This window comes from Pontibacter mangrovi, from assembly GCF_006385705.1.
GTDB lineage: Bacteria > Bacteroidota > Bacteroidia > Cytophagales > Hymenobacteraceae > Pontibacter > Pontibacter mangrovi.
In genome coordinates this window covers 344,052-401,304 of record NZ_VFRQ01000002.1, presented here as the reverse complement: position 1 = coordinate 401,304, position 57,253 = coordinate 344,052, and the positions used below count along the sequence as shown (strand labels likewise).

At 54.1% G+C, this 57,253-nt stretch carries 53 protein-coding genes (1 of these 53 running past the window's edge); 31 read left to right on the top strand and 22 right to left on the bottom strand.

Going from position 1 to position 57,253, the window contains the following annotated elements:
• Window positions 1-1,799: the 3' portion of a M16 family metallopeptidase gene (locus FJM65_RS05335; protein ID WP_140620181.1), read on the top strand. Its footprint begins 289 nt before the window's first position; the window shows 1,799 of its 2,088 coding nt (coding positions 290-2,088); the start codon falls outside the window, past its left edge; its stop codon occupies window positions 1,797-1,799.
• Between the two features lie 702 nt (window positions 1,800-2,501).
• On the opposite strand, the gene FJM65_RS05330 is transcribed toward FJM65_RS05335, so the two are convergent.
• Entirely contained in the window at window positions 2,502-3,410 is a 909-nt protein-coding gene (locus FJM65_RS05330; RefSeq protein ID WP_140620179.1) for a DUF72 domain-containing protein, read from the bottom strand.
• A 337-nt stretch (window positions 3,411-3,747) separates the two neighbouring features.
• Between FJM65_RS05330 and FJM65_RS05325 the strand changes: the two genes are divergently transcribed.
• From FJM65_RS05325 to FJM65_RS05270, 12 genes are all read left to right on the top strand, one after another.
• Window positions 3,748-4,248 (top strand): septal ring lytic transglycosylase RlpA family protein, encoded by a 501-nt coding sequence (locus tag FJM65_RS05325; protein WP_140620177.1) that lies wholly within the window; start codon window positions 3,748-3,750, stop codon window positions 4,246-4,248.
• 236 nt (window positions 4,249-4,484) lie between these two features.
• Window positions 4,485-6,131: a TldD/PmbA family protein gene (locus FJM65_RS05320; RefSeq protein ID WP_140620174.1), complete on the top strand. Its 1,647-nt coding sequence runs from the start codon at window positions 4,485-4,487 to the stop codon at window positions 6,129-6,131.
• Between the two features lie 48 nt (window positions 6,132-6,179).
• Entirely contained in the window at window positions 6,180-6,485 is a 306-nt protein-coding gene (locus FJM65_RS05315; protein WP_140620172.1) for a four helix bundle protein, read from the top strand.
• Between the two features lie 61 nt (window positions 6,486-6,546).
• Complete coding sequence (locus tag FJM65_RS05310) at window positions 6,547-7,863, top strand: TldD/PmbA family protein (RefSeq protein ID WP_140620170.1); 1,317 nt, start codon at window positions 6,547-6,549, stop codon at window positions 7,861-7,863.
• Window positions 7,864-8,130: 267 nt separating this feature from the next.
• A complete protein-coding gene (locus FJM65_RS05305; protein ID WP_140620168.1) occupies window positions 8,131-8,748 on the top strand; it encodes a DUF4159 domain-containing protein in 618 nt (205 codons plus the stop codon).
• Window positions 8,749-8,825: 77 nt separating this feature from the next.
• On the top strand, window positions 8,826-9,821 hold the full coding sequence (locus FJM65_RS05300; protein ID WP_140620166.1) for an AAA family ATPase: 996 nt from the start codon (window positions 8,826-8,828) through the stop codon (window positions 9,819-9,821).
• A 134-nt stretch (window positions 9,822-9,955) separates the two neighbouring features.
• Window positions 9,956-10,495: a hypothetical protein gene (locus FJM65_RS05295; protein WP_140620163.1), complete on the top strand. Its 540-nt coding sequence runs from the start codon at window positions 9,956-9,958 to the stop codon at window positions 10,493-10,495.
• Between the two features lie 29 nt (window positions 10,496-10,524).
• A complete protein-coding gene (locus FJM65_RS05290; protein ID WP_140620161.1) occupies window positions 10,525-11,334 on the top strand; it encodes a hypothetical protein in 810 nt (269 codons plus the stop codon).
• Window positions 11,335-11,369: 35 nt separating this feature from the next.
• Window positions 11,370-12,263, top strand: coding sequence for a DUF58 domain-containing protein (locus FJM65_RS05285; RefSeq protein ID WP_140620158.1), 894 nt, complete (start codon window positions 11,370-11,372; stop codon window positions 12,261-12,263).
• Between the two features lie 206 nt (window positions 12,264-12,469).
• Complete coding sequence (locus FJM65_RS05280) at window positions 12,470-13,879, top strand: BatA domain-containing protein (protein WP_140620156.1); 1,410 nt, start codon at window positions 12,470-12,472, stop codon at window positions 13,877-13,879.
• A gap of 2 nt (window positions 13,880-13,881) precedes the next feature.
• Window positions 13,882-16,053 carry a DUF4175 family protein gene (locus FJM65_RS05275; RefSeq protein ID WP_140620154.1) on the top strand — a complete coding sequence of 724 codons (2,172 nt, stop codon included), beginning with the start codon at window positions 13,882-13,884 and terminating at the stop codon, window positions 16,051-16,053.
• 125 nt (window positions 16,054-16,178) lie between these two features.
• A complete protein-coding gene (locus FJM65_RS05270; protein ID WP_140620152.1) occupies window positions 16,179-18,833 on the top strand; it encodes an ATP-binding protein in 2,655 nt (884 codons plus the stop codon).
• 7 nt (window positions 18,834-18,840) lie between these two features.
• On the opposite strand, the gene FJM65_RS05265 is transcribed toward FJM65_RS05270, so the two are convergent.
• From FJM65_RS05265 to FJM65_RS05255, 3 genes are all read right to left on the bottom strand, one after another.
• Entirely contained in the window at window positions 18,841-20,214 is a 1,374-nt protein-coding gene (locus FJM65_RS05265; RefSeq protein WP_140620150.1) for a sigma-54-dependent transcriptional regulator, read from the bottom strand.
• A gap of 196 nt (window positions 20,215-20,410) precedes the next feature.
• Complete coding sequence (locus FJM65_RS05260; protein WP_140620148.1) at window positions 20,411-20,737, bottom strand: hypothetical protein; 327 nt, start codon at window positions 20,735-20,737, stop codon at window positions 20,411-20,413.
• Between the two features lie 50 nt (window positions 20,738-20,787).
• On the bottom strand, window positions 20,788-21,183 hold the full coding sequence (locus FJM65_RS05255) for a hypothetical protein (protein WP_140620146.1): 396 nt from the start codon (window positions 21,181-21,183) through the stop codon (window positions 20,788-20,790).
• 301 nt (window positions 21,184-21,484) lie between these two features.
• Between FJM65_RS05255 and polA the strand changes: the two genes are divergently transcribed.
• Complete coding sequence (polA, locus tag FJM65_RS05250; RefSeq protein ID WP_140620144.1) at window positions 21,485-24,331, top strand: DNA polymerase I; 2,847 nt, start codon at window positions 21,485-21,487, stop codon at window positions 24,329-24,331.
• Between the two features lie 181 nt (window positions 24,332-24,512).
• Here polA and FJM65_RS05245 read toward each other — a convergent pair whose 3' ends face one another.
• Both FJM65_RS05245 and FJM65_RS05240 read right to left on the bottom strand, forming a co-directional pair.
• Complete coding sequence (locus FJM65_RS05245; RefSeq protein ID WP_140620141.1) at window positions 24,513-25,841, bottom strand: SGNH/GDSL hydrolase family protein; 1,329 nt, start codon at window positions 25,839-25,841, stop codon at window positions 24,513-24,515.
• 12 nt (window positions 25,842-25,853) lie between these two features.
• Window positions 25,854-27,083 (bottom strand): OmpP1/FadL family transporter, encoded by a 1,230-nt coding sequence (locus FJM65_RS05240; protein ID WP_140620139.1) that lies wholly within the window; start codon window positions 27,081-27,083, stop codon window positions 25,854-25,856.
• Window positions 27,084-27,343: 260 nt separating this feature from the next.
• On the opposite strand from FJM65_RS05240, the gene FJM65_RS05235 reads away from it, so the two are divergent.
• Complete coding sequence (locus FJM65_RS05235; RefSeq protein WP_140620137.1) at window positions 27,344-28,240, top strand: NAD(P)/FAD-dependent oxidoreductase; 897 nt, start codon at window positions 27,344-27,346, stop codon at window positions 28,238-28,240.
• Window positions 28,241-28,421: 181 nt separating this feature from the next.
• Here FJM65_RS05235 and FJM65_RS05230 read toward each other — a convergent pair whose 3' ends face one another.
• Complete coding sequence (locus FJM65_RS05230) at window positions 28,422-29,252, bottom strand: cyanophycinase (RefSeq protein WP_140620135.1); 831 nt, start codon at window positions 29,250-29,252, stop codon at window positions 28,422-28,424.
• Between the two features lie 8 nt (window positions 29,253-29,260).
• A complete protein-coding gene (locus tag FJM65_RS05225) occupies window positions 29,261-29,485 on the bottom strand; it encodes a hypothetical protein (RefSeq protein WP_140620133.1) in 225 nt (74 codons plus the stop codon).
• A 205-nt stretch (window positions 29,486-29,690) separates the two neighbouring features.
• Between FJM65_RS05225 and FJM65_RS21170 the strand changes: the two genes are divergently transcribed.
• From FJM65_RS21170 to FJM65_RS21160, 3 genes are read left to right on the top strand one after another with little or no spacing between them, the layout of a single operon-like run.
• Window positions 29,691-29,855 (top strand): hypothetical protein, encoded by a 165-nt coding sequence (locus FJM65_RS21170; RefSeq protein ID WP_181163647.1) that lies wholly within the window; start codon window positions 29,691-29,693, stop codon window positions 29,853-29,855.
• A 50-nt stretch (window positions 29,856-29,905) separates the two neighbouring features.
• Window positions 29,906-30,070 carry a hypothetical protein gene (locus FJM65_RS21165; protein ID WP_181163646.1) on the top strand — a complete coding sequence of 55 codons (165 nt, stop codon included), beginning with the start codon at window positions 29,906-29,908 and terminating at the stop codon, window positions 30,068-30,070.
• Between the two features lie 38 nt (window positions 30,071-30,108).
• A complete protein-coding gene (locus tag FJM65_RS21160) occupies window positions 30,109-30,285 on the top strand; it encodes a hypothetical protein (protein WP_181163645.1) in 177 nt (58 codons plus the stop codon).
• Between the two features lie 66 nt (window positions 30,286-30,351).
• On the opposite strand, the gene FJM65_RS05220 is transcribed toward FJM65_RS21160, so the two are convergent.
• Window positions 30,352-30,930, bottom strand: a complete 579-nt coding sequence (locus FJM65_RS05220) for a hypothetical protein (RefSeq protein ID WP_181163644.1) — start codon at window positions 30,928-30,930, stop codon at window positions 30,352-30,354.
• 83 nt (window positions 30,931-31,013) lie between these two features.
• Window positions 31,014-31,427 (bottom strand): alternative ribosome rescue aminoacyl-tRNA hydrolase ArfB, encoded by a 414-nt coding sequence (gene arfB / locus FJM65_RS05215; RefSeq protein ID WP_140620131.1) that lies wholly within the window; start codon window positions 31,425-31,427, stop codon window positions 31,014-31,016.
• A gap of 74 nt (window positions 31,428-31,501) precedes the next feature.
• On the opposite strand from arfB, the gene FJM65_RS05210 reads away from it, so the two are divergent.
• Both FJM65_RS05210 and FJM65_RS05205 read left to right on the top strand, forming a co-directional pair.
• Window positions 31,502-32,413 carry an alpha/beta fold hydrolase gene (locus FJM65_RS05210; protein ID WP_140620128.1) on the top strand — a complete coding sequence of 304 codons (912 nt, stop codon included), beginning with the start codon at window positions 31,502-31,504 and terminating at the stop codon, window positions 32,411-32,413.
• 126 nt (window positions 32,414-32,539) lie between these two features.
• Window positions 32,540-33,619, top strand: a complete 1,080-nt coding sequence (locus FJM65_RS05205) for a site-2 protease family protein (protein WP_140620126.1) — start codon at window positions 32,540-32,542, stop codon at window positions 33,617-33,619.
• 5 nt (window positions 33,620-33,624) lie between these two features.
• Here the strand turns inward: FJM65_RS05205 and FJM65_RS05200 are convergent, their stop codons facing one another.
• From FJM65_RS05200 to FJM65_RS05180, 5 genes are all read right to left on the bottom strand, one after another.
• Entirely contained in the window at window positions 33,625-35,406 is a 1,782-nt protein-coding gene (locus tag FJM65_RS05200; RefSeq protein WP_140620124.1) for a hypothetical protein, read from the bottom strand.
• A 9-nt stretch (window positions 35,407-35,415) separates the two neighbouring features.
• Window positions 35,416-35,916, bottom strand: coding sequence for a DUF1905 domain-containing protein (locus tag FJM65_RS05195; protein ID WP_140620122.1), 501 nt, complete (start codon window positions 35,914-35,916; stop codon window positions 35,416-35,418).
• Between the two features lie 171 nt (window positions 35,917-36,087).
• Window positions 36,088-36,858, bottom strand: a complete 771-nt coding sequence (locus FJM65_RS05190) for a TPM domain-containing protein (RefSeq protein ID WP_181163643.1) — start codon at window positions 36,856-36,858, stop codon at window positions 36,088-36,090.
• 8 nt (window positions 36,859-36,866) lie between these two features.
• Window positions 36,867-37,304 (bottom strand): TPM domain-containing protein, encoded by a 438-nt coding sequence (locus FJM65_RS05185; protein WP_140620120.1) that lies wholly within the window; start codon window positions 37,302-37,304, stop codon window positions 36,867-36,869.
• Between the two features lie 89 nt (window positions 37,305-37,393).
• Window positions 37,394-37,972, bottom strand: a complete 579-nt coding sequence (locus tag FJM65_RS05180) for a LemA family protein (RefSeq protein WP_140620118.1) — start codon at window positions 37,970-37,972, stop codon at window positions 37,394-37,396.
• Between the two features lie 255 nt (window positions 37,973-38,227).
• Between FJM65_RS05180 and FJM65_RS05175 the strand changes: the two genes are divergently transcribed.
• The gene (locus tag FJM65_RS05175) at window positions 38,228-39,229 is read left to right on the top strand and encodes a sugar phosphate nucleotidyltransferase (protein WP_140620116.1); all 1,002 of its coding nucleotides are present in this window, start codon (window positions 38,228-38,230) and stop codon (window positions 39,227-39,229) included.
• Window positions 39,230-39,478: 249 nt separating this feature from the next.
• Here the strand turns inward: FJM65_RS05175 and FJM65_RS05170 are convergent, their stop codons facing one another.
• Complete coding sequence (locus tag FJM65_RS05170; RefSeq protein ID WP_239022835.1) at window positions 39,479-40,135, bottom strand: 2OG-Fe(II) oxygenase; 657 nt, start codon at window positions 40,133-40,135, stop codon at window positions 39,479-39,481.
• 226 nt (window positions 40,136-40,361) lie between these two features.
• Here FJM65_RS05170 and FJM65_RS05165 point away from each other — a divergent pair, with 226 nt between their 5' ends.
• From FJM65_RS05165 to FJM65_RS05145, 5 genes are all read left to right on the top strand, one after another.
• Complete coding sequence (locus FJM65_RS05165; protein WP_140620112.1) at window positions 40,362-42,557, top strand: prolyl oligopeptidase family serine peptidase; 2,196 nt, start codon at window positions 40,362-40,364, stop codon at window positions 42,555-42,557.
• A gap of 937 nt (window positions 42,558-43,494) precedes the next feature.
• A complete protein-coding gene (locus FJM65_RS05160) occupies window positions 43,495-43,956 on the top strand; it encodes a hypothetical protein (RefSeq protein WP_140620110.1) in 462 nt (153 codons plus the stop codon).
• Window positions 43,957-44,064: 108 nt separating this feature from the next.
• Complete coding sequence (locus tag FJM65_RS05155; protein ID WP_181163642.1) at window positions 44,065-44,538, top strand: DUF5362 family protein; 474 nt, start codon at window positions 44,065-44,067, stop codon at window positions 44,536-44,538.
• 117 nt (window positions 44,539-44,655) lie between these two features.
• Complete coding sequence (locus FJM65_RS05150) at window positions 44,656-45,408, top strand: acyl-[acyl-carrier-protein] thioesterase (protein WP_140620108.1); 753 nt, start codon at window positions 44,656-44,658, stop codon at window positions 45,406-45,408.
• A 91-nt stretch (window positions 45,409-45,499) separates the two neighbouring features.
• Entirely contained in the window at window positions 45,500-45,973 is a 474-nt protein-coding gene (locus FJM65_RS05145; RefSeq protein ID WP_140620106.1) for a GNAT family N-acetyltransferase, read from the top strand.
• A 64-nt stretch (window positions 45,974-46,037) separates the two neighbouring features.
• Here the strand turns inward: FJM65_RS05145 and FJM65_RS05140 are convergent, their stop codons facing one another.
• Together FJM65_RS05140 and FJM65_RS05135 are read right to left on the bottom strand one after the other, a co-directional pair.
• Window positions 46,038-46,361, bottom strand: a complete 324-nt coding sequence (locus FJM65_RS05140) for a DUF4286 family protein (RefSeq protein WP_140620103.1) — start codon at window positions 46,359-46,361, stop codon at window positions 46,038-46,040.
• Window positions 46,362-46,456: 95 nt separating this feature from the next.
• On the bottom strand, window positions 46,457-47,026 hold the full coding sequence (locus FJM65_RS05135) for a hypothetical protein (protein WP_140620101.1): 570 nt from the start codon (window positions 47,024-47,026) through the stop codon (window positions 46,457-46,459).
• 222 nt (window positions 47,027-47,248) lie between these two features.
• Between FJM65_RS05135 and FJM65_RS05130 the strand changes: the two genes are divergently transcribed.
• Window positions 47,249-47,857 carry a YdeI/OmpD-associated family protein gene (locus FJM65_RS05130; RefSeq protein ID WP_239022834.1) on the top strand — a complete coding sequence of 203 codons (609 nt, stop codon included), beginning with the start codon at window positions 47,249-47,251 and terminating at the stop codon, window positions 47,855-47,857.
• Window positions 47,858-47,954: 97 nt separating this feature from the next.
• Here the strand turns inward: FJM65_RS05130 and FJM65_RS05125 are convergent, their stop codons facing one another.
• From FJM65_RS05125 to FJM65_RS05115, 3 genes are all read right to left on the bottom strand, one after another.
• A complete protein-coding gene (locus tag FJM65_RS05125) occupies window positions 47,955-48,476 on the bottom strand; it encodes a hypothetical protein (protein ID WP_140620099.1) in 522 nt (173 codons plus the stop codon).
• A gap of 61 nt (window positions 48,477-48,537) precedes the next feature.
• Window positions 48,538-50,934, bottom strand: coding sequence for a TonB-dependent receptor (locus FJM65_RS05120; RefSeq protein WP_181163641.1), 2,397 nt, complete (start codon window positions 50,932-50,934; stop codon window positions 48,538-48,540).
• Between the two features lie 191 nt (window positions 50,935-51,125).
• The gene (locus FJM65_RS05115; protein ID WP_140620095.1) at window positions 51,126-51,392 is read right to left on the bottom strand and encodes a hypothetical protein; all 267 of its coding nucleotides are present in this window, start codon (window positions 51,390-51,392) and stop codon (window positions 51,126-51,128) included.
• A 514-nt stretch (window positions 51,393-51,906) separates the two neighbouring features.
• Here FJM65_RS05115 and htpG point away from each other — a divergent pair.
• Window positions 51,907-53,727, top strand: a complete 1,821-nt coding sequence (gene htpG, locus FJM65_RS05110) for a molecular chaperone HtpG (protein WP_140620093.1) — start codon at window positions 51,907-51,909, stop codon at window positions 53,725-53,727.
• Window positions 53,728-54,017: 290 nt separating this feature from the next.
• A complete protein-coding gene (locus FJM65_RS05105) occupies window positions 54,018-54,914 on the top strand; it encodes a toxin-antitoxin system YwqK family antitoxin (RefSeq protein WP_239022833.1) in 897 nt (298 codons plus the stop codon).
• A 615-nt stretch (window positions 54,915-55,529) separates the two neighbouring features.
• Here FJM65_RS05105 and FJM65_RS05100 read toward each other — a convergent pair.
• Complete coding sequence (locus tag FJM65_RS05100) at window positions 55,530-55,892, bottom strand: YraN family protein (protein ID WP_140620089.1); 363 nt, start codon at window positions 55,890-55,892, stop codon at window positions 55,530-55,532.
• A 207-nt stretch (window positions 55,893-56,099) separates the two neighbouring features.
• Between FJM65_RS05100 and lipB the strand changes: the two genes are divergently transcribed.
• Window positions 56,100-56,834 (top strand): lipoyl(octanoyl) transferase LipB, encoded by a 735-nt coding sequence (gene lipB / locus FJM65_RS05095; protein WP_140620088.1) that lies wholly within the window; start codon window positions 56,100-56,102, stop codon window positions 56,832-56,834.
• Window positions 56,818-57,228: a hypothetical protein gene (locus FJM65_RS05090; RefSeq protein ID WP_140620087.1), complete on the top strand. Its 411-nt coding sequence runs from the start codon at window positions 56,818-56,820 to the stop codon at window positions 57,226-57,228. Before lipB ends, FJM65_RS05090 begins: the two co-directional genes overlap by 17 nt.
• The last annotated feature ends 25 nt before the right edge of the window (window positions 57,229-57,253 follow it).

The window sequence follows — 57,253 nt, the reverse complement described above, 5'->3', positions numbered from 1 at the left end:
ACCGCACCAAAGACCAGTTCGACGAGCAGGTTGACTTCATTGGGGCCGACCTGGGCTTCTCTTCCACTGGTTTCAGCGCCTCGTCCATGAAAAAGCACCTGCCCACGCTGCTGGAGCTCACCACCGACGCCCTGCTGAACCCGAAGTTCACGCAGGAGGAGCTGGACAAGATTAAAAAGCAGATGAAGGCTGGCCTGGCGCAAGCCAAGGATAACCCCGACGCCATTGCCAGCCGCACCAGCAACATGGTACTGTACGGCAAAAACCACCCGTACGGGGAGCTGATGACCGAGCAGACGGTAGACAACTTCACGCTGCAGGACATCCAGAATTACTACAACACCTATTACAAGCCCAACATCGGGTACCTGGCCGTGGTAGGCGACGTGACGGAGAAGGAAGTGAAAAAGCTCCTGAAGAAGTCGTTGGGCAAGTGGAAGAAAGGCGACGTGCAGGACGTGAAGTATGACCTGCCGCAGCAGCCGGAGCAGACGCAGGTGGTGATCGTGGATCGCCCGAGCGCTGTGCAGAGCTCGCTGGTGCTAACCAACCCTGCCGCCCTGAAGCCTGGTGCTGAGGATGCCGTGGCTGCCTCGCTGATGAACAACATCCTGGGCGGAGGCATGGACTCGCGCCTGTTCCAGAACCTGCGCGAAACGCACGGCTATACGTACGGTGCTTACTCCTCCATAGACTCTGATGAAATACTGGGAAGCTTTAGCGCCAGCGCCAATGTGCGCAACGCCGTTACCGACAGTGCCGTGGCGGAGTTTATGAGCGAGCTGGACAAGATACGCAGCGAGCGCGTGAGCGACGAAGAGCTTCGCGATGCCAAGGCCTATGTTATGGGCAGCTTCGGCCGCGGCCTGGAGAACCCGGCTACGGTGGCGGTATACGCCATTAACACGGCGCGCTACGGCTTGCCAGAAGACTACTACCCGAACTACCTGAAGAAAGTAGAGGCCGTAACGGCCGAGGACGTGCAGCGCGTGGCACAGAAGTATGTGGCGCCGGAAAAAATGTATGTGCTGGCGGTGGGCAACGCCTCCGAAATCTCTGACAAGTTGAAGAAGTTCGACAAAGACGACAGCCAGATCACCTACTACAACGCGATGGGCGAGAAAGTGGATCGCAAAGCGATGGGCGTTCCGGCAGGCTTAACAGCAGAGCAGGTAATCAACAGCTATTTCAAGGCCATCGGAGGCAAGGAAAAAGTGGAAAGCCTGAAAGACATCAGCGTTACAAGCAACGCCACTATACAAGGCATGACGCTGGTGTTTAAGCAGCAGCAGAAGGGCAACGACAAGTTTCTGGTGCAGGTGCTGATGAACAACAACCCGATGCAGCGTGTAACGATCAACGGGGACAAAGGCAAGATTGAGGCCCCGATGCAGGGTGTAAACAAAGAAGTTTCCGGAGAGGACCTGCAAGCGCAGAAGCTGGAGGCAAACCTGTTCCCGGCCCTGCAGTACGACAAGCTGGGTATCAAAACCAAGCTGGCAGGCATGGAGGATGTGGACGGAACAGCCGCCTACGCCGTTGAAACGACCCGACCAAACGGCCAGAAAGCCACGCTATACTTTGCGAAAAACACCGGCCTGCTGCTGAAAGAGGTAAACAACCTGGAGACACCGCAGGGCGTTATCACCCAAACCAAAACCTACAGCAATTACAAAGAGGTGAACGGCGTGAAGTTTCCGCATGTAACTGAGACGGTGGTTGGCCCGCAGACCATTAAAGCGGAGGTGCAGAGCATAGAGGTGAACAAGAACCTGAGCGACGATACGTTTAAACTATAAAGTATAGTTGTTGTATAAGCAGAAGCGGCTGGCCTTATAGGTCAGCCGCTTTTTTGTTGGCGCTTTTCTGGTAAAGCTTCCCTGGCGCAAGCGTCCGCTTGTGCCTCTATAGCCTCCGCTTTCTGCAACTGGCGCTAAGTTGTCCTTTCTAGCTAGCTTTCATCCTCAGTCTTAAAATATGCTTGTTTCATCTCTGGCTTTGGTGCCCTTCAAGGTCGGGAGGCCTCGTCCTTGGGCATCGCGCTGTGTTCCCTTCTTGCTTCGCTATCGCTCGGCATGCCGCCACAGCGGCACCGGATCTCACAAGGCGCTCTTGTCGAGGGCCCCTACCCCCACCCAAGGACTGGGATCAGGTTCGATAGCCACTGCTTTTGCTATGCAACTTGAACCATGTCCCCCTTCGAAGGGGGCAGGGGGATGATGACACATGCGGAATTCCCCTCCTCTGGACTACCGAGAACGGGAGTTCGAAGGTAGCGAGCGTAGCTCTAAGGGGTGGGTTTACATCTGTAGGGACAGGCAGCGACCTGTCCACGCGATACCGGCAGCTATGAAACTTATGCTTCAGCAACAGTAACTACAGACTCCCCTCCTTAGCCAAGGAGGGGCAGGGGTGGTTGGACTAGGTGCTCGAGAAAGCTCCCTCTCCTGTTGTAGGATAAAGCTGGGTTGGGCTAGATTGCTTACCCACCAAGGAATGGCTTAAAACAATTCCCCCTGCACCGGCAGCGCATACTTCTTGGGCAGCTTTAAATCAAAACCGCATACTTTGTTTAGCCGCTCTATCAGGTAAGTAGCCAGTTCCGGGGCCAGCGTGTTGTCGGGCTCGTGCACGAAAAAGTATAGCTGCCGCAGCCCGTTGTCAAACCACTCTTTCAGGCGCTCTACCCAGGCATCGATGCGGGTGTAGTCTGTCGGGTGCAGGCCGTTGCCCACAAACCGGACCATGGCCGAGGGTGTTGTCAGGCGCATGTGCAGCACATCCCGGCGACCAGCCACATCGGTTAGCACGGTGCCTGCCTTATACTTCTCCAGCACCTCAAAAAGCTCCAGGCTGGCTACATTATCTGTAAACCAAGCTTCGTGGCGCAGCTCCACGTTAAGGGGTATACTCTCAGGGATAAACTGCAGAAACGCCTCCAGGTCGGGTAGCTGCGGCGGGGCAAAGTATGGCGGCAGCTGCAGAAACGTTTCTCCCAGCTTGTCCTCCAGGCCGGCAATGGACGCGCAGAAAGCGGCGGTCACATCCTGGGTGCTGCGCAGGGCGGCCTCGTGGCTGATGAGCTGCGGGAACTTGGGGCAGAACTTAAAGCCGCGCGGCACCATGTTTCGCCAGCGGTCGATGGTGTCGGGGCTGGGGATGTGGTAGTGCGTGCTGTTAAGCTCAATGGTGTTAAACTGTTTGCCGTACCACAGCAGCGACTCTTTTTCAGGCATGCCGGCCGGGTAGTACTTCCCTACCCATGCCTTATTTACCCACACCGGAAGGCCCACGTATACCTGCGGCTTCAGGTAGCTGCCGGAGCTTTGCAGGAGCGGCAGCGTGTCGGGGTGGTTCGGGGGCAGCGTAAAGTCTACGCGGCTGATGTCGGGCAGCTTTCCAAAATCCATAGTTTTATACTTTAAGTTACTATACGAGCCACGGCAAAACAAGCAGGAACAGCCAGGGCCGCGAAAGTAATTTTTGGCAAAATAGGTCTCAAAATGCTCCCGCCCCGACTTGCCAGACAATTTTTTTTTATTTATTTTTTATAGCTTATTTTCTATACCTATCTCCCATGAAAATATAGCCATACGTACTTTAAAAGGCGATTTCTGCATTATCTGGCACAAGGTTGATTTACCCCTCCTGCCCATATCCCCCTACACCCCAGGCGCAATAATGGCGCAAAAGGCTCCGTTTACAAACTAATTCCGTAATTTTGCGGCTTCACCAACTATTTTAGTTATGATAAACAATAGAAAGTGCTTCATTTTTTCATTAGTCATTTTTCTATTTGTCGGCATCAGCCAACCAACTTTTGCACAAAACAACAACGCGGGCCCAGCCAAAGTACAGCAGGGCGACGCATCGTGGTACGGTAGCCGTTACCACGGCAGAAAAACCAGCAGCGGCGAGCGCTACAACAAAAACGCCATGACAGCCGCGCACAAAACCCTTCCTTTCGGCACGAAGGTTAAGGTAACCAACCTCGACAACAACCAGTGGGTTATCCTGCGCATCAACGACAGAGGCCCGTTCGTGGGCGACCGCATCATTGATGTATCGGAGGCAGCTGCCCAAAAGCTCGATTTCCACAGCAAGGGCATTGGGCATGTAAAAATCGAAGTGCTGGACTCTAAAGCTGAGCTGGCCTCGGCCGTAGGCTTCTCCTTCGATGTGCCGTCTTATGCCGCTAACAAGATGGCCGATGGCATAGACACGGGCATGTTGCTAAGTATAAGATAACCGCCGGAAGGAACATAACCTTTACTTACTTTATAGTATAAACAAAAGCGCAAAGCCACCAGGCCTTGCGCTTTTGTTGTTTCCGGGCGTTTGGGTTGGTCGTGCTGAAGGGCAGGTTTATCCGGTAAAACAGCGGGTTAGGCTTTACTGCGGTCGTATGGCTTTGAGATGAGCGGTATAATCGCTATACTTAGATAGCAAAAGTAAATACTCAACCATACCTAAAAACCTACACCTTGAAACGAAGAAACTTTCTTGAGCTATCGGCGCTGGGCTTTGGGGGCCTGATGCTTCCGTCCGTTCCTGTGTTTGGCGACATTATCTCGCCGGAGCGGGCGCTGGAGCAGGTAGACCCTGCCCTGAAGAAGCGGCTGGCCGACGTGGCCCTGAACACCGCCAAATCCAAAGGAGCCTCTTACGCCGATGTGCGCATAGGCCGTTACCTGCAGCAGTACATTTTTACCCGCGAGAAGCAGGTGCAGAACATCGTGAACGCGGAGTCGTTTGGCGTGGGCGTGCGGGTGCTGGCCAACGGCACCTGGGGCTTTGCAGCTACCTCTGATGTAACGGACAAAGGCGTAGCCAATGCCGCAGAACAGGCCGTGGCCATTGCCAAAGCAAATGCCAGGCTGCAGAAGGAGCCGGTGCAGCTGGCTCCTGTAAAAGGCTATGGCGAAGTTAGCTGGAGAACGCCAATCGAAAAGAACGCTTTTGAAGTGCCGGTTGGCGAGAAAGCCGATCTGCTGTTAGCGGCCAACGCGGCAGCCATGAGCAACGGTGCCAATTTCGTGAACTCAGCCCTGTTTCAGGTAAACGAACAGAAATACTTTGCCTCTACCGACGGCTCCTACATCGACCAGGACATCCACCGCATCTGGCCAAACTTTACCGTAACGGCTGTAGACAAAGCATCCGGGAAGTATAAAACGCGTGAGGCCCTGAGTGCGCCAATGGGAATGGGCTACGAGTACATGATCCCGAAGGCATCCGAAAAGATAAAAGGACCGGAGGGCACCGGCTTGACCGGCTACCGCTATGCCTACGACATGCTGGAGGACGCCGCCCTGGCCGCCAAGCAGGCACGCGAGAAACTGACGGCAAAATCGGTAATGGCAGGTAAGTATGATTTGGTGCTGGATCCCAACCACCTGGGCCTCACCATCCACGAGTCGGTGGGCCACCCGCTGGAGCTGGACCGCGTGCTGGGCTACGAGGCCAACTACGCCGGCACCTCCTTCGCCACGCTGGACAAGTGGAAATCCAAGAACTTTAAGTATGGCTCTGATAAGGTGAGCATCTTTGCCGATAAAACCCAGAAAGGATCGCTTGGCCTGGTAGGCTGGGACGACGAGGGTGTGAAAACCAAGAAGTGGGATCTGATTAAGGACGGCGTGCTGGTGAACTACCAGGCAATCCGCGACCAGGCGCACATCATCAACGAGCCGGAGTCGCATGGCTGCTGCTACGCCGACAGCTGGAGCTCGGTGCAGTTCCAGCGCATGCCGAACGTGTCGTTGGCGCCGGGCAAGGAAAAGAAAAATGTGGATGAGTTGATAAGTGGTGTGGATAAAGGCATCTACATCGCCGGTCGCGGCTCCTACTCCATCGATCAGCAGCGCTACAACTTCCAGTTTGGCGGCACCGTGTTCTACGAGATCAAGAACGGTAAAATTGTGGGGCCGCTGGAGGATGTGGCCTACCAGAGCAACACGCAGGAATTCTGGAACTCCTGTGCCGGCTCCTGCGACGAGAGCGATTACCGCCTGTTCGGCTCGTTCTTCGACGGAAAAGGCCAGCCGAGCCAGATCAGCGCGGTATCGCACGGCTCTGCCCATACCCGCTTCAACGGCGTGAACGTGATCAACACAGCGCGCAAGATTTAGCGCGAGTCTCGAGTTCTGAATTCTGCGTCCTGAGTTATACTTTGAACGATGGCTGAAAGTATAGTTGCTACCAAGTCCTACAACTTTGCGCTGCGCATTATCAAGCTTTATAAACATCTGACGCGAGAGCAGCGTGAGTTTGTGCAGGCAAAGCAGGTTTTAAGAAGCGGCACCTCAATAGGAGCCAATGTGGAAGAAGCCCTGGGCGGTCAAAGCAAGGCTGATTTCAGACACAAGTTAAGTATAGCCCTGAAAGAGGCAAGAGAAACAAGCTATTGGCTGCGGCTGCTTAAAGATTCAGAGTACATAAAACCAGATGCTTTCAACAGCATCCTCAGCGAAAACAACTCGTGACTCAGAACTCAAGACTCAGAACTGATACAGCAATTGGTTTCAATTTTAGAAGACATCAAAAATGGCAATATTAAGTAAAGAAGAAGCTCAGGCGATACTGAAGAAGGCGCTGGGATTTTCGAAAGCCGATGAGTGTGAGATTACGCTCAGCGGCAACAACGGCGGCAACATCCGCTATGCCCGCAACGAGGTATCCACGAGCGGCGCAGAAGAGAACACGTCCATGTCGGTGGAGTCGCGGTTTGGCAAGCGCTCGGGCGTTGCCACCATCAACGAGTTCGACGATGCCTCGCTGGAGAAGGTGATCCGCCGCTCGGAGGAGATCGCGCGCCTGGCGCCCGAAAGCCCGGAGTATGTGGAGCTGCTGGGGCCGCAGGAATACATCACTACCAAAGCCCACTTCGACTCCACGGCTAAGATAGACCCTGCCTATAGGGCCGATGCAGCAGCCAAAAGTATAAAAGCCGCTACCGAGAAGGGCTTAACAGCCGCCGGCTTTCTGGAGCACTACACGCGGTTTACGGCCAAGATGAACAACAAAGGCCTGTTTGCCTACCATCCGTCTACCGTGGTGGATTTCTCCGTGACCATGCGTACCGAGGATGGCACCGGCTCGGGTTATGTAACGCAGGACTACTCGGATGTGAGCAAGTTGGACACGGGCAAAGCCTCGCAGATAGCCGCTGAAAAGGCCGCCAACTCGCGCAACGCCCGTGCCCTGGAGCCCGGCAAGTATACGGTTATCCTGGAGCCGGCCGCCTCAATAGATCTGCTGCAGAACATGTTCTACAACATGGACCAGCGGAATGCCGAAGAAGGCCGCAGTTTCCTGAGCAAGGCCGGCGGAAAGACAAAGATGGGCGAAAAGCTGGTGGATGAGCGCATTACTGTTTATTCCGACCCGGCCCATCCGGAGGTGCCTGCAGCGCCGTTTGCAGGCGATGGCCGGCCGCAGAAAAAGATCACCTGGATAGATAAAGGCGTGGTGAAGAACCTCTACAATAGCCGCTTCTGGGCATCCAACAAAGGGGCTGTCTCCGTGCCGCCGCCAGGCAACATGATCATGGAAGGCGGTAACCAGTCGCTGGAAGACATGATCAAGAGCACCAAGCGCGGCATCCTGGTAACGCGCCTGTGGTACATCCGCACCGTAGACCCGCAAACGCTGCTCTACACCGGCCTTACCCGCGACGGCACTTTTTATATTGAGAACGGCAAGATCATGTACCCGGTGAAGAACTTCCGCTTTAACGAAAGCCCAGTGATCATGCTCAACAACCTGGAGGCCCTGGGCAAGCCTCAGCGCATCAGCGGCAGCCTCGTGCCGCCCATGAAGGTCCGCGACTTCACGTTCACGAGCCTTTCGGATGCGGTGTAGTTGCTGATTTATACTTCGGATGCCGTATGCAGCAGCGCTGCGTGCGGCATTCATGTTAAAATAACGAAACCCGCCTCTAGCCCCTCCGAGGAGCAGGAGCGTTTTCACCACCCCTAACCCCTCCTAAAAACAGGAGGGCAACTCTCGTGTATGATTGTTCCCTTTAAAGGGGCAGGGGGATAATAATCGTTTCCAATTCCCCTCCTTAGGAGGGGCTAGGGGTGGGTTAATCTTATCAAGAAGTTACTCATAAATTTTAACTAACCTGTGCAACCCTTCACCTTTGTGCGCCTGCAATACCGCTCCGGCAACTGGGATACCGACCCGCGTATGCCGAGCAATTTGCTGCACTCGCTTATCCAGTACACCACGGTGCCGGTAAACGAGCAGGAGAAGGTGGTCTCGCTGGAGAGTGCGGAGCTGTTCAAGTACCCCTTCAGCTACCTGAGCGGGCATAAGCTGGTGCAGTTTAACCAGAAGGAGCGGCAGAATTTCGAGACCTATGTGCAGAACGGCGGCTTTGTGTTTGTAGACGACTGCAACCACGACATTGACGGGCTTTTTGCCAAGTCGTTTGAGGAGCAGATGCGGCAGATTTTTGGGGCAGGGGCGCTGAAGAAAATCCCGAACAATCACAAGCTCTACCGCAGCTTCTTCACGTTTGAGGAGGGCCCTCCTACCACCAGTTTTGAGCTAAATGGCTGGGGCGATGACCTGGTGCACGACTACCTGAAAGCGATAGAGGTAAACGGACGCATAGCGGTGCTCTACAGCAATAAAGACTACGGCTGCGAGTGGGACTATGAGTTTAGAAACAAACGCTGGCTGGCCGAGGATAATACCAAGTTCGGTGTGAACATCATCATGTATGCGCTAACGAGTTAAAACTACAGACCTCGCAGCGTGCGCAGCTCCTGCGAGCGTCTAACATAGATACTACCAAAGTCATCATAAAGTATAAAATGACTGAAAAAGATATACACCACCTGCTAAGCAAGCTGCCACAGCTAAAGCAGGAAATACAAAAAGTAATTGTGGGCCAGGAGGAGGTGCTGGACGAGGTGCTGATCACCATGATGGCCGGCGGGCATGGTTTGCTGGAAGGCGTGCCGGGCCTTGCCAAAACGCTGCTCGTACGCACCCTGAGCAACGCCATGGACCTAGGTTTTAGGAGAATCCAGTTCACCCCGGACCTGATGCCGACAGATATACTGGGTACAGAGGTGCTGGAGGAGGACCATGCCACGGGCAAGCGCTTTTTCAAATTCAACGAGGGGCCGATCTTCTCGAACATCGTGTTGGCCGACGAGATAAACCGCACGCCACCCAAAACGCAGGCCGCCCTGCTGGAGGCGATGCAGGAGCACGAGGTAACCTATGCCGGAAAAACATACTTCCTGCCGAAGCCTTTCTTTCTGCTGGCCACCCAAAACCCGATAGAGCAGGCCGGTACCTACCCGCTACCCGAAGCGCAGCTCGACCGATTCCTGCTCTACATCAAAATAAAATACCCCACCGAGCAGGAGGAGCTAAACATACTTTCCAGCACCACCGGCACACGGCAGGCACAGGTGCAGCCCATACTTAGCGGTGAGGAGGTGATGCTACTGCGGCAACTGGTACGCGAGGTAAGTATAAGTGACGAACTTCTGGGCTTTGTCAACCAACTCGTTCGTGCCACCCGCCCCGACAGTACTCCTATCGATTTTGTGAAACAGTATTGCCGCTGGGGCGCAGGCCCAAGAGCAGGGCAGGCACTTATACTTACCTCTAAAGCCAAAGCTTTGCTAAACGGTCGCTTTGCTGTAACGGTGGATGATATCAAAACGATGGCCTACCCCGTGCTGCGCCATCGCGTGCTGGTTAACTTTGCCGCCGAAGCAGAGCATATCACGCCGGATAAAGTTGTAGATGAGCTGCTGCAAAATATAAAGTTGCCAAAGGCGGTGCTGGTGTAAAATATCAAACCACCCCTGCCCCTCCTTGTCTAAGGAGGGGAATTAAAATGCCTGGCGCGGGTATCTAACCCGTGACGTAGGGTGAAAGCGAGTCTCCAGACTCGCTTGTTGTAGCAAACCAAAAGCAAAAACAGATGGAAGAGACAGCAACTGTAAAACTGACGGAGACGGGCACACAGCTCCTCAGGAAGATCGTGGGGGAGAGAATCTGTTACTTCTTTACAGACAGAGTAAAAGTAGAAGCAACCGGCGACAAAGTGCTGTACTGGGCTCCGGAGTTTGCGCTTGGCCTTAAAACCAACCGCGGCGACCTGACCTTCATCAACATCAGCGCCGACTATAAACTTACACCCGGATCGAGTACCACTTACTACGAGTTTGCCATCGAAGAAAGCAAAATGCCACTCCGCTGCGAAAAGCTGCTGCAGTCGGGACAATTCTCGGAGATAAAAGTGCTGTCGTCGCAGGTACTGATGCTGGAAGTATACCAGGACTGGAACCAGGAGTTCGACGAAACCATCCACTACGACGCTGCCATCGTGCTCTACACCGACTCCCGAAAGTATATGCTGAAAGTGCGTGAGGAGTTAGTTGGCGGCGTGGATATTATTTTGGATGAGAGCGCTATCGAGGCGGAACTGATTGATTTGAAGCTGAGGCAGAGTTTAGTGTAAGTAATTGTACATTAATTCGAAAAAGCAAGATGCATAAGTTTGATAAAGCTAACTTTTCCAATCACGCAAATGTGGTTTTGAGATTAGAAAAAAAGAGAAAGACTCTGCAGAATTTGTTAGTTTCATTAGTGTTTGATTATGCGAATAAAATCTCAGGCACTTATTCTAATGATGATTTTATTGAACTTAGGAACAGTATCACACTAAGACTTGAAAATATCTTTTACCATTATGATTTGCTTGCATCAATAAATGTAAGTGATGAGGAAATTATCACAAATGAAATAATATCTCCCTTAGTAACACCACAAATTGCTATCAAGCAGGACTTCTTGTTTGATAGTATTGTTTTTAATACTCTTTCATTATTTGATTACACCAGTTGTCTGATAAAGTACATCATTGAAACTAACAAGCAAAAGAAAAAACTACTTTGGACACAACTTATCAGAACAGCTCGTGGCACAAACAATTTTAAGGAAACATCCTTAGCTAAATTGTTAGTTGAGCTAGATAAAAAATGGGTATTTGTATTAGGTGAATATAGGGCTGAATTGATACACTATAATGATGATTTTGTTTCAGATGGTCTGAAGTACTATCCCGTTGAAAGCAAATACATAATACACATATCTGCTCCCTCTTCTCTAAAGAAGCATTTTAGGGAATTCAAACAAGTTGAAAACTCAGATGCTAATATCAATCAAGTGACTCTCTGGATAATAGAAAATTCAATTGAATGCATAATTGATATCATGGAAGAATTACGCACTTACTTTGATACAGTTAGGAAAGTTCCAGTAGGGAAGGAAGTATATACCTTTAGAAAAGGAAGCTAAACTCGTCCAATAGCATTAATTATAACTTATAATATTTGACAACCCACAAATTCATCGACCCGAAGGTACTGGCTACCATAAAAGACCTGCCGCTATTGGCTAAAACGGTGGTGGAAGGCTTTTTGGCGGGGCAGAACCAGAGTCTGCGGCGTGGGGCGGGGCTGGAGTTTAGCCAGTACCGCAGCTACCAGCCCGGCGACGATCTGCGCCAACTCGACTGGAAGATGTTTGCCCGCTCCGACCGCTATTACATCCGCGAGGCCGAGGTAGACACCAACATTACGGTGAGGTTTATACTGGATGGCAGCGCTTCGATGGCACATGAGGACGTGAACGGCATCAGCAAAATGGAATATGCGCGGTTTATGGTGGCGTCGCTGGCTTACCTGGCTACCACGCAGGGCGATGCGGTGGGGCTGTACGTGCTGCACGAGAACCAGCTCATCAACCTGACGCCCCGCTCCGACAACATGCACCTGCAGCGTTTCTGGCACCAGCTGGCGGAGGTAAAGCCACAGGGGAAGTTTCCGGGCATGGAGGTAGCCGCCAACCTGTTTGCCGACAGGCGGCAGAAAGAGCTTACTGTTTTATTATCTGATCTGTATGAGCACGAGCACGAGATAAAGGACCTGCTGTACAAGCTCGGCGCGCAGGGACACGAGCTGCTGCTGGCTCACCTGATGAGCCGCAACGAACTCGACTTTACCTACACCGGCACCCTCACCTTCGAGGACCTGGAGACCGGGCAAACGCTACAGGTAAACAGCGCCGCGCAAAAGCAAGCCTACTTAGCCAAACAGCAGGAGTGGCTGCAAAACACAGAAAAAGACATGCGCCACCGCCACATCGCTTACGACCGGTTTGTAACCGATGAACCGCTGGATAAGGCGCTGCGGGCTTTCCTGCAGAAACGGCTGCTTTACGGATAATTTTGAATGAGCGAACGAGTGATTGAGTGAATGGAATATGAAGAACCCACCCCTAACCCCTCCGAGGAGGGGAATGCCCGTGCATGATTGTCCCCTTTTGAAGGGGGTAGGGGGATGACAATCGTCCCCAATTCCCCTCCTCGGAGGGGCAGGGGTGGGTTAATCGACATGAGAACAATTTCTAATCTTTAATTTCTAACTCATAATTGACTTTAACAGCGCCATACTTCCTTTTTGCAGCGTCGGCTATACTTATTCCGATTGCCATTCACCTGTGGAACAAGCGGCAGGGGAAGACGGTGAAGGTGGGCAGCCTGCGCTGGCTGGAGGCGTCGGCGAGTAGCCGCTGGAGCAGTATAAAGCTGAACAACTTCTGGCTGCTGGTGCTGCGCTGCCTCATACTTATACTTCTGGCTGTGGCGCTGGCGCAGCCGGTGTGGGAGCATCAGGCGCAGGAGCAACGTGGCGCAAAGGCTATAGTGGTGGGCGAAGAGTTGCTTTATAAGTCCGCCTTAAAGCTCATCCAGCCAACCATCGACTCGCTGTTGCAGCGGGGTTATACCTTGCGCAAGTATACCCCAGGCCTGGCGCAGGTGCCGCAGGAGGCGTGGCAGCAGATCAGCCGCCGCACCACCGACAGCACTCTGCGCACCACGCAAAACTATTGGGCACTGCTGCCGCTGCTGGCTGGCAAGTATAAAAATCCGCAGGACAGCGTGTGGCTCTTCACCTCCGACCAAGCCCGTTACTTTGCCGGCGCCCGCCCCAAGACCATTCCCGAAAACATCCGTTGGATACCGGTTGCCACCGAGGGCACCGCTTACTGGCTGCAAGCCGCTGTGCATACTTCTCCGGATAGCCTGATGCTTATACTTGGCCAAAGCACCCGCCAGGCTATCATTTATAGCAAACACCCTATACCGGCATCAGCGCAAAGTATAGCGCTGCCCCACAACCAGCGGCTGCGGCTGCAGCGGCACAACGACTCGCTGCAGGCCAGCTACAAGGGCTATGTCAGTAAAGTAAGCGTGCAGGCAGCGCCGCTGCAGGTAAGCATTTTAGCCGAGGAGGCGCAGCAAGAGCAGGCGAAGCACGTGCAGGCGGCAGTGCAGGCCATCAGCAGGTATACCGGCTTTCCCATCGTCCTCAGCCCCGATACCCCTAAAACCGATTTTCTGTTCTGGCTGCACCGGCAGGAGCTGCCTCCAAGTATACTACAGCGTGTGCGGCAGGGGCTGCAGGTGTGGGTACCGCAGGGAGCAATACCTTCGGGGCTAAACGCAAGTACGAGTACTGTCCCGGAGGTGCAGGCGCAGCAGGTAGGCAAAGGCAATATTTATACTTTAAGAGACAGTGTTAGCCTTGCCTGGATGAAGGAGCGCGGCAGACTGCCGGAGCTTTTGCTGCCGTTGTTGTTGCCTCAGCCAAAAGTTGCCGCTGCGTATGATGTGCGGGCGCTGGACGAGCAACAGCTGATGCCTGAAAAACAAAGTGCTGTGGTGGCAGCCGCTGTGCCGCAAGCACGGCAGGAGCCGCTCCTGAGATGGCTGGTATTGGCGGCAGCTATACTATTTTTGATCGAGCGATTTATTGCCGGAAGGCGCAGCAACGTATAACCATGGCCGTAAAGCAAAGCATCCAGACCCTGAGCCGTATCCGCAGGCAGTATGTGCAGGCGAAGCTGTGGCTGTATGCGCTGCAGGCTTTGGCGGCTATACTTGTTGGCATGGCCATACTTTGGCGCTGGCGCCTGGAGCTCCCGCTTCTGGCCGGTGTGGCAGCGGCTATACTTTCGGGGGCAGTTTTATACTTTGCCTGGCAATGGAGGCGAGTCCGGAGAACTGAGCTGCGGCAGGTAGCGCGCCACCTGAACCGGCAGTACCCGCAGTTGGAGGACAGCACCGGGCTGTTGCTGCAGGAGCCGCAGAACCTGCTGCAGCGGCTGCAGCAGCAGAAAGTGGCAAGTATACTTCAGGAGCTGCCTCCGGAGCAGGTGTATACTATAAAAGGCGCACCGACGTATGTGGCGCTCGCACTGTCCCTGGTGCTTACTGCAGGCATTTTATACTTGCCGGCGGCTCCGCTCGCTACCTCTAAAGCAGAAAGTATAAAACTGGCCTTCCCGGATACAACTGCCGCAGGCGCAGACACCGCCGCGCAGATCAAAAGTATACACATTACCGTTGCGCCGCCGCGCTACACGGGCAAAAAAAACTACAAAGCGGAGAGCCCGAACCTGCGGGTGGAAGAGGGGGCAACCGTTACCTGGCGCATCCGCACAAACAAAACAACGGCACTGCAGCTGCAGCTGAACGAGCAGAAGCCACAGGCGTTTAAGCAAGATGGGGAAGTTTATACTTTCGCACGCAGCTTTACAGAAGCAGGCCTCTATACCATCAGCCTGAACGGGCAGAAATCCGCTTTTTATACCCTGGAGATTATCCCCGACGAAGCGCCTTTCATCCAAATAAGCAAGCCGGAAGAGTACACGGAGATCCGGCTGGGCGAGCAGCAACGGGTAACGCTACAGGCCAGCCTCACCGACGACTACGGCATCCGGAAAGCCAACATGGTAGCCACCGTGGCCAAAGGCAGCGGCGAGGCCGTGACGTTCCGGGAGGAGAAGATTAAAGTGAACCTGCGGGGCAACAGCCGGAGCTACCGCATCAACCAAACTCTGGACCTGCAGCAGCTGGGCATGAGCTTTGGCGATGAACTATACTTTTACCTGCAGGCTTGGGACAACCACCGCGGCTACACCCGCTCCGAAACATACTTTGTGCAGATCGAGGATACCACCATTGCAGAGGCAGACTTTGCCATGACCGCCGGCGTGAACCCGGTGCCGGAGTACTTCCGCAGCCAGCGGCAGATCATCATTGACACTGAGAAACTGCTGGAGGAGCAGAAAAGTATACCCCGTGCCGAGTTTGAGGAGCGCTCCAACAGCATTGGCGTGGACCAGAAACTGCTGCGCCTGCGCTACGGCAAGTTCTTGGGCGAGGAGTTCGAGAGCGGCATCGGTCCGGGAGGCGGCATACCCGAAGGGGCAGAGGGGCATGAGGAGGCGCAGCACTTCGAGGGCGACGGGCACGACCACCCGGAGTTTGAGAGCCAGAGCAGCCCCGAAGCCTTGCTGGACCCTTACCTGCACAAGCATGACATGGAGGAGGCCGCTACGCTGTTTGAGCCGGCCATAAAAGCCAAGTTAAAGGGGGCGCTGGCGCAGATGTGGGAGGCGGAGCTGCGGCTGCGCACTTTCAGGCCCAAAGAAGCCCTGCCATACGAATACAAGGCCCTGCGGATGCTGAAGGACGTGCAGCAGTCGCAGCGAGCGTATGTGGCCAAAACTGGCTTTGAGGCCCCGCCGCTAAAAGAGCCGGAGCTGCGCCTGACGGGCGAGCTGAATAAAATTACGCCGCTAAGCGAACGCCATACTATCGAACAGCACCAGAAGTGGCCACAGGTGCGTGCTGCGCTTGCCTGGTTGGCAACGTATAAACAGACGGGCAAGTATAAAAAAGCTGACACTGCTGTTCTGGAGAAAGCGGGGCAGGAGCTGGCACAGGAGGCGCTGGCCACATCCGGTAAAAACCTGCGCACCCTGCAAGACCTGCGGCAACTGATATCAGAAATGAAGGCCGGCAAAAAGCTTTGCGCCGCTTGCCTGCAGGCGGTGGAGCGGGCGCTTACAGCCGCGTTGCCCCCGGCAGCCCAAACGCCCCAGCCACAGCAGGCGGTGCGGGGCAGGCTGGCGCAGGAGTACATGGAACAACTGCTACGGGAATAGCCAGGGAGGGCAAATATGGGCGGTTTTTCGGGTAAGGGCACCCTTCTGTAATCATTTCTGTTGTATTGGCGTTATAAAGAGCAACACACGCCTGCAGGCAGGGCACAAGATACTGTATTGACTACATGAAGATATTCGGGGATAGTATAAAGACGAAGGTGGTGGTGGGTTTCATGCTTGCCTTAAGCATTGTGGCGGCCGCCATCTACCTTACCTATACCAGCTTTACCAAGCTGCTGGCCTCCGTGGAGGTGCTATCGCAGCCCAACGATAAACTGGTGGAGCTGCAGCAGACGCTCTCCACCATCGCCACCGCCGAAAGCGCCATCCGTGCCTATACCCTTACCACAAACGAAAAGCACTTCAAGGCCTACCTGAGCCACCTCGACACCATCCAGAGCCAAATAGACTCGCTGGAGTTTCTAATGCAGGACAGCCCTAGAGAATTGGCACAGGTAGACTCGGTGTCGAAGCTGCTGCAGGAGAAGCAGAAGAGCCTGGAACTGTACGTGGCGCTAAAGAAACAGCAGAAAGAGCATACTTACTCCGGCAAAGCCCTGCGGCAAATTGCCTCTACAGCTAAACAGAAGCCGCTTTCCACCACCATCAGGCAACGCACCACTACCACCATCTCCGACCGCCTCGACCTGAACGGCACCAACGACTCTATGCTGCCCCAGCAGACCCAGCCCCCGGCAGAAGAGGAGAAAGAAGATAAGCGGGGCTTCTTCGGCAAGCTGTTCTCTAAAAAAGAGAAGCCGCAGAAAGAGCTTCCGCCGCCGCCAAAAGTAATTGTGCCGCAGCTGCACGTAGAGCAGGAAGTGGAGATTGACACAAGCGCCGCGGCTGTGCCCGTGGCTCCTTTAAACCAGGTGCGCCGCATCCTGAACAACGTGCAGCGCGAGGCCGATGCGCAGGCCCAGCGGCTGGAGGCCAAAGAGCTGGCGCTGTTGCAGCAGGACAAGCAGATCATGGACCAGGTGCGGGCGATGATGCATGAGATGGAGCGCCATGAGCAGGAGCAGACCCAACGCAACTCTGCCGAGGCACGGCAGGTGGCCCAGGAGACCTCCACCATCATGCTGGTTATCGGCATAGCGGGCCTGGGGCTGGGCATAGCCTTTATCCTGATCATTCTCCGCGACATCACGCGCAGCAATAACTATAGATCCAGGCTGATACAGGCGCAGAAAGAAGCGGTAAAACTGGCGCGCGCCAAAGAGGCCTTCGTGGCCAACATGAGCCACGAGATGCGCACCCCGCTGAATGTGGTGCTGGGCTTTACGCAGCAGCTGCGCCACACCCCGTTGCAGCCGCAGCAGGATGAGCACCTGGAGGCCATAGACGGAGCCGGGCAGCACCTGCTCCATATCGTTAACGACGTGCTGGACCTGTCTAAAATGGAGGCTGGCAAACTACAGATAAACCGCTCCACCTTTAGCCTGCGGCAGCTGCTGCGGCAGGTAGAGCATGCCTTTGCCCTGAAAGCCTCCAGCAAGAGCATCAGGTTTAGTTACCGTGTGGATGAGGCTATACCTGACGCGCTTTGCGCCGATGCCCTACGGCTGAAGCAGGTGCTGTTTAACCTGGTGGACAATGCCATCAAGTTTACGCACCAGGGGCAGGTGCAGGTGGATGTGTGCCTGCGTAACCTGCGCCGCAGCCGTGTGGTGCTGCGCATTGCGGTGGCCGACACAGGCATTGGTATACCGCAGGAGCGTCTGCAGCATGTGTTCGGGGAGTTTAACCAGGCCGATGACTCTATTCTGCGCAAGTATGGCGGCACCGGGCTCGGGCTCTCGATCAGTAAAAAGCTGGTTGAAATGCAAGGCGGCACGCTAACGGTAAGCAGCGAGCATCAGGTGGGCACTACCTTTACGATTGTGCTGCCCATGCAGGTGTCTAAAGAGGAGGTGCCTGCGCCGCCGACCGAGGCGGTGCCAGTGGCAGCCGTCTTTACAGGGCTTAAAGCGCTGGTAGTGGATGACGATGCCTACAGCCGCACGCTTTGCCACCTGATCCTGAGCCGATGGGGTATGCAGGTATACCTGGCAAACGACGGGCAGGAGGCGCTGGAGCAGGTGCACCAGCATTCCTTTGATATTGTGCTGACGGATATTCAGTTGCCGGGTATGAGCGGCAAAACCGTGGCCCGCAACATCCGCAAGATAGATAAACAGGTGCCGATCATCGCCCTTACTGCCAACATCCTGAGCAACGACCCCGGATTTTTCAGCAACACCGCCATTACCGGTCATTTGCTGAAGCCGTTTACAGAGCAGGAGCTGCACCAGCGGCTGGTAGAGGCGCTACCATCGGATGTAATAGAAGCGGCATCCGTCGCACGGGTGCCGGCGAAAGAGGATGCCGGTGCAGAAAAAGCCGAAACGCCAGTTATGACGGAAGAAAAACTGTATGATCTAAGTGAGATGCGCCTTTTTACCGGAGACGACCATCAAGTGTTGGCTGACGTGCTGGAGGTGCTGGTGCAAGACCAGGAGCTAAACCTGCGGCAACTACAGGATGCCGCAGATGAGCAGGACTGGAGCAAGGCCGGCAATATGGCCCATAAAATGCTGACGGGCTTCCGGCACCTGAAAGCGCACACGGTAGTGCCGCATTTGCAACAGTTAGAGCAGGTGCTGCACACTAACCAGCACGACGAGGCTGCGCTGCAGCAGGCGGTAACACAAGTATACCCGCAAGTGCAGCAAGTGTTGCAGGCCCTGCAGGCGGAGCTGGAGCAAATCCAGGCAATGGCCGGCCAACCGGCGGAATAAAAGTGGGTTACGCCTCTATGTTGTAGAGCTTCAGTTTGTTGTAGAGTGTTTTGCGGTCGATGTTCAGCAGGCGCGCCGCTTTAGACTTGTTATACTTTACGCGCTCCAGCATCGTCAGGATCATTTCCCGCTCGGTGCGCTCGTTTATACTTTTCAAGTCCGTATCCATCGGGTTATCGGCGGAGAAGGAGGCTGTGGCGGGCTGCGGCGGAGCAGGCATGTAGTGGGTAATTTCGGAAGGGAGCTCCCGTAGCGTCACAAACTCCGATTTAGACAGCAGTACCGCCCGCTTCACCACATTCTTGAGCTCACGCAGGTTTCCGGGCCAGTTATACTTTAGCAGCGTGCTTTCTGCATCGGCGTCAAAGCCTTGCACCTGCTTCTCCAGTTCGTGGTTAGCCTGCTGCAGAAAATGGTTGGCAAACAGCAGTACATCCCCGTCGCGTTCGCGCAGGGCCGGTATGTTTATCTTAAACTCGTTCAGGCGGTGATACAGGTCTTCGCGGAACTGCCCGTTCGAAACAGCCTGCACCAGGTCCTCGTTGGTGGCCGCCAAAACGCGCACATCCACATCCTGATCGGCTGTGCTGCCTATTTTTCTTACTTTTCGCTCCTGCAGCGCGCGCAGCAGCTTTACCTGCACCTCGTAAGGCAGGTTACCGATTTCATCCAGAAACAAAGTGCCGCCGTTGGCCGCCTCAAACTGGCCCTCCTTGTCTTTCATGGCGCCCGTAAAGGCACCTTTCACGTAGCCAAACAACTCGCTGCCTGCCAGCTCCTTCGACAGGGCACCGCAGTCTATGGCCACAAAAGGCTTGTCCTGGCGCTTGCTCTGCTGGTGTATCATGCGGGCCACATACTCTTTGCCGGTGCCGCTCTCGCCCTCTATAATCACCGAAAGGTTAGTAGGGGCAACCAAGCTAATAAACTCCTCGATCTGCTCGGCCTGCTGGCTTTGCCCGCGCACAAACTGTAGGCTGCCAGCCTGTGCCGTAGTTGTTGCCGCTGGCTCCGGCTCATGCTTCCTGCTCAGGGCGTTCTGTATAACCAGCAGCGTCTCATCAGGGTTGATAGGCTTGGTGATGTATTCAAAGGCGCCCATCTTAATGGCTTTCACAGCTGTGCGGATGTCGGCGTAGGTGGTCATCAGGATAACAGGCACGTCCTGCGTCAGCACACGAATCTGGGACAGGAGCTCCAGCCCGTCCTTGTCGGGTAGGCGGAAGTCTGTCAGGATGAGGTCAAAGTCTGAGGCTTTAAGGTGGCGCAGGCCGTCGCCGGCAGTATAGGCAGTAGCTACCTCGTACTGCTGGCGCTGCAGAAAGCTCCTGAGCATCAGGCAAAAAGCTGGATCGTCATCTATCAGAAGTATCTTAGGCATAATGGAATCTCCGTGTTACTGCCTGCCGGGTGTGCGCAGGAAGCAACTACATAACGTTTTTAAACAGCTTATTGTTCTAGCTGGCTTAGTTTGCCCCAATTTACTCTTTTTTCGGCGCGCATAAAACACAACAGCCCCCGTAATGCTACGGGGGCTGTTGTGCAGTTTATAATATGTGCTTTACGTCGCCTATACGCTAACCCTCTACTTTCTTACCAGTCTCGTCGAAACGAACTACGGTAGGCTGTGCATTGGCATCCAAAAACTGTACTTCGTAAGTGGCTGGCGCACCGGCCTCAGTGGCCTCTACTTTGTGCACCTCCCCTACTGTCAGGTCTTTGTACGCATCACCGCTCACCGATTTTTTCACGGCATCCGGTAGTTCCTGTACAGTAATTTTCTGCTTGCCTTGTGCCTGCTCCTGCTGGGCAGCTTGTGGGTCTGGCTGTGTCGCCGTTTCCTGGGCTTGGGCTGTAAAGCCGGCAAATGCCAGCGCTACGGCTAAAACACTAACTTTTTTCATAGCTTATTTTGCTTTATGTCTATTGTTTGGGTTTAATTACTTCTGATTGCTTATTGCTCGGCACCGGCTTCCGCAGCCTGAGCTACTGGCTTACCAGTCTCGTCGAAACGGGCAACGGCCTGCTTCTGCTCGGCATTCGTAAAGTATACTTCGTAAGTTGGCTTTGCTTCAGCGCCTGCAGCTGCGTCAGGGGCAACTTTAAATACTTCGCTTACCTGCCAATCCTTCAGCGCATCGTTCTGCAGCGCCTGCTTCACACCCTCCGGAAGCTCTTCCTGGGTTATCTTCTGCTTGCCGGCATCCTGCTGGCCTTGCATCTGCTGGCCTTGCATTTGGCCCTGCTCCTGCTGCTGCGTAGCTGAGTTGTTCTGTGTCTGTGCTGTTGCTTCTGTTGATATAAGTCCGAACGCCGCGAAGGCGAATGCTAATACAGTTACTTTTTTCATGGTCTAGTTTAGTTTAGAATTTCATTCTGTTCTGCCATCCCTACTTGAGATAACTGTGCCAAAAGTGAAATTAGTTTATAACAGCTTGGTAATCAGTGTTAAGTAAAATTTATTAATCTCGCGCTTGCCTCGGCCTGCCTGTTGATACTTTCTACACTGTGAGGAACGGCGCCTGCAGGCTGTATCCGAACAGGGGCAGTGGCAGGCCAACCAAACCCGGCTGCTGCGGTTAAAGTATAAATCGCGGTGTTGGTGCGGGCGCTTTGCCGCGCATTAGCCCGAAATTGACTAAATTAGCCCCATGAGCGAACCACGAAAGAAACTTTTCCTGTTAGATGCCCTGGCACTGATCTACCGCGCCCACTTTGCCTTCAGCAAGAACCCGCGCATCAACTCCAAAGGCATGAACACAGGCGCTGCCCTCGGCTTTACCAACACGCTGGTGGAGGTGCTGCAAAAAGAGAAGCCCACGCACATCGGCGTAGCCTTCGACTCCGCGGCCAAAACCTTCCGCCACGATAACTTCGCCGACTATAAAGCCAACCGGCAGGCCCAGCCGGAGGATATCTCCATTGCCATACCTTACTGCAAAAAAATTGTAGAGGCCTTTAACATTCCGGTGCTGATCATGGATGGGTATGAGGCCGACGACATCATCGGTACGCTGGCGCAGAAAGCCGAGAAAGCAGGCTTTGATGTATACATGATGACGCCGGACAAGGACTACTGCCAGCTCGTAACGGACCACATCTTCCTCTACAAGCCCGCCTTTATGGGCAACGCCATCGACGTATGGGATGTGCAGAAGGTGCTGGAGAAGTGGGAAATTGAGCGCGTAGAGCAGGTAATTGATATACTTGGCCTGCAGGGCGACGCCGTGGACAACATTCCGGGCATCCCGGGCATCGGCGAGAAAACCGCTAAAAGCCTGATCCAGCGCTTTGGCTCTGTAGAGAACCTGCTGGCCAACACTGACCAGCTAAAGGGCAAGCAGAAGGAGAACGTGGAGAAGTTTGCCGACCAGGGGATGATGTCGAAAGAGCTGGCCACGATACACTGCAATGTGCCGATCGAGTTTAGCGAGAAAGGCCTGCACTACGACGGCCCCAACGAGGAGCAGGTAACTGAACTGTTCGCCGAGCTGGAGTTCCGGCAGCTGACGCAGCGTGTGCTGGGCAAGAGCCTGGGCGAGGCTGCTACAGCCGCCCCTGCTGCCAGAGGCGCTAAACGAGGCAAAGCCGCCGCTGCCAACCAGACATCGCTTTTTGGCGCTCCTGCCGCCACCGAAGAAGCTGTAGCCGCCGAAGAGGCCGTGCCGGCTACGATGCAAAGTATGAAAACCACGCTGCAGGACTACCACCTCATCAACACACCGGAGCTGCGCCAGAACCTGCTGCAGTATCTTTTAAAGCAGGATGAGATTTCCTGGGATACGGAAACGACGGGCATAGACCCGATCACCGCCAGGCTGGTGGGCATGTCGTTCTGCTACCGCCCCGGCGAGGCCTACTATGTGCCGGTGCCGCAGGATGATGTAAAGGAGGCGCAAAGTATAATCGATGAGTTCAGGCCGGTGCTGGAGAACCCGAACATTGCCAAGGTGGGCCAGAACATCAAGTATGACATCCTGGTGCTGAAGAAGTATAACCTGGAGGTGCAGGGGCCGATTTTTGATACGATGCTGGCGCACTACCTGCTGGAGCCCGAGATGCGCCACAACATGGACGTGCTGGCCGAAACCTACCTCAACTACAGCCCGGTGCCTATCACCGACCTGATCGGGCCGAGAGGCAAGAACCAGAAAACCATGGCCGACCTGGAGCCGGAGGAGGTAAAGGATTATGCCTGCGAGGATGCCGACATTACGCTGCGCCTGAAGCTATACTTTGAGCCGCTGCTGCAGGAGCAGGGCTTGATGAGGCTGTTCCGCGACATAGAGAACCCGCTGGTGCAGGTGCTGGCCGACGTGGAAAACGAAGGCGTCAGTATAGACACCGATGCCCTGGCTGATTACTCCGCTCAACTTGAGAGCGAGATCATCAACATAGAGAAACGCATTTTTGAAATAGCCGGTGTGCAGTTCAACATTGGCTCCCCAAAGCAGCTGGGTGAGGTTCTGTTCGATAAACTGGAGCTGCACGGCAAATCCAAGATCAAAAAAACAAAAACCGGGCAATATGCCACCGGCGAGGAAATATTGGCGAAGCTGGCGCCGGAGCACGAGATCGTGCGGCTTATACTGGACCACCGCCAACTCACTAAGCTGAAGTCTACGTACATCGATGCGCTGCCGCAGCTGGTGTGTGAGCTGGACGGGCGCGTGCATACGTCGTTTAACCAGGCCGTTACCGCCACCGGCCGCCTCAGCTCTACCAACCCGAACCTGCAGAACATCCCGATCCGGACGGAGCGCGGGCGAGAGATACGCAAGGCTTTTGTGGCCCGCGATAAAAAGCACCAGATCATCTCTGCCGATTATTCGCAGATAGAGCTGCGCATCATGGCTGATTTCAGCGGTGACCCCACCATGAAGGAAGCCTTTAAGAACGGGCTCGATATCCACGCCTCCACGGCCAGCAAAGTGTTTCATGTGCCGCTGGAGCAGGTGGACGGCGAGATGCGCCGCAAGGCCAAAACGGTGAACTTCGGTATCATCTACGGTATCTCGGCTTTTGGTTTGGCTGAGCGCCTGGGTATTCCGCGCCGCGAGGCCGCTGATATCATTGAGGCATACTTCCAGGAGTTTCCGGCGGTGAAGGAGTACATGGACAGCACCATTGAAAAGGCCCGTGAACTAGAGTACGCCGAAACAAAGCTGGGGCGCCGCCGCTACCTCCGCGACATTAACTCGCGCAACCAAACCATCCGCGCCTTTGCCGAGCGAAACGCCATCAACGCGCCTATTCAGGGCACCGCTGCCGATATCATCAAGATCGCGATGATCCACATACATGATTACCTGCGCCAGGAGAAGCTGCAGACCCGCATGATCCTGCAGGTGCATGACGAACTTTTGTTCGATGCCCCGAAGGAGGAGATAGAGATCGTGACGCCGAAGATCGTGGAGCTAATGACCAACGCGCTGCCGCTGAGCGTGCCGATGGAAGTTGGCCTCGGTGTTGGCGATAACTGGCTGGAGGCGCATTAAGGATCTACTAAAGAAAGACCTCGCAGTGTGCGCAGCTCCTGCGAATGTCTGATGCTGAAGAACTGCAGCCTTGCAGCGCAAATGTTTCTAGTAAAGGCACCTAAGATAGACCTACTCCACAAACAAAAAAGCACCTCTTGCGGGAGGTGCTTTTTTGTTGTTTTATACTTTAGCTAGCCTGTTACTGAAGGCCAGGGAAAAGTACGGCATTATACTTTGTCTCATCAACTGCAGGAATGGAAGCTCCATACTTTGCATTGATGTTACGAATAATCTCGTTTGCCACTATCGCATAACCACGCGGTGTCAGGTGCACGCCATCCAACGAGAACAGGTTGCCTGTGATGAATGCAGGCGTGTACGCAACGTTGTTCAGTGTAAGCTGCGGCATGTTGTCCTTCATCTTCACAGAGTTAAAGAAGGCGTTCATGTCTACAAAAGCCAGGTTATTTGCATCCGCAGCGGCTTTTAACTTGCCGTTGAAGGTAGCTATAGCATTCTGTGCAGCTGTTACCTCTTCGCCGTCCAGCACCTCGTTGTTCTTGAGCGGGTTGTAAGGGCTAAAGCCGTGAGGGACCGTCTGAGGACCAACCTGCTCTGGTGTGCCTACCGTAGAGGTAAGGAGCACGTAGTCTGTCGCAGCTGCTTCGCGTACCTGCCCGTTAGCAGCAGTTATATAAAGCTTTGTTCCTGCAGCGGCTGCCATCTGCATCAGGTTGGCCGTTGCTTTGGTTGTAAAGAAAGGTACACCCGTTACGTCAGGAATATTAATAACTACCCCTTCGGCCTCGCTATCCCCTACCAGCGCATTGATCATGGCATCCAGGTTCTCCTGAAACTTATCAGCATCTGAGATTGGGGCTACGCCGCCAGAAGTTGCAAACCCCAACACATCGTTGTTGCCTAGCCACATCGTGAAAAACGTAGGGTTTGTCGCATCCACATAGTTCACATAAGGCAACAATGCCCCTGAAGGAGTCAGGTCATCACCAATCAGGCGCTCATAGAATGGGTTGAAGCCAGCTGGGTTATTAAAGCCATACCCTGCGGTCTTAGCGTCTACCATTCTTATTCCCGGCACGCCTAGGTTGTTTACAGGCTCTTCATAAGCTGTGTAAAGCGGCGTTTTGCCATCTAGGCCCATGCCACGCACGGCCAGTTCCGTTGTAACGGGCTCTAAAATCGGTAAGCCGCTCGCATCAAAGCCTTTAAAGCTTAAATAGCCTGATCCGTTTTTCTGTGCCTCAGTAAAGAGCGGCTGTTTAAACTCTCCTCCGCCAACTTTGGCAAACTGCTCTGCAAGTATAGCGGGATAAGAGTTTAGCTGCCCAGAGCGGTATAAGCCACCATCGGCATAGCCAGCTGTAAGCGAGTTACCCACAGCAATGTATGTTGAAAAATCAGCTGTGCCCGCGCTAGACGAAGGGGTGTCGATATCAGGCTCGCAGCTGGCAAGGAGCGCACCAGCAAAAAGAGCCAGCGTACCGGTTTTATAGAACAAGTTTTTCATATTCGTCAGGAATTAGAAATTATAAGTTAAAGCAAGACCAGGGATGTAGGCCACCGCCTTATAAGTACCGGCGATACCTCCTGATTTGTCAGAAGCATCGGTACGCTCTTTTTTGTTGATGTACAGGAAGGAAGCATCCAGCTTGATGTTGTTGGATACGCTGTAGCCCAAGCCAACCGAAAGGCCGCGTGAGTCAGAGTCCGGCGTTTCTGGCGTCAGGTAGCCGTCCTGTACAGGAGAGCCGTCGTAGTAAGCACCGGCGCGAAGGGCCAGGGCCTCTGTAGCTTTATACTCTGCACCAATGCGGTAGATGTAAGCATCCTCGTAATTACGGTCGTTCTCCGAAAAATTGCTGCCATTTATAGCATCTGCGTAATCAAAGCGCAAGCTCTCGTAAGCGCTCCATTCCACGCGGCTCACATCAACAGCAAGCGTCAGGGCCTCTGTAGGCATAAAACCTAAACCAACCGACAGGGTGGCCGGCAAGGGCAGGGTAGCAGCGAACTTTGTATCCGGGAAGCGAGACTTCAGCGACGGAGCCACAGTGAAGGTCGCATCGCCTTCTTCCACATCCACGTCTACTCTAGAACGGTAGTTGATACCTAAGGACAGCTTCTCGGACGGCTTAATGTAAATGCCCAGGTTGTAGCCAACGCTTGTTCCGTCGCCGTCCAGTTCGGCACGGCCATAATTGCCGGCCTCGTCCTGCACCGGAATGCCGCGCTGCAGGTTTACCTGGCCTTTCACGTAGGTAAGACCGGCACCAATGCCAATCTTATCGGTGATGGCATAGCTCAAAGTAGGCTGGAAGTATATGGCAGAAAGCGACAGCTCCTCCAGGCCAAAGCGGCCACTCCACTCTTGGCCCCACTTGGCCGTGCTGCCAAACGGAGTATACACGCCCAGTCCGGCGGCCAGTTTATCGTTGATCTTGTATACAGCATAAACCTGGAAAGGTGTGCCCACAGGGTTGTCGGTTCTGGCGGTAACCTCGTTGCTCTCCGGCGCTGAATAAGCAATCTTAGAGAAAAGTGCGCTTGCACCTATCGTCACGCCGTTTTCCTGCAGGTAGCTCATGGCACCCGGGTTAAAGAAGATGCTGGATGTGCCCGTTTGGATACCAGTACCAGTGTGGCCCATACCTATCTGCCGCTGGCTGGCCAGGTTTACCTGGTAACCTCCGGCCATAGCCGACGCCGAAAGAAGCGTGCCACCGAGTAAGGCTAGAATTCTGCTTTTCATAAAGTCTAATTAGTTATTGTAGGGAGATAATTGCTCTAAACAAATATATGCTTATTACAGCGGCTGTCAATGTATTTTCAAATATTTTTAAAGATGAGTCGAAAAACAGTTGTGCCGTAGGCCAAGGCTACCTTACAGGCCGCTTTTTGGAGGCTGCTTCTGCTGATGTGGCATATAGTTTTTGCTGACAAAGTATAAGCCGGGGCCTATCCTATTTCGCGGACTTTCGTTAAAAAGCTCCTGAACTGAAAGTAAACTAAATGTACGATGTGATTATAATTGGCGGAGGCCCGGCTGGGCTAAACGCCGCCATGCTCCTGGGCCGCTCGCGGCGCAAAGTTATTGTGCTGGATAGCGGTAAGCCCCGCAACCGCTGGGCCCGGCAAATGAACGGTTTCCTATCCAGCGACGGCATGAACCCCCGCGAGTTTCTGGATAAAGGACGCGCAGAGCTGGATAAGTATGGCGTGGAGCTGGTAAACGTTGCGGTGAAGACCGCCACCTACACCAAAGGCGAATTTGTGGTAAACGATGAACACGAAAAAGTATACCGCTCGCGCAAGCTGCTGCTGGCCACCGGCCTAAAGGACACGCTTCCTGAGCTGGAGGGTATGGAGGAAATGTACGGCAAAAGTATACACCATTGTCCTTACTGCGATGGCTGGGAGAGCCGCGACAAAGCCATTGCCGTGTATGGCCCCGAGCGCAAAGGCATTGGCCAGGCACTGGCCATGAAAAACTGGAGCGATGACGTGACCCTGTATACTGATGGCACCGACAGCCTGCGCCGCGAAGACCTGGAGCAGCTAGAGCGTAACGGCGTAAAAGTGCAGAAAGAGAAGATCGTGCGCCTGGAGGGCGATGGAGACGGCATGCTGGAGTACATTGTGCTGCACAACGGCGAGAAGCGGCCGCAGCAGGCCATGTTCTTTTCGTTGGGCATGAGCCAGCAATCGGATCTGGGGCAGCAGCTGGGCTGCGAGTTTACCAGCAAGGGCGTTATCAAAACCAAACGGCTGCAGCACTCCAACATTCCGGGGCTTTTTGTGGCCGGCGATGCCGCCCGCGATATGCAAATGGTAGTGGTGGCCGCTGCGGAAGGCGCCAAGGCTGGCGTAGCCATCAACCTAGAGCTGCAGCAGGAAGAACGGAAGTAAAGGGAAAGGGAGTAGCCAGCCTAGCTTATACTTGATTTCTACTGCGGAAGTATAAAAAGTATGACTTGCGAGCCGACCAGGAGGCCAGTTTGTAGCTGGCCTTTTCCATGTTATAGCACTGCCCTCAAGCAGCATGGCGGTATGCTCAAAAAGAAGATTAGGATGCGGCAGCAAACCAGCTTTACACCACAGCTTTTCCCGGCTCCTGTGGCACTGCCTGGAAGATGCGCTCGCGCAGGCAGTAGCGGTAGCCGTGCACCAGCAAGTGCATTTTCAGGTTTTCTACGGCAATGGGCTCGTTTTCCTCTACCTCCCGGGTATTGCAGAAACGCATTTCGCTGGCATCAATAATGGTTACCACGCCCGGCCCGAACACCTCTACCTGGTCGCCCTCGTTTATGATGATGCCCGTTTCCTCGCTCAGGCCAATGCCTACATAATGCGGGTCGTGGGCTACGGCGTGGGCCAGGCGGCCAAAGCGGCCCCGCTCGGCAAAGTGCGTATCTATGTAAACATTTTGGATAAAGGCGCCGCCCTGGGTTGTTTTCATCTCGCCTTTTATCAGGGAGTAATGCCCGTAGCCGTCGTAAATCATGCTGTCAGACATGATGGCGGCGCCAGCGCTAGTACCCGATACAATAATGTTCTCGTTCTGGTAGCGGTAGCGCATCAGGCGCAGCAGCTCCGTGTCGCTCAGGAAACTGGCGAGCCGTACCTGGTCGCCGCCGGTAAAAAACACTACATCGGCCTGGCTGATGCGGGCAAGGTTTTCAGGGGAGTCGGTGGGGTGGCCTTCGTCTATGCGCATAAAGTGTGCGTTGCTGCAGCCCATCTCCTCAAAGGCTCTCTTGTAGGCCAAGCCCGACTTAATCGCATCCGAAGCCTCGGGTGTGGCCGTCGCGATCACTTCTATCCGCGAGGTTAAGCTGCAAACCTCCGATTTGATGAGCTTTATAAGGCTTTCGTCATCACCGCCCCCAAGTGCAATCAGCTTTCCTTTTACTGGTGTCATAGATACGTTTACACAATAATTACCTCCTTATACTTTAGAATGCGGAGGCGGGTTGATGCAGCGGCCATCGTTTGGCCTGGGCTGCAAAGTATACTTCCTTTTTTGATGATGAAGCGGAGCCCAGGTTTATACTTACCGGAGCGCTGTTTCAGGTTGTTTTTTAGGAGGAACAGCCGGGGCTGCACAGGCCGCTGAAAAAACTGTTCGGTGGCGTACACTTTGCTGTTCGGCACCGGACAGTTTTTTCTACATTATATAATGAGTTTTAGTATTTAAGTGATTGATAATCAGTACATTACATAATGTGGCACACAAAATGTATTAAGCCAATCAGAAATAAAAAAAATTATAGCTACCCCAAGCAACCATTTGTGTTAAGGCGCTATCTATTAGATCAGAAACGATAAGAAACTAATAACCAGCTTAAAACCTACTACTATGAAAATCGTGATCCTAATCCTCGCAATAATGACTGGCATGGGCGCTTCTATTAAGAAGTCGGCCACCGAGCAGAAAGAAGTTCAGAAACGCCTGGAGCTAAACGAGTATAAAAGCTATCCTAACCTGTTGCCAGAGGTAGAGATTATCGCTCCGGCCCTTTAAGTCTGATTCCGCACAAGAACCAAATATCCAATATCTAACAAAATAAAACCATGAAAATCGTACTCCTAATCTTCGTTATTCTTCTTGCCCTGGGCGCCACTATTAAAAAATCTGCCGCCGACATGGAGCAGGTAAGCGCCCGCCTGGAACTGAACCAGTACAAGAACCAGCCCAACCTGTTGCCAGTTGTAGAAGTAGTTGCCCCACGTGCCTGATCCTTGGTTTAAAGTATAATCTCAAAAACAAGTATAAGATGAAAACTGTGCTTCTGATAGTTGTTATGCTGATTGGCTTCTACCTGGCCTGCAAAGACATGTGGGAGAACCTAAAGCCTGCCGCTGAGGTGCCAGCCCTGGTGGCAGCACGGCAGCAGTGGCTGGCTACAGCACCCGCTACCGCCTCACAGCCTCAGCCTATACTTGCCAGTTAGGCTGAGGCCGGGGGCCACCCCCACCTGCGACCGGCATAGCAAAGCGGCCAACTAAAGTATAAACCATCAGTTATCCTTTTTCTTGAAGATGTCCAGAATGCGGGGTTTATCTGATTCTTTTGACTGACGCTTTCGCTTGTCCCTGTCGTTGCCGTCCGCTTTTTTACCGAAAGGCCACAGCCGTTTTTTCTCCTTTTTCTCTTTAAGTATAACATAGCGTATAGATACGCCGGAGGAAAGGTGCACCCAGTCGTCGTGGTTGATGTGGACGGCTGGCTTCACGTCGGCGGAGAGCAGGAACGGCAGCCCGTTAACTTTATACTCTATGCCCAGTATGGCGTCCACACCCGTAAAAACGCCGCTGTCTTTCAGGTTGCCGATATGCCCGCCGGCACCCAGGTAATAGTTAAAACGCTTGCCCAGGATGGGGCGGTGCCACTCATACAAGGCGGTGCCGCTGTACTCGCGGGCGCCAATCTGCACAATGCCTTCTATGGTGCCTTTCTCGTGTAACTTCTGCTGCAGGCTCAGGCCAAACCGGTCGCTCTCCAGGCGCACGCCCGCCGCCGTTCTATATTTTTGTGCCTGGGCAGTTATACTTAGTCCGCCGATCAAGAGCATCAGCAAGAGTAGTCTCTTCGTCATAAACAAGGGTGAATGGTTGGGTGGTGCCGCTGCAAATTTCTTACCTAACGCGGCAGCGGTGGCTGTAGTGCCTGCAATTTTAGTTAAAAATCGCCGCGGAAACCACGGCTGGCCTTTTTATCGGCCTGTTTTTTCTTGCCCTCCAGGCGGCGGCGCACACTGGCCCGCGTGGGCTTGGTGGCTTTGCGCTTTTTCTGGCGGGTTAGCGCCTGCCGCAGCAGCTCATAAAACCGCGCTACGCAGAGCTCCTTGTTCTGCAGCTGGCTGCGCTCGGTTTGGCACACCACCTGCAGGTAACCTTCGCTGTTTATGCGGCTGCCCAGCTTCTCCTGCACCAGCGCCTTCTCCTCCTCCGTCAGTAGCTCCGAGTTCTCCACCTGAAACCGCAGCTCTACCTTGGTGTTTACCTTATTCACGTTCTGCCCTCCGGCCCCGCCGCTCCGCGATGCCTGAAACTGCAGTTCCCGCTCCAAGCCACGATCATTAATATTGGCCATAATTTACAAAGTATCCTTCTAAAAGTTTAAATTTACACCGGCTGTAAAGCTAAAGCTACCTAATCTTTATAAGTATGAAAAAAACACTTCTGATGCTGCTGTTTATACTTGGCAGCCTTTTGCCCCAACTGGCCCAGGCGCAGCAGAAACACTTTTACTTTACTACCTCCGATAATGTGCAGCTGTACGTGCGTATTGCCGGCGAGGGTAAGCCTTGCCTGTTCATTCATGGCGGCCCTGGCTCCTGGCCCAAGTATTTTTACGCCCTTGGCGGCGATGTGGTGGAGCAGGACCTGCAGATGATCTACGTGGACCAGCGGGGCTGTGGCCGTTCGGGCGGCTCCGAGAAAGATGACTACTCGCTGGCCCGCATGGTGCAGGATTTTGAGGAGCTGCGCCAATACCTGGGTTACGATAAATGGCTGCTGATGCCGCACTCTTTTGGCGGCACGATGGCCACCGAGTATGCTTACCAGCACCCGCAGCAGGTGCAGGGGCTGATTTACGTCAACAGCACGCTCAACATCAACAACTCTCTGGAAAGCTATGTGAACGAAGGAGCGCGTGTACTGCAGGTGCCGGTGTCGGAGCTGCACAAGCCGGGCGAGCCGGTGGGGCAGGCGCTGGGCGGTGTGGTAAACAAACTGAACGAGCAGGGCCTGATGTATAAAATGATGTACCGCGACAAAGCCATGTTCGATGCGATGAACGCCGTGATGGACACGACCCTGAACTGGCAGTTTGGCTCTAAGGTGTGGGGCTACCAGGAGTATGCGCAGGACTTTACAGCTAAAACAGCCAGTATAAAGCTGCCCGTGCTGGTATTTGCAGGCAAGTATGATTACTCCGTCGGCCCGGAGCACTACAAATCCTTTAAGTTCCCGAAGGCTACTTACCGCGTGATGGAAACCGGCCACTGCCCCTACCAGGAGCAGCCGGAGCAGTTCCGAAAGTATGTAAAGGCCTTTGTCGCAAAGCTTGATTAAGCAAAGATAAAGTATAACCTGAAGGGGCCGGCTACGCCATGCGTAACCGGCCCCAACCATTTTAGCCAGCCCTAAACAATAGGCCTTTGCTATGCGTTAACTCCTTGAGAGCTAAAGTGTAAACAAATGAAATGGTCGCTGAACCTGGGTAAAATTGCTGGTATTAAGATACTGGTGCACTGGACGTTTGTGCTGCTGCTGGGGTGGGTGGCGCTATCGGAGGCGCAGCGCGGCAGCAACACGGGCACCATCCTGCTGGCGGTGGGCTTTATGCTATCTGTTTTCCTGTGTGTGGTGCTGCACGAGTTGGGGCATGCCTTAACGGCAAAGCACTACGGCATCACTACCAAAATGATTACCCTGCTGCCCATAGGCGGCGTTGCCAGCCTGGAGAAAATGCCGGAGAAGCCGAGCCAGGAGCTGCTGGTAGCCTTGGCCGGGCCGGCGGTAAACGTGGTCATTGCGCTGATACTTTGGCTGGCGCTGCCCACGCTGCAGGGGGCCGTAACAGAAGAGTTTTTTATGCGCATTACGCTAGCCAACTTTCCGTATCTGCTGCTTTTCGTAAACGTGGTGCTGGTGCTGTTCAATGCCATCCCGGCCTTCCCGATGGACGGTGGGCGCGTGCTGCGGGCGCTGCTGGCCTTTAAATTGGGGCGGGTGCGGGCCACCCAGATTGCAGCTAACCTGGGGCAGATGCTGGCCATCTTCTTCGTGTTCATCGGTTTCTTCTATAACCCCTTTCTTATCCTGATCGGCATCTTCGTGTTTTTTGGCGCATACTCCGAGAACATGGTGGTGCAGCACCTCGACTTTTTGCGCGGCCATACGGTGCGGGAGGGGATGATCACCCACTATGTTAGCCTTACCCCCACTACTACTGTGCGCGAGGCGGTGAGCAAGCTACTGACAGGCTCTGAGCATGAGTTTGTGGTGGAGGAAGACGGAGTGGTAGTGGGTACGCTTACCCGTTCGCAGTTAATCCAGGCGGTAAAAAACGAGCAGATGGATATGCCTGTGGTGCAGGTGATGACGGGGCAGGTGAAGACATTTAACGCAAACGACAAACTGGCAGACGCCTACACAGAGCTGCAGAAGTCGCGCGCGCCGCTTTATCCTGTGCTGGAGCAGGGGCGCCTGGCCGGCGTCATCAACTCCGATAATATCAATGAGTTTATCATGGTTAAATCAGCGCTGATGCACTAGCGCCGTTAGAGTTTCTCCTCCAGCCACAGAAAAGCGCTACTCAGCACAAACAGGATGAAAAACCAGGCGGGGTGCAGCGGAGAGGAAGTATAAGCTGTGGCGGCATCAACTGGCTTTGCCTGCTGCTGCGCGGCAAAAGCCAGGGAGGCAGCGCGGCGGGCTTTTATGCTTTCAAACTCCCAACCGGCCGTATCCTGCACAAAAAAGAAATAGGGGGCTGAGGCCTGCACTTTATGCCAGCCGCTGCGGGTTGGCCAGAACGTGGCGCTATACTTTTCAGGCTGATGCGGGTGCTGCGCCAGGGCCAGGCTTATACTTGTAGTGTCCTGGGCTATACTTGTAATGCTGGTCGACGGCGCTGTGGCGTTGTCGGAAGTATAATCGGTGTAAGTAAGTATAACGGGCTTGCCTGGCTGCGGCGCCTGTGGCTGCGTTACCTCCCAATACTGCTCCTGCACCTTTGCCCGCGCCACCTCCTGCAGCACATGGCTCCAATAACTGGCGTATACTTCAGGTTTTCCCTCCAGCTGCCACGGGTATGTTTGCGGCACCAGGCTAAGGGCAACTTTTCCCCATCCTGCGTTTTTGGCCCCGGCCAGCCATGCATTGCCGCTGCCGGTTACCAGCGGTTTTACGGCAGGGCTCTTTGTCAGCTCAAAAGAGGGAGCCTCTGTTATACTTGCCGCTGCGGCAGGCCACAAGGCGCGCGTGCTTTTGGAGGCGTTGCGACTGTACCGGAAGCCGGTAAAAAAGGCTGTGCTGCGCGTAGTAGCGGGCTCGAAGGCAACCGTTAGCACGCCCAAGCCATCGGCTGTCACGGCTTGCTGCAGTATATTTCGTTCCGAGGGGCTTAGCTGCTTGAGTGCTGCGGGCTCGGTTATCATGACATCAAACTGATGCAGTAAACTGGGGGTGAGGCGGTTCAGGTTGGTTCTGGCCATGTTCAGCCACTCGCTCTGGCTAACCTCTTTGCTGATTTGGGCGCGGAAGGCTACCCGGTGCTGCAGTCGGGCCAAATGGTTTTTAAGAAACTTGAATTCGAAAGCCGGAGAGGCGGCTAGGAACAGAATGCGCAGAGGCTGCGGCGGCTCTACCTGCACGGGAATCTGGCCTAAAGTATCTGCGGCAGCGCCTGCTTTCTGCAGCAAGGCATAGGTGTAGCGCCCGGCTACCTTTGGGGTGTAGCGCAGCAGAAAAGTATACGTGCTATCGGCAGGTATCTCAACAGAGTCTCGGAGTTGGCCCTGGGCAAGCAGGTATAGCTTGGCGGGTTGTGCCGCAGCGGCATAGGTGCCTTCTATTGCCACAGCTTTGCCTAAGGCGGTGCTTTGGGGCCAGCTAACAGCCTGCATGCCAGTGGGCCCGGGCGAAAGGTGCGGCAACACCTGCAGGCGCTGTAGCTGCTCTAGCTCGGCCTCGGCCAGGCCATACCCCAGCAGGTGGAGGCGTTGCAGCGCCGGCTGGCGCTGCTGTAGCTCCGCCAGGGAGCTTATTTTCTCCCCTTCTCCGGAAGAAACATTATAAGTATAAATAGTGGGTTTGGCCTTAGTGCGCTGCAGCAAGGCGTCTAAAGTATCTGTGCTGAAACCATCGGTTAAAAGCATGGCTGTGCCCGGGCTTACAGCCTGCCGGAAAGTTGGCGGAAACACCAGCAGCACCAGGCTAATGGCTGCCACAGCGCTGGCCAATAGCCTCCAGGCCAGCCGCTGCCGGTTGGGCCTGCGCCAGGCCAGCCACAGCAACAGCAGCACAAGCGGTAACGATAAAAGCCAGTAGAGTTGCAGCATGGGTATGGTTTAGCGAGGCGGTAGCCCCAGCATGGCCCGGAAGTTCTCTTTTCCTTCCGGTAGCTTTTTAAGATTCTCAATGAGGGTAACGGCGCGATCGGCGCGCAGGTGCGGGCTCTTCACTGCCGACACGTGGTTGAGCATGTAGCGCTGCATGCCGGGCTTGAGCTGCAGAAAACGCCGGTTGCCTTCCTCGTCCTGCCGCAGCAGCTCTTCCATTTCGGCGGGCACCTCTGTGCCATACGTGCTCTCGTCCTTCTCCAGCGCCACGCTTACAGTATCGTGCAGTTTTACCCCCAGCTCCTGCATGCGTTTCTTGCTGATGCTGATGTATGCCCGGCCCTCGCCCAAAGCCATTAAGCCGCACTGGAAGGTAAGCCGGCTATTTACAATGCAGTGCAAGCGGATGTTCAGGGTGCCCAATTCCTGCACTACCTCCTGCGGCACTTCCAGGTAGTGCATGCCGGGCAGGTGCTTTAGTAAGCCTATGTGCGTATCGAAACAAATCATGTTAAGGTGATGCTAGGTGTAGGTAAGATAAGGCTTTTATTCTGAATTTTACCACACCAATTGCTGAGAAACTGGCTCAAGAGCAGGAAATTAAAAAAGCGTGCAACGGCAATGTATACATGTTGCCGCTGCACGCTTTTTTGAAGAGCTATAAGATTTCTGACCGGATGCTTACCAGCTGCTGCTGGCACCGCCTCCTCCAAAGGAGCCGCCACCAAAGCCGCCGAAGCCTCCTCCTCCGCCGCCGCCACCAAACATGCCGCCGCCCGAACGGAAGGTGCCAAAGCCGCCAGGCACAATCACTGGGCCGCCAAAGGTGCGGGCATAGCGCCTGCCGCCACGGCCTCCCCGTCCGCCGCCGCCCATCCTCGAAAGTATAAACACCACCACCATTACTAGGATGATGACAAACAGCAGTGATGGTCCGCCGCCCTCGCCATCCTGGGAGGGCTCGGCCTGGTACGCGCCGCTGGCCAGCTCCATGATGAGGGTGGTGGCCTGGTCGATGCCCTGGTAAAACTGCCCCTGCGAGAAAGCCGGTTTCAGGGTGCGCTCCGTAAGGCGCTTGGCAATGGCATCCGGAATATACTCTTCCAGTCCGTACCCTGTCTGGATGGCTACCTTGCGCTCATCCTTGGCCACCAGTATGATAAGGCCGTTGTCATACTTGCCGGAGCCCACGCCCCAGCGCTCGCCTAACTCTGCGGCATACTGGTTCGGGTCGTAGCCCCCGATGGAGGTGAGGAGGACCACGGCAATCTGGGTAGAGGTCGTATCGGCGTAGTTCTCCAGCTTCTGCTCCAGTGCCTGCTCCTCCTGCGGGGTAAGCATATCAGCATAGTCGTTTACCAGGCGGTTAGGCTTGTCCGGGAAATCACTGTTTTGGGCAAAAGTTGCCAGGCTCAGAAAGCAGAAGAATAGGAAAAGGGATAGGTGCTTCATACGTTTGCTTATTCTCCGAAGGAGACGTCGTCGCTTAATTCATTCGTGTCGCCGTGGCGATCGTAAGGGAAGTGGGACTGCAGCTGCTCGCCGGCCATGCGCACGCCTTTTGCCAGCCCCTCGGCATACTTCTTATGCTTAAAGTGCTTTACCACCTCCGCCGTAATGTCTTCCCAGAAATGGTCGGGCACGGTGGCGTTGATGCCGGCATCGCCAAGCACGGCAAACTGGCGGTCTTCCAGGGAAACATAAAACAGCACGCCGTTGCGCAGCTCGGTCTGGTGCATGTTCAGCTCGGCAAACACCTCGGTGGCGCGGTCCAGCACGTCTTTGTCGCAGTTGCTCTCCACGTGCACCCGTATCTCGCCAGAGGTTTTCAGCTCTGCCTCCCGGATCGCCTCCGTTATCTTCTGCTCGTCTTCAGGCGTAATGATGTCTCTTGGCATAAAGCTCTATGGTTAAATTGTTGGATTGTTAAATTGCTGCACGTTATAAAGATCAACCATTTAACAATTAAGCCATGTAACAATTTAGGCTAAAACTCCACCGTAGGGGCTTGCTGGGCTGCGGCGTCGGCCTCGAAGTAGCCTTTCTTCTCGAAGTCGAACATGCCGGCGATGAGGTTGCGCGGGAAGGAGCGGATGTAGGAGTTGTAGTCCTGCACGCTCTCGTTAAACTTGCGCCGTTCCACCGAAATGCGGTTTTCGGTGCCCTCCAGCTGCGCCTGCAGCTCCAGGAAGTTCTGGTTGGCTTTCAGTTCGGGGTACCTTTCTACGGATACTAACAGCCGGCTTAGCGCACTGCTTAGCTCGCCCTGGGCCTGCTGGAAGCGCTGTATGTTTTCTGGCGTCAGGTTGTCGGGGCTGATGTTGACGCTGGTGGCCTTGGCGCGGGCCTCGATCACCTGGGTCAGCGTCTCCTTCTCGAAGTTGGCGGCCCCTTTCACGGTGTTTACCAGGTTAGGCACCAGGTCGGCGCGGCGCTGGTAGGCGTTCTGTACGTTGGCCCACTGGGCTTCCACGTTCTCATCTTTCTGCACCATCGTGTTGTAGCCGCACGACGACAGCGAGCTAATCATCAGGAAACCGATCAGGTAAAAAAACAGTCTTTTCATAATTTTCAGGATGTGTTACAATCTATACGCTTAAGTATACCTATAAGGCCATATCTGTACGAATTTAGCAAACTGATGTTAGGATGCATGAAAAAATTAACAGAAACCTATATTAAGGGGCCATTTCCGTGTTTATGCTCACAATTATACTGTAACTATAACGACCGTTAGCGGGTAGGTTTGTACAGGCCTTTGCAGAAGAAAAGGCTTTAATTTATACTTAAAAATCAATATATTGCAGAAAAAGTATAGTGTATGAAAGCAGTTATACCTGTAGCTGGCATTGGTTCAAAGCTTCGGCCGCACACGCATACGCAGCCTAAATCGCTGGTGCCTGTGGCCGACAATACTATTTTGGGCCATATCATCGATAAGCTGCTGGAGGCAGGTGTTAACGACTTTGTGTTTATTATCGGATACCTGGGCGAGAAAGTGGAGCGCTACGTGCGGCAGAAGTACCCGCAGCTGACGGCCGAGTTTGTGGTGCAGGAGCCGCGAGAGGGCCTGGGGCACGCGCTGTGGGTGGCACGCCATACGTTTGAACAGGAAGAAAGCGTGCTGATTATGCTGGGCGACGCCATTGTAGACGTAGACCTGAAAGCGATTATTGAGGCGCCCTACTCGGTGCTGGGCGTAAAAAAAGTGGCCAAACCCTCTCTCTTTGGCGTAACCGAGATGGGCAGCGACGAGTTTGTGGTGAAGGTGGTGGAGAAACCGAAGATCCCGAAGTCTAACTTTGCGCTGGTGGGCCTCTACAAGATCGTGAATCCCCAAAAGCTTGTGGCCTCGCTGCAGCACCTTATAACAGAGGATATCAGGACGCAGGGTGAGTACCACCTGACCGACGCGCTGATGCACATGATCAAAAGCGGCGAGAAAATGGTGCCCTGGAGCGTAGACCACTGGTTTGACTGCGGCCGCAAGGAAACGCTACTGGAAGCCAACGCCACCTTGCTGGCCCGCCCCCGCTTCCGCGACCGCGACTATAGCAGGCTGTGCCCCGGCTGCATCATCATCCCGCCGGTAAGTATAGGCGAGGGCTGCATCATCACCAACTCCATCATCGGCCCCAACGTGGCCATCGGCGATAACACTACCATTACCAACAGCATCCTGAGCAACTCCATCATCGGCTCCTACTCCGAACTGCGCTTTGCCGTCATGCACGATTCCATCATCGGCAGCGACGCCTCCTTCAAAGGCTTCAGCCACAGCCTCAACATCGGCGACAGCACCGAGATAAACTTCGGGCAGTAAGACCTCACAGTGTGCGCAGCTCCTGCGAGTGCCTGAGGAGTTGGAAAGCTAAAAAATATACTTTATAGCGCAAGCGTCCGCTTGTGCTGCTGCAGACATTGGTTTATTGCAGACGAGGCACAAGCGGACGCTTGAGCCAGGGAGGCTGGAGCAGCATAAATCCTGTCCATCCATTCATCCTAAAAATCCTGATTCAGACAGGTAAGACACTCGCGGGACCTTCGGACATCGCGAGGTCAAGTATCATTCCTACAAAAACGTCAGCTCGTTCAGTTGGTCCAGCATCCAGCCGGTGAGGCTGTAGCGGTGGCGGCTGGCGGCCAGCACTTCGTGCGGAATCATGTCGGCGCGGAAGCAGGCCAGGCGACCGGCGATGGGCAGAATGTCTATTTCTTCCTCCTCAGACCCATCCTCCTGCGGTAAGTATAAACGCAGGTTACCGCCGTGCTCGGGCCGCCAGTCTTCGTTCAGATAGCAGATAAAGGACAGGCGGCGGTGGTCGTTTTCCTTAAACTGGTCGATGTGGCGCTGGTACACGGTGCCGGGCGGGTAAACCGTAAAGTGGAACTCATAATCCTTCAGGCCCAGGAAGCAAGTGCGGTTAATGTAGCGCATCACCTCGTCCATGCGGTCCAGGAACACCTGTGTGGGCGGCAGCGCCTCCGAAGGCTCAATCCAGCGGATATAGTCGCCGCGCACTTCTTTATCAACCGTAAACTGATCGGCAGCGCCGATGCCGGCTTTCTTAAACGAGCCCTGGTGCTGATGGTGCGTCAGTACCTCCAGCAGGTCGCGCACCTCCTGCGGCTCCAGGAAGTTATCTATGATTGCATAACCCTTGTCCGAGAGCCTGTCGGCGATCTGCTCAAACTTGTATAGTAGTCTGTCTTCTAAAGCTTCTTCCATTATCTGTGTATCGCTATATTTGCCTATCCCTCAGGGAAAAAGCGTGCAAATGTAAGCGCAAAACAGATCGCTTGTATGCGCGGCTTCCGATAAATTTTCGGACGGAAAAGCGGCCAAACCGAAAGGCAGTGGCTGTGGCAGGAAAGGGGAAATATGGGTAAAATTTTATATCTTGTATGCCAACGGTTTTATACTGACCTCAAACAATTCTACTGGAAAAGCTCTTATGAAAAGAACAACAGTATTTCTGCTTGCCGGCGGCCTTACGGCTGTGTCGGCCTGCAAATCAACCCAAAAAGATACAACTGCCACTGGCATGACGACAGAAACGACGAATACCGCCACCGCGGCGGCAGAAGAAACCCAACTCAATTACCCTGATACCAAAAAAGTAGACCACGTAGACGATTACTTCGGCACGAAGGTGGCCGACCCCTACCGCTGGCAGGAAACCCACGACGAGGCGCTGGACGAGTGGATTGCGCAGGAGAACGAGGTAACGCAGGAGTACCTGAGCGACATCGACTTCCGAGATGAGATCAAGAACCGCCTGACCGAGATATGGAACTACCCGAAGTATGGCGCACCGTTTAAAGAGGGCGGCAAGTACTACTTCTTCAAGAACGATGGTCTGCAGAACCAGAGCGTGCTGTACGTGCAGGAGAGCCTGGAGGCGGAGCCAAAAGTATTCTTCGACCCGAACAAGCTGAGTAATGATGGTACGGTGGCCCTGACGGCGCTTTCTTTCTCCAAAGACGGCAAGTACCTGGCCTACGGCACCTCCAGCGGCGGCTCCGACTGGAACACCTACCATGTGATGGAAACGGCCACGGGCAAGAAACTGGACGATCAGCTGGACTGGGTTAAGTTCTCTAGCCCGAGTTGGAGCGGCAACGGCTTCTTCTACAGCCGCTACGATGCCCCGACCGAGGGTAACAAGTTGGCCAACAAGAACGAGTACCACAAAGTATACTATCACCAGATCGGCACGCCACAGAGCCAGGATAAGCTGGTGTATGAGGATAAGAAGAACGCGCTGCGCAACTTCTACGGCCAGACGACTGACGACGAGCGCTTCCTGATCCTGAACGTGTCGGAAGGAGCGAGCGGGGCCAACGCGCTATACTATAAAGACCTGAAGGACCCGAAGTCTACGATCAAACCGATCGTGGATAACTTCGAGAGTGAGTACAATGTAGTGGATAACTTTGGCGATCAGCTGTTGGTGATGACGAACAAGAACGCGCCGCGCTACCGCCTGGTGATGATCGACCCGAAAAAACCGCAGGAGCAGAACTGGAAAACAGTGGTGCCGGAATCGGAGAACGTGATCCAAGGAGTGTCTGCCGTGGGTGGTCGCATCATCGTAACCTACATGAAGGATGCGACAAGCCAGGTGGTGGTATATGACCAGAGCGGCAAGCAGCTGAACACGGTGGAGCTGCCGACGCTGGGCACCGTAAGCGGCTTCAGCGGCAAGCAGCAGGATAAAGAAGTATTCTTCACCTTCACCTCCTTCACCTACCCGCCCACCATTTACCGCTACGACGTGCCGAACAACAAGGTCACGCAGTTCCGCAAAACAGAAGTGAATGTAAATACCGACGCCTTTGAGACAAAGCAGGTGTTTTATACTTCCAAGGATGGCACCAAGGTGCCGATGTTTATCGTGCACAAGAAAGGCCTGAAGCTGGACGGTACCAACCCGACATACCTGTACGCCTACGGCGGCTTTAACATCTCGATGACACCAAGCTTCAGCATCGCCAACATGCTGTGGCTGGAAAACGGCGGCGTGTACGCCATGCCAAACCTGCGCGGTGGCGGTGAGTACGGCGAAGACTGGCACAAAGCCGGCATGACGCCAAACAAGCAGAACGTGTTTGATGATTTCATTGCCGCAGCCGAGTACCTGATCGACCAGAAGTATACTTCCTCAGAGAAACTGGCTGTGGCCGGTGGCTCTAACGGAGGTTTGCTGGTAGGCGCTTTCATGACGCAGCGCCCGGAGCTGGCCAAAGTGGCTATACCTGCCGTGGGTGTGATGGACATGCTGCGCTTCCACAAGTTCACCATTGGTTGGGCATGGGTACCGGAGTATGGTTCTTCAGAGGATGAGGCGCAGTTCAAAAACCTGTATGCCTTCTCGCCGCTGCATAACATTAAGGAAGGCGTAAAATATCCGGCCACGCTGGTAAAAACCGCTGACCACGACGACCGTGTGGTGCCGGCGCACTCCTTCAAGTTCATCTCAGAGCTGCAGGATAAAGGTGCGCCGGGCAACCCATACCTGATCAGGGTGGATGTGCGTGCAGGCCATGGTGCCGGTAAGCCAACCTCGCTGGTGATCCAGGAGTATGCCGATACCTACGCCTTCATCTATAAGAACATGGGCGTTAATCCGTATCAGCAAAACCAATAGCAAGTATAAATCTGCCGATTATACTTCAGCCGCGCCGCCTGCCTCAGGTGGCGCGGCTTTTGTTTAGAGGCTTTCAAGAATCGGCTTCGGCACAAGTATAAACCCACCCCTTAGAGCTACGCTCGCTACCTTCGAACTCCCGTTCTCGGTAGTCCGGAGGAGGGGAATTCCCACAGGTGTAATCATCCCCCTGCCCCCTTCAAAGGGCAGGGCCGTTAAGTTCTAAGCTTTAGCCCTCGCATGGCGCTAGCGTCCACGCTCGTGATCTACTATTTCCTGGCCCTCCGGGCCAGTTGAGTCAGAGACTCAACCTCACATGTCAGTCACGAATCTGAAGATTCGCGCCAGAGGTGGAGAACTTAACGGCCCTGCCTTCAAAGGGGGACTTGGTTCAAGCTTCGTCAGCCGTGGCTATCGAACCTGATCCCAGTCCTTGGGTTGAGCGCCTTCTAGATTTCCGGTGCCGAAGGCATTGCGACTTTAGGAGCAAAGGAAATGTAGACAGCGCGATGCCCGAGGACGAGGCCTCCCGGCCTTGAGGGCACCAAAGTATGAAATGCAACTTTAGGTATGTAAGACTGAGGATGAACGGCAGCTAGAAAGGATAGCTTGTGTCCAGTTGAGGGAAGCCGTGGCTAAAGTATAAAGACATTCAGGTAGGGAAGTATAAAGTATAGCATAAGTTAAAAGTGTAGCTTTTCAAGCCAGTTGAGTTACAAACTCAACATCATAAAAGGACACAAGTATAAATACTTGCGCCAGAAGGTGCTAAAGTATAAAGACACAAGCGGACGCTTGCGCCAGCATGGGGGCACAAACCTAGCATAAGGTGTTTTTTTGCTCCCACTAAAATGAAACCACATGCTATCCGTTCCCGGTATATGATTCTCCGTATATTATGGAAGACGTATAAATACACCAAGTATAAACCTGCAGCATGAAACCGGAAGCACACTACAACACAGGCCCAAACGAGCTTTATCTGGACGTAAGGCTGCTCCAAAACCTTTCCGGCACGGCCAAATGGGGCAAGGTGCTGGCGGTGCTGGGGTTCATACTTTCGGGCTTTATACTGGTGTTCGGGCTGTTTATGCAGCAGATGCTGCAATCGCCGGGTAGGGCTGAGCGTGTGGCCGATGTGGGGCTGTCAGGGTTTACGATTGTGGTGTACGCTTTTGTGGCGCTGGTATACTTTTTCCCGTCGCTGTACCTCTACAATTTCGCCTCCGGCATGCAGCAGGGGGTGCAGGAGCGGAGCCGCCAGAAAGTAGGAAAGGCCATCGGTAAGCTCCGGGTCCTGTTCAAGTTCCTGGTGATCATGCTGCTCCTGTTTCTGGTGCTGTTTGCCATCTCGCTGGTCATGCTGGGCACCGGCCTCTCCGATTTCTCCCTGCAATAGCTAAGGCCAGTCATTTTTGTCCATATGGCCCTATAAAACAGCGCTTTCTTTTAGAGTATAGTAAATTTTTTATACTTTAAAGGATCGTTCACATTAACTATCACATGTATGGATTCAGAACTTTACGGCAATGCGCCCACCCCGGCGCCTTTCGGCATCACGCCACCCTCAGCCCACTACCTGCGTGAAATAGCCAAATGGGGCAAGTTTCTGGCAATTGTAGGCTTCGTTGGTGTCGGGATTATGGTGCTGGTGGGGCTTTTTGCGGGTGCTACCATGGGCATGTTCCTGCCAAAGGAGTCTATTAACAGCTCGGCAGGTATGATTAGCGGAGGCTTCTTCACTGTTTTTTACCTGCTGTTTGCGCTGCTGTACTTCTTCCCGGTGCTGTACCTGTACCGCTTCTCGGGCAAAATGCAGGAGGCCCTGCGCCTGCAGGACGAGGAACTGCTCACCACTTCCTTCAGCAACCTAAAGTCGCTGTTTAAGTTCATGGGCATCCTCACGATCATTATATTAGGTTTTTACGTCCTGAGCCTGGTGTTTGTGTTCCTGGGCGTAGGCATTGGCTCGATGATGTAAGTATACTTTAGGAGCGCCAACAGCAGAAGCACACCCAAAACAGGTGTGCTTTTGTTTTTGAGGTGGCAGCTGCGGCTATTCTTCCGTAACTTAGCAGCATATCAAGTATAAAACGCGATGAAATCATACCCGGGAGAAAGCACTTTTATCGTCCGCTCCGGCGAGATAGACTACCGGGGGCGGGCCACGCTGCCGGCCCTGGTGAGCTATATGCAAGAGGCCGCCTGGGCAAACACCCGCGATTTGGGCATTTCGATGTATGATTTGCTGGAGCGCGGGCTTACGTGGGTGCTGCAGCGCATGCGCGTGGAGATGTTCCGCTACCCCGGCCACAACGACAACATAACCATCGAGACCTGGGCCTCGGGCCGGGAGCGCGTGTTCCTGCACCGCGACTTCCGGATATACAACGAGGAGCGGGAGCTGCTGGGGCAGGCCACCAGCGTGTGGCTGGTAATGGATGTGGTGAAGCGGCAGCTGGTGTCGGTGCCCGACTTTATCATTGCCGTGGAGGTGGTGCCTGGCAGTGAGCCGCTGCCCTTTGCCAAAGGAAAGCTGCCGCAGCTGCAGGAGGCGCAGCAAGCGCAACAGATGCCCATACGCTGGCATGACATCGACCTGAACCGCCACGTAACCAACACCCGCTACCTGCAGTGGGCCCTGGACACGCTGCCGCTACAGGTGCTGGAGCAGAAGCAGCTGCGGCAGATCGACATCATCTTTAAAGCTGAAAGCATGCTGGGCGATACCGTGGTGTCTGCTGCGGCCGCAGCGGATGATAGCGGCCATGCCTACCTGCACAAGCTCACCAGCCAGGAAAGCGGCAAAGAACTGGTGCAGGCCAAAACAGTTTGGGAGCTAGAAAGTTAGAGAGTTAGAAAGTATGAGGGATGCGGAATCTTGCTAAACTATAAAATCTCCTTCATCACTGGTCAAACAATACAGCAATTCAACAATTAAAATGGATATACAGATAAGAAAAGGAACAATAGACGACCTGCCGCAGGTGTATGCGCTGGTAAAGGAGCTGGCCGAGTATGAGCGGGCGCCGCAGGAGGTAACCACCACGTTGCTGGAAATGGAGCGCGACGGATTTGGCGAGAACGCGATCTTTAAGTTTTTTGTGGCTGAGAATGAGGGAGGCGTGGTAGGCATAGCGCTATACTATACCGCTTACTCTACCTGGAAGGGGCGCATGCTTTTTCTGGAAGACCTGGTGGTAACCGAGAAGATGCGCCGCGCCGGCGTGGGCAAAAAGCTGTTTAAGGCCGTGGTGCAGGAGGCAAGAGACACAGGAGCCAAGCGGCTGAAGTGGCAGGTGCTGGAATGGAACGAGCCGGCCATAGCGTTCTACAAAAAGATAGGCGCCAACCTGGACGGCGAGTGGATAAACTGCAACATGACCGATGAGCAGATACAGCAGTATGTGGGCTAGCCGGTAAAAGTATAAGGGCAGCGGCTTTTGTAGCCGCTGCCCCTCGTGCTGCAAAAGCTATACTTTATTTGCGCTCCACATCGCGGGCCACTACCTCCAGCATCGAGCGGAAAACCACATACTTGCCCTGGTAGCGCTCGTGGTGGCGCAGGTCTATCTCAGAAGCATGCTCCCGCTGGTACTCCTCCAGGTCCTCTAGGCTGCGGCAGGTATATTGCACGGCATAGGTGGTGCCGTCGTTGGCCACCTCGTGCATCAGGCGGCTGATCTGGTTGCCTAAAAAATAGCCAGTGCCCATCACGGCAGGTATATGCACCTCCTTCATCCACTGCAGCCATTCTGCGGCCACGGTGTTGTCTACGCTTACGGTCTCGTTATACAATATCATACTCAAAAGTACGAAAAACTACGCGATAATGGCCAATAGCACAAAGAGCCGCCCAAACGTAGGCGGCTCCCAATTGTAGAAAAAGGTACAAAGGTTTACTTGCAGCTCCAGCGCCCTACGCTGCCGTCCAGGTAGCCGTCGGTTGCGTCGGGCTGGTAGGCCAGCACCAGCGGCTTGGCGTCTTCGCGGGGCAAAAGCTGTAGCCGCCCCTGGCTTAGCTGCAGAAAAATGTTTCCCTTGTTATCCACCACAGCCCGCAGGGTATTGGCTTTGTTATCAACCAAGTAGCTGTTGTTGCTGTTCAGGCCGGTGGCGGTAAGCTCGGTTATCCTGTACACTTTCTGGTGGGTGAGTGCTCCTGACTGGCCCAGCATGGCCTTCGGCTGGCCTTCCAGCTTTCCTCCAAACCACAGGTCTTCGCCCAGGCAGCTGGAGGTGTTGGCAATCAGGTCGAAATAAACCTCATCAGACTCGCTCTGGAAAGAAGCTACTGTAACGCTAGGCACCTCTTTAGGCGCTATGGTGGCCACAGTGTTCTCCTGTTGCGTTTGCTTCTCTGCGTCACGGTCTATGTGGGCAGAGCAGGCGCCCAAAATCAAAAGCGGCAGGGCAAGCACAACAAATCGGTTTAATCCGGAAATAACAGAAGTAAAAGTTTTATACATAGGCAGAATATTATTAAATATGATTTTATATATATTAATTTATACTATGTGCGTCGTAAAATAGTTGCAACAATGGCTGCATAGTTTAGAAATGTTGCGTTTGCAAGGCTGTATGGGCGTTGCGGTACCGAACTGATGGCGGAGCGGGTGCAGTAATCAGAAAATTGTAGTAGTTTGTGAGTACCAATTAAAGATGCGATGATGACTGAGCTTGGAAAAAAGTTGCAATTAAAAGCTGGGCAGCAGCTGCTGTTACTAAACGCCGTGGAGGAAGTGGCAAGCGCCCTGCGGCAAGAGGGCTTTACCTTTACCGGCACCGATGAGGCCCCAAGTATAGGCACTTATGCAGCGGTGGTGGTTTTTGTGGAGAAGGTGGCCGAGTTGGAGCGGCTGGCACCGGAGGCAGTGGCGGTGTTGCAGCCGCAAGGCCTGCTATGGGTCGCTTATCCTAAAAAAACATCCGGCATAAAAACAGACCTTACCCGCGACCACGGCTGGCAGGCAATGCAGCGCATGCAGTTTGGGCCGGTGCGGCAGGTAGCGCTAAGCGAGGCATGGTCGGCGCTGCGCTTTAAGCATGCTGAGGAGCGCAAGGAACCCACGAAGTTTGGGGTTGATCAGCCCGGCATCGACCGGGTGGCGAAAACCGTGGCCTTGCCAGACGACCTGCGGGAGGCGCTGCAACACGCAGACCTGCTGCAGGCGTTTGAAGGTATGGCCTTTACCCACCGGAAAGAGTATGTGCTGGCGGTGCTGGAGGCCAAAAAGCCGGAAACCCGCGCCCGCCGCATTGCCAAGGCCGTGGAGGCGGCCGGCAAAAAGAAAGTATAAACCTGCCGCTGAAGTATAAACGCTGGTGTGTAAAATCAAAAAAGGGGTGCGCTGCAAACGGCAGCGCACCCCTTTTTGTAAAAGCATTGGTTACGGCTTACTGTATCGAAACGTTAAACTTGCCTACAAAGTCAGTAGAGCCGATTGTCTCGTCGCTCACGTCTGGCTTCAGTCCCTCCTGGTGCTTCAGGGTAACTGTTAGTTCACCGGTCTCGCCAGAGTTGCCGGTCGTGATGCGCGCCTTCAGGCCAATTGGCAGGCCGTTGTCATCAAAATCGGTCTTCTGCACTATCATCAGGTCTTCACTAGCCTTGTAGAAGAGCTCGTGGTCTTCTGCCTCGGTGTTAATCTCAGCCTCAATGTTGTCATTAAAGGTAATGGTGGCATCGTAAGTGGCGTTTGGCGCCAGCTGCAGCGTTGGCGTTGTGCCAGTAGTATAAGTAGCTTCGGCAGGGTCGATGCCTTTGGTGGTAGACACGGGCTCCAGCGATATAGTCATAGAAGTGATGTTCTCGCTGTCTTCCACTGGTTTCGGATCGTCATCGTCGCAAGAGGCTGTGGAGATGAGTAAAGCGCCTAGTAAGAATGCAGTAAGGTACGGTCTAAACAGTTTTTTCATGATATAGGTGTTTAAGGAATGTACAAGGATACGAGTATATATCGATAAATGATACTTAAAATTAGGATTTGCTGAACTGGAGCGGCACCCGCAGGCGCAGCATCAGCATGCGGCCCGGCTCATCGGCATAGAAGCGCAACCTGTTCAGGTACTGGCGGTACGTAGTGTTCAGCAGATTGTTTCCGCTGATGCTCACCTCCACTGGCTGGCTTCCGAAGTGCAGCGTAGTGCCTGCCGATGCCTGCAGCAGGAAATAGCCATCCGGGGCAGGGGCATAATCCTGCTCGCCCTTTTCAGGCACCCGCTTCTGCTCGGCCACATACACCCCGCCTACTGACAGGAATGTGTCTGAAAAGCTGCCCCGCTGCCCCACTTCGTAGCGCAGGCTATTGTCGAAGCGGTTTGGCGGCATGTAGATCAGGTGGTCGTCGGTGTCGAGGTTGCGGGCATAAAGCAGCGATGTTTTGGAATCGAGCTGTAGCGCAGGCGTAAAGTTATAGCGCAGGCTTAGGTCTGCGCCCGTAAAGGTGGCATCGGCCTGGGTATACTTGTTTGCCGGAAAAGTGCCTTGTGGCAGCTCGGCAGGCTCTGGCTGCGGCGCGGCGTAAATAAAGTTGCGGATGTAGTTATGGTACAGGCTAAGCGAGCCGTTCAGCCGCTGGTTGCCAAAGTAATCCACCGATGCCTCAAAATTATACGCCTGTTCCGATGTCAGCCCCGGGTTGCCTTCCTCATAGGTGGCGGAGCTGTGGTGCACTCCTTTGCTAAAAAGCTCGTTGGCACCCGGTGCGCGCCAGGCAGAGGTGGCGCTCAGGCCAAACGTAAGGTGGTAGCCCACATCATACATAGCGGCTAATATCCCGGATACATTATTAAAGTCGTACGTAGGTTTGATCAGGGTGCGGTTACTTTCGGAGCCATCCTCAGCTTGCTCAAACTTCTTTACCTGCAGGTGCTTGTAGTCGTAGCGCAGCCCGCCCTCCAGGTGCAGGCGGCCTTTTTCCCATTTCTCCATCGAAAATACGCCTGCCGTAAGGCCGGTAAAGTATGGCAGGAAATCGCTGTACTGGTAGGTGTTTTTCTGGTAGATGGTGTTCACGCCTACGGAGCCCGAGAGGTTGCCGAGCGGCTTGTGCGCAAAAACGGCCTCGGTGGTGTGCGTGTTCAGGGTTAGCTGCATCGACGGCAGCGGGCTGCTGGTGCGGCGCACGTCATACTCTTCGCGCAGGTTGCGCTGCCAGCCATACACAAACTCCAGCTTGCCGGCCTCGCCCAACTGCCAGTAGCCTTTGGCTTTTAGCAGATCGTGCTGCACGTGCTGGTACGGCCGGTTTATAGTATAAGTAAACGTGGCATTGTCGGCGTTGCTGGGCCTGCCGCGCGCGATGGCATAGGCCAAATCCTCCGGGCTGCCAATGTGCGACTCGCGCAAAATGCCCAGATCAGTGCTGAAACGGCTATAGTATAACTCTGAGCCATAGGTCTCCTTCGAGTATCCTACTGCCGCTGAGAAGTTCTGCTCCCGCAGGCCCGTGTTCTCCAGGTAGTAATCCGGTGTTTTGGCATTTCCGGCTTTGCGCAGCGTGCCCTGCAGGCGCCAGCTCAGCGGCGGGGTTTTCTCAAAATTGCCCTCTACGGTGGCAGAAGTAGCTAGCTGGCGGTTGTTGGTGCTACCCAGCAGGTGCAGGTCGCCGCTGATGCCGGGCGCTTTTGGCAGCGCCTTAGGCTCCACCAGCACCACGCCGCCAATGGCATCGGCCCCGTAGCGCACGCCTGCAGCGCCCTTTATTACTTTCATCTCGGAGGCTACAAAAGGATCAATCTCGGGGGCGTGCTCTGTGCCCCACTGCTGCCCCTCCTGCCGCACGCCGTTGTTTAGCAGCAGCACGCGGTTGCTGTGCATGCCATGGATGACGGGTTTGGAGATAGTTGGACCAGTTTGCAGCGTAGTGACGCCGGCAATCCCTTTCAGCGCTTCGCCCAGCGCAAGGCCGCGTGTCTGCTCCAGCTCCTGCCCTGTTAGCTCCTGCTGGCTTTGTGCATGCGCGCGCAGGTGCTGGCCCGTTACCTCCACGGTGCGCAGCTCCCGGGCGTTAGTGTGCAGCTGCAGGTCGCGGGTGGCGGAGCCGGTCACTTTTACGGAGAACTGCTCTGCCTCGTAGCCGACATACGTGACGCGCAAGGTATAAGTGCCCTGGCAAAGCTGGTGGAAATGGTAGTTGCCGTACGCATCGGTAATGGCGGCCCTGTCCAGTTCGGGCAGGTATACGGTGGCGCCCACCAGCGCCTCGCGCGAGTCGTGGTCCAGCACCTTGCCCGAGAGGGTAAGGCCGCAGTCCTGCACCGCCTCGGTTTCTGCCGGGCCAGACAGCGACTGCGCCTGTATATCAGGCAGCGGCAAGATGAGCAGGCTCAGGGCAACATACAGGGTATTCTTGTTAGATAAGGTAGTTCTCAACACTTCTTCAGGTTTCAGCAGTAAAGAAAATAAAGGCAGCAGAAAAGATGGCCTCATGCCTCTGCAGCGGCTGCTGCCGTGCCAATGGCAAGCGCGGGCCGGAAGAGGCTTACAAATAAATAAAGGGATGCAGGTGCCGCAGCCATACTTGGTAAAGTATAACAGGCGGGCGCATGCGGGCGAGCTGAAAATCAGGCCACGGGAGGGCCGCGAAGAAAGTATGAAGTATGGCTGCTGCCTTGCCAGCTGTAAGTATAGGCGGCTGTATGGACAGGCCTCTGAGTGGGGGCGGCAAAAAACAGCAGAAGGTCTGTGCCCTGATAGGGCGTATTAAACACGTCCTCCACCTGGCAGTGCTTGTGCTTCAGGCCAATTTGTGCCTTGTGCGTGTCAGTGTGGTCGGTATGAACGGTGTGGGTATGCGGGTGCAGCTCCTGTATGAGTTCATCCGGAACCATGGCCCTGCTAAAAAGCAGGAGCAGAAAAATGGCGATATGTTGGATATAGCGGTGCACCCTCAGTGTCGGAACGAAACAAATATAGGTTAAATTCCACAATGTTGCATTTATAAGCAGCTTATGGTCATGCCTTTATTATGCGTATAAGTATAAAACCTGTGTTGTCGTGCTTGTTAGACAGAGATGCCGGGCTAAGGTTTAGCCAGTAGTTGAAAACCTGCCGCAGCGGTTGTTTTTTTCGACCTTCTCTGACAACCTGTCACGCCGGCAACGTCTGGAACAGGATTTGAAAGTATGGCTCAGAGCCTGTATGCATTTCGTTTTTGCAAGCGAAAATTGAATGGAAAAGGTTCTGGCGAAACGGTTGTTGAGCTTCATAGCAGCGCTATGGAGCGATAAAAGCGTGAAGTCAGGTTGCTTTACAGACGATTTGCAGCGCAAAAGATGAATTGTAAACATGCTCTTAAGTATAGAAATCAGCAAAAGATCAACTTTAACCTATAAAGTATAGACAATGGAAGAAAGAGGTAACATCTCCATCCACACCGAGAATATTTTCCCGATCATCAAGAAATTCCTGTACTCCGACCACGAGATTTTCCTGCGCGAGCTGGTGAGCAACGCCGTGGACGCCACGCAGAAGATCAAGCGCCTGTCGTCTATCGGCGAGTATAAAGGCGATTTGGGTGAGCTGAAGGTGACCGTGGCCGTTGACAAGGACGCCAAAACCATCACCATCTCCGACAACGGCATCGGTATGACGGCCGAGGAGATCAAGAAATACATCAACCAGATCGCGTTTTCGGGGGCCACTGAGTTTGTGGAGCGCTACAAGGAGACGGGCGGTGAAAAGGACCAGATCATCGGCCAGTTCGGCCTGGGCTTCTACTCTGCCTTTATGGTGGCCGAGCGCGTGGAGATCGTTACCAAGTCTTACAAAGAAGGCGCTGAGCCTGCCCACTGGACCTGCGACGGCAGCACCGAGTTTGCCATTGCCCCTGCCCACAAAGAAACGCGCGGCACCAACGTTATCCTGAACGTGGCCGCCGACTCAGAGGAGTTCCTGGAGCCGATGCGCATCCGAACCATACTTGACAAATACTGCAAGTTCCTGCCGGTGCCGGTGGAGTTCGAGGGAGAGATCATCAACAACCCGAACCCGATCTGGACCAAGCAGCCGTCGGAGCTGAAGGACGAGGACTACAAGGAGTTCTACAAAGAGCTGTACCCGATGTCGGAGCCGCCGCTGTTCTGGATCCACCTCAACGTGGACTACCCGTTCAACCTGACCGGTATTTTATACTTCCCGAAGATCAAGAACGAGTTTGAGCTGCAGCGCAACAAAATTCAGCTGTACTCGCGGCAGGTGTTCATTACCGACGAGGTGAAGGACGTGGTGCCGGAGTTCCTGATGCTGCTGCACGGTATCATCGACTCTCCGGACATTCCGCTGAACGTGAGCCGCTCATTCCTGCAGGCCGACTCCAGCGTAAAGAAGATCAACACTTACATCACCAAAAAGGTAGCAGACAAACTGGCCGAGATCTTCCGAAAAGACCGCACCGCCTTCGAAACCAACTGGGACGACATCAGTGTGTTTGTGAAGTATGGTATGCTGAGCGACGACAAGTTCTATGAAAAAGCCAAAGACTTTGTGCTGCTGCAGAACACCGCGGGCAAATATTATACTTTGGATGAGTATAAAGCGCAGGTAGAGGCCAACCAGAAAGACAAAAACGAGCAGCTGGTGCTGCTCTATACTACCGATGCCGACAAGCAGCACGCTTACGTGGAGGCGGCCGAGAACCGCGGCTACGATGTGCTGAAACTGGACACGGTGATTGACAGCCACTTCATCGGTATGTTGGAGCAGAAGCTGGAGAAAACCACCCTCAAGCGCGTAGACGCAGAGACCATCGATAAACTGATTGAGAAGGACGAGGCGAAGGAGAGCGTGCTGAACGATACTGAGAAGGAAGAGCTGAAGAAAGTGTACGAAGAGGCGATCAACAACCAGCACATGCAGGTGGAGGTAGCCCCCATGTCGCCGGACGATGCGCCGCTGGTGATCACGCTGCCGGAGTTTATGCGCCGCATGAAGGACATGAGCCGTGCCGGCGGTGGCGGTATGATGTTTATGGGCGATATGCCGGACACCTACAACGTCACCATCAACGCCAACCACCCGCTGAACCAGCACGTGCTGAAGGCTGAGGAGAAAGGCAAGCTGGCCCGCCAGGCCTTCGATCTGGCCCTGCTGTCGCAGAACATGCTGTCGGGTGCCGCCCTTACCAGCTTCGTGAAGCGCAGCTTCGACCTGATGACAAAAGAATAGTACCGATTAAATATACCTAACAGCTAAGGCAGCGCCCGTGTGGGCGCTGCCTTTTTTGCTTCTGAGGCCCTGCAACCTCTAAATGAAACTTACCGGCGGCAGGCGTAGTTATAGGGGCTCAGCCGCCAGTTGGCGCGTATACTTATATAATTATTGCTAAATTGCTTTATTGTTAGATTGTTGGTTTTCCTGCAGAAGGTTTAGGGTATACTAAGAACAACCGTTTAACAGTTTAACAATTTGACCATTAACAAGAGAACAGTTCAAAATTGAAAAGCTCGGTTTATACTTTGTTGATAAGCGTTGTGTTGCTAAGCCTGGGCAGCTGCGGCCAGCCCCAATGGAACAGCGACTATAACCTGGACATGGCGCGCCTGAAGGAAAACAGTAAAGTAGATGCCGGTGCGCTGGCCTCAGCCGATACTACGCAGCCTACCATCGAGACGAAGAACCCGCTGGAGGATGAGGTTGCCGAGAGAAAGAAGAAGCGCAAGGTAAAGCGCAGCAAGCGCGAGTTTTTGGGCTACAAAATAAAGCGGGGCTACACCAAAAGCGGCGGCCGCTACAAAGAAACCATCGAAACCTTTGGCTACCTGCCTGAGCACGAGGAGCCGAACGAATACGCCCCCTATAAATATTACTTCGACACGAAGAAGAAAAAGCTGGCTCGCTCCGGCTCTAACGTGGAGGATACCGACCGCTACAAAGTGCTGCACGGGCCTTACAAGAAAACGCTGGATGGCGAGGTGGTGGAAGAAGGTTACTTTTACGTGGGCACTAAGCACCTGCGCTGGGAGAAGTACCGCAACAACGAAGACCATACGTTGGTAGACAAGGAGCATTATGAAAAAGGCTTCCTGCGCGATGCGGTCGTTACCTTTTACGGCGACACGAAAAAGATAAAGGAAGTGATGCCTTACGAGTTTGGCGAAGTGCAGGGCACCTATTACCGGTTTTATGAGAACGGCGAGCTGGAGTGGAGCGGGCAGTACCAGAAAGGCCGCAAAGTAGGCGTCTGGATCAACTACTACGATTTCCGGAACCGCCGCCACTACGAGTACCAGTACCCCGAAACGGCCTACGACCCGCCGCACGAGCCCTACCTTATCAAGGAATATAACCGCCACGCCACCCTCATCTACGAGCGCGGCAAGTTCGATAAGCGCGAGCAGGAGAAAGATAAATAGTAGGAAGTACGGCTTTGCACAATCTCTTCCTTGGCTTTTCCCGCAGAGTTTCGCATTTGCCTTATCACTGAAGACCTCGCGGCGTCCGGAGGTCCCGCGAGCGTCTTTTTATCAGAATCAGGATTTACAGGATGGATAGATTTGCCTGCAGTTCCGGGCCAATCCACCTCTGCCCCCTTTAGAGGCTGAGGTGGGAAACTATCAGCACAAGTATAAGCCCACCCCTACCCCTCCTTGACTAAGGAGGGGAACTCTGTTCAAGCTCCGTGAGCCGCGGCTATCGAATCTGATCCCAGTCTTTCCGTTGAGCGCCTTCTAGATTTCTGGTGCCCGCAGGGCATTGCGACGCAGGAGCAAAGGAAATGTAGACAGCGCGATGCGGGAAGACGAGCCCTCCCGGGCTTGAGGGCACCAAAGCCAGAGGTGAAACTGTAGGTCTGTAAGACTGAGGATGAACTTAAGCTAGAAAGAACAGCTGGGGTCCAGTTACAGGAAGCGGCGGCTAAAGTATAACGGCACAAGCGGAAGCCACGAAATGCTCCGGGACTTTCAGGTTGCGCCAGATGAAGCCAATCAGAAACCCAACAGTACCAGCCAAGCTAAGATTTTATACCTTTAATAAAACGCATCCTCAATATGATGTATAGCCGGCGGCGAGGTAAGCGTTACCGAGATAATGTCAAACCTGACCTCATGCGGCCATTCCTCCTGAAGTATAAACTCCTCGGCTGCGCTGAGCAGCAGCGCCTCCTTGCGGGCATTAACCGCATCCTCCGGGTAACCATACCTGTCCGTAGACCTGGTTTTCACCTCCACAAACACCAGTAGCCTGTCTTTTTGCGCAATGATGTCTACCTCGGCGCGTTTATACCTGTAGTTTTGCCGAAGAATGACAAAGCCCTGCTGCTGCAGGTAAGCAGCGGCGAGTTGCTCGCCCGTTTGGCCGGTGCGGAGGTGCCTGCTTATTTGAGAAGCCATATAAAACTTGTACTTTGCAGGCATGTACGCAGCCTATCCGCCTAAGTATAAAAATGATGAAGCAACCTATGGGCAGGGCGCTGCCGGGGCTTTGCCTTTATTTATGGTTTTGGCCGGCTTGCATTTCGCAGGATAAGGCTGAACAAAGTTGGCCCGTATACAATTATATAGTAAAGAACCTGAAAGTAGATTTTTCTAAAGTATAACGTGCAGAAGAATACCGACATACAGTTTGAGCACCTGGGCCTGATCGACTACAAAGAGGCGTGGGATTACCAGGATAAGCTCTTTAACGCCACGCTGGATATAAAAGTACAAAACCGCGCCGCTGCGCCCGATGCCCAGTTGCCAACGCCTAATTACCTGCTTTTCTGCCAGCACCCGCATGTGTACACGCTGGGCAAAAGCGGCCACGAAGAGCACCTGCTGCTCAACCAGGAGGGCCTGAAGGCCAAAGGCGCCACTTACTATAAGATCAACCGCGGCGGCGATATCACCTACCACGGCCCCGGCCAGATTGTGGGCTACCCCATCCTGGACCTGGAGAACTACTTCACCGACATTCATAAGTACCTGCGCTTCCTGGAGGAGGCCATTATACTGACCCTGGCGGAGTATGGCGTGGAGGCCGGCCGCATAGAGGGTCTTACCGGCGTGTGGCTCGACCACGTGGAACAGCGCAACCCGCGCAAGATCTGCGCGATGGGCGTAAAGTGCAGCCGCTGGGTAACCATGCACGGCTTCGCCTTCAATATCAACACCGACCTCGACTACTTTAACAACATTGTGCCATGCGGAATTTCTGATAAAGCCGTAACTTCGCTGGCAAAAGAGCTGGGGCGTGAGGTGCCGCTGGCTGAGGTAGAAGAGAAACTGTTAAAGCACCTGGGCGCCTTGTTCGGGGCCAAAATTACAACTGCTGCGCATGAAGAAGGACATTGATTTCGGGACGGTAGAGGGCATTGCGGTGGCTGTTGCCAGAACGAAAAACGCCGCCACTGCCGGAGAGCCTGCCTGGAGCGTTTACCTGATCAACTACAATAACTTTCCGGTAGAGAACGTGCTGGTGGCCTCCAAAGGCTACGGCGTGGTAGACGGCGAGGAGGTAAAGACATCGGTGCTGCGCCACATGTTTGAGCGTGTGGAGGCCAAAAGCTTTGTGCAGGTTGAGCCGATCGACCCGGCCATCTTCCACATCAACAACGAGTATTGGGTAAGCTACTACATCGGCCGCCAGATCTACGACAAGCGCTTTGTCTTTGTGCCCGACTCTATTATAGAAGAGAATCTGATCGAGATAGGCATGCTGCAACTGGAGGGTGTGCTCCACTCGTAGGATGTCCCCAACAAGGTATAACGTA

Bases quoted from the DNA above. Each gene is read 5' to 3' on its own strand.
- FJM65_RS05125 (WP_140620099.1), bottom strand. From the start codon at position 48,476: ATGAAAAAACTGTTTAGACCGTACCTTACTGCATTCTTACTAGGCGCT.
- FJM65_RS05295 (WP_140620163.1), top strand. From the start codon at position 9,956: ATGGAAGAGACAGCAACTGTAAAACTGACGGAGACGGGCACACAGCTC.
- FJM65_RS05135 (WP_140620101.1), bottom strand. From the start codon at position 47,026: ATGTATAAAACTTTTACTTCTGTTATTTCCGGATTAAACCGATTTGTT.
- arfB (WP_140620131.1), bottom strand. From the start codon at position 31,427: ATGGCCAATATTAATGATCGTGGCTTGGAGCGGGAACTGCAGTTTCAG.
- FJM65_RS05310 (WP_140620170.1), top strand. From the start codon at position 6,547: ATGGCAATATTAAGTAAAGAAGAAGCTCAGGCGATACTGAAGAAGGCG.
- FJM65_RS05210 (WP_140620128.1), top strand. From the start codon at position 31,502: ATGAAAAAAACACTTCTGATGCTGCTGTTTATACTTGGCAGCCTTTTG.
- FJM65_RS21165 (WP_181163646.1), top strand. From the start codon at position 29,906: ATGAAAATCGTACTCCTAATCTTCGTTATTCTTCTTGCCCTGGGCGCC.
- FJM65_RS05270 (WP_140620152.1), top strand. From the start codon at position 16,179: ATGAAGATATTCGGGGATAGTATAAAGACGAAGGTGGTGGTGGGTTTC.
- FJM65_RS05205 (WP_140620126.1), top strand. From the start codon at position 32,540: ATGAAATGGTCGCTGAACCTGGGTAAAATTGCTGGTATTAAGATACTG.
- FJM65_RS05195 (WP_140620122.1), bottom strand. From the start codon at position 35,916: ATGATTTGTTTCGATACGCACATAGGCTTACTAAAGCACCTGCCCGGC.
- FJM65_RS05100 (WP_140620089.1), bottom strand. From the start codon at position 55,892: ATGGCTTCTCAAATAAGCAGGCACCTCCGCACCGGCCAAACGGGCGAG.
- FJM65_RS05240 (WP_140620139.1), bottom strand. From the start codon at position 27,083: ATGAAAAGCAGAATTCTAGCCTTACTCGGTGGCACGCTTCTTTCGGCG.
- FJM65_RS05275 (WP_140620154.1), top strand. From the start codon at position 13,882: ATGGCCGTAAAGCAAAGCATCCAGACCCTGAGCCGTATCCGCAGGCAG.
- FJM65_RS05220 (WP_181163644.1), bottom strand. From the start codon at position 30,930: ATGACGAAGAGACTACTCTTGCTGATGCTCTTGATCGGCGGACTAAGT.
- FJM65_RS05185 (WP_140620120.1), bottom strand. From the start codon at position 37,304: ATGCCAAGAGACATCATTACGCCTGAAGACGAGCAGAAGATAACGGAG.
- FJM65_RS05175 (WP_140620116.1), top strand. From the start codon at position 38,228: ATGAAAGCAGTTATACCTGTAGCTGGCATTGGTTCAAAGCTTCGGCCG.
- FJM65_RS05150 (WP_140620108.1), top strand. From the start codon at position 44,656: ATGAAATCATACCCGGGAGAAAGCACTTTTATCGTCCGCTCCGGCGAG.
- polA (WP_140620144.1), top strand. From the start codon at position 21,485: ATGAGCGAACCACGAAAGAAACTTTTCCTGTTAGATGCCCTGGCACTG.
- FJM65_RS05300 (WP_140620166.1), top strand. From the start codon at position 8,826: ATGACTGAAAAAGATATACACCACCTGCTAAGCAAGCTGCCACAGCTA.
- FJM65_RS05145 (WP_140620106.1), top strand. From the start codon at position 45,500: ATGGATATACAGATAAGAAAAGGAACAATAGACGACCTGCCGCAGGTG.
- FJM65_RS05165 (WP_140620112.1), top strand. From the start codon at position 40,362: ATGAAAAGAACAACAGTATTTCTGCTTGCCGGCGGCCTTACGGCTGTG.
- htpG (WP_140620093.1), top strand. From the start codon at position 51,907: ATGGAAGAAAGAGGTAACATCTCCATCCACACCGAGAATATTTTCCCG.
- FJM65_RS05090 (WP_140620087.1), top strand. From the start codon at position 56,818: ATGAAGAAGGACATTGATTTCGGGACGGTAGAGGGCATTGCGGTGGCT.
- FJM65_RS05290 (WP_140620161.1), top strand. From the start codon at position 10,525: ATGCATAAGTTTGATAAAGCTAACTTTTCCAATCACGCAAATGTGGTT.
- FJM65_RS05230 (WP_140620135.1), bottom strand. From the start codon at position 29,252: ATGACACCAGTAAAAGGAAAGCTGATTGCACTTGGGGGCGGTGATGAC.
- FJM65_RS05140 (WP_140620103.1), bottom strand. From the start codon at position 46,361: ATGATATTGTATAACGAGACCGTAAGCGTAGACAACACCGTGGCCGCA.
- FJM65_RS05160 (WP_140620110.1), top strand. From the start codon at position 43,495: ATGAAACCGGAAGCACACTACAACACAGGCCCAAACGAGCTTTATCTG.
- FJM65_RS05235 (WP_140620137.1), top strand. From the start codon at position 27,344: ATGTACGATGTGATTATAATTGGCGGAGGCCCGGCTGGGCTAAACGCC.
- FJM65_RS05190 (WP_181163643.1), bottom strand. From the start codon at position 36,858: ATGAAGCACCTATCCCTTTTCCTATTCTTCTGCTTTCTGAGCCTGGCA.
- FJM65_RS05315 (WP_140620172.1), top strand. From the start codon at position 6,180: ATGGCTGAAAGTATAGTTGCTACCAAGTCCTACAACTTTGCGCTGCGC.
- FJM65_RS05255 (WP_140620146.1), bottom strand. From the start codon at position 21,183: ATGAAAAAAGTAACTGTATTAGCATTCGCCTTCGCGGCGTTCGGACTT.
- FJM65_RS21170 (WP_181163647.1), top strand. From the start codon at position 29,691: ATGAAAATCGTGATCCTAATCCTCGCAATAATGACTGGCATGGGCGCT.
- FJM65_RS05115 (WP_140620095.1), bottom strand. From the start codon at position 51,392: ATGGTTCCGGATGAACTCATACAGGAGCTGCACCCGCATACCCACACC.
- FJM65_RS05170 (WP_239022835.1), bottom strand. From the start codon at position 40,135: ATGGAAGAAGCTTTAGAAGACAGACTACTATACAAGTTTGAGCAGATC.
- FJM65_RS05325 (WP_140620177.1), top strand. From the start codon at position 3,748: ATGATAAACAATAGAAAGTGCTTCATTTTTTCATTAGTCATTTTTCTA.
- FJM65_RS05245 (WP_140620141.1), bottom strand. From the start codon at position 25,841: ATGAAAAACTTGTTCTATAAAACCGGTACGCTGGCTCTTTTTGCTGGT.
- FJM65_RS05155 (WP_181163642.1), top strand. From the start codon at position 44,065: ATGGATTCAGAACTTTACGGCAATGCGCCCACCCCGGCGCCTTTCGGC.
- FJM65_RS05180 (WP_140620118.1), bottom strand. From the start codon at position 37,972: ATGAAAAGACTGTTTTTTTACCTGATCGGTTTCCTGATGATTAGCTCG.
- FJM65_RS21160 (WP_181163645.1), top strand. From the start codon at position 30,109: ATGAAAACTGTGCTTCTGATAGTTGTTATGCTGATTGGCTTCTACCTG.
- FJM65_RS05200 (WP_140620124.1), bottom strand. From the start codon at position 35,406: ATGCTGCAACTCTACTGGCTTTTATCGTTACCGCTTGTGCTGCTGTTG.
- FJM65_RS05330 (WP_140620179.1), bottom strand. From the start codon at position 3,410: ATGGATTTTGGAAAGCTGCCCGACATCAGCCGCGTAGACTTTACGCTG.
- FJM65_RS05265 (WP_140620150.1), bottom strand. From the start codon at position 20,214: ATGCCTAAGATACTTCTGATAGATGACGATCCAGCTTTTTGCCTGATG.
- FJM65_RS05260 (WP_140620148.1), bottom strand. From the start codon at position 20,737: ATGAAAAAAGTTAGTGTTTTAGCCGTAGCGCTGGCATTTGCCGGCTTT.